The organism is Algoriphagus resistens (assembly GCF_001442615.1).
In the GTDB taxonomy this organism is placed as follows: domain Bacteria; phylum Bacteroidota; class Bacteroidia; order Cytophagales; family Cyclobacteriaceae; genus Algoriphagus; species Algoriphagus resistens.
In genome coordinates this window covers 57,672-115,342 of record NZ_LMXN01000016.1, presented here as the reverse complement: position 1 = coordinate 115,342, position 57,671 = coordinate 57,672, and the positions used below count along the sequence as shown (strand labels likewise).

Sequence of the window (57,671 nt, the reverse complement as noted above, 5' to 3'; positions counted from 1 at the left end):
CAAGCTTTATGATTTGTGTGAATGAATTGACAGCCTTGAAGTGCAATAAGCGGAAAATATTGGAGCCAATAGCCCTGCTGGTGTCTCCGTATGCACCGCATATTGCGGAGGAACTTTGGAGCCTTTTGGGCCATGAAACTTCTATTACCGAAGCTACTTTTCCTGTCTTTGACGAAGCCTACCTGAAAGAAAGTACTTTTGAGTATCCCGTGATGATAAACGGGAAGATGCGAGCTAAACTTAATCTTGATCTTTCACTTTCCAAAGATGAGATCCAAGAAGCTGCCTTGGCAGAGGAAACCGTACAAAAATGGCTGGAAGGCAAAGCTCCAAAGAAGATTATTATTGTGCCAGGTAAAATTGTGAATCTGGTGGTTTAAAAACTGTTCAAACAAATAGCTTATTCTCCCAAAGGCTAAATGGGTCAACCAAAAATACTCTACATCACACCATCCATGCAGTCATTTGTAAAAAGTGACATCAGGATACTGTCAGCGTATTTTCAAGTTCAAGTCATCAATCAGCCTTGGAGCAATAAAAAACTTGCACCGCTCAATTTCATTACTCAGTTCTTCGATATGCTTTTCAGTATTTCGGGGTCAAAGTTTATACTTGTCAATTTTGGAGGATACTGGGCTTTTTGGGCAACCATCTTTGGAAAGGTATTTTCCAAAAAAGTATATATCGTCACTCACGGCACAGATTGCGCATCCATTCCTGAGATTAACTACGGAAGCCTTCGAATCAGTTTGCTCAAACGAATTTGTAATTTCAGTTACAGAAGGGCCACTGCAATCTTTCCTGTGAGTGAATCTCTGATCGAAACCGAGTTGCTTTTCGATCCTGGGGTCACCTCCAAAAAACAAGGACTTTTTCATCATTTCCCTGGACTCAAAACCCCAATCGAAGTCATTTACAATGGACTTGATGAAAATCAATGGACCTTTCCAACTGACAAAAACCGAATAGAAAACAGTTTCTTAGCTGTCATGTCTGCGAGTCAGTTCACCTTAAAAGGCGGGGATCTAATTCTTGAAATTGCTAAGGAATATCCTAGTTGCAGTTTCTATTTTGCAGGCGTACAGAGTTCAGAAATCATCTTTGAAAGAGCACCTAACGTACATTTTCTAGGGTTTCTTTCTGCCGAACAATTAAAAAGCTGGTATCAAAAAAGCGAATTTTACTTCCAACTTTCCAGCTTCGAAGGTTTTGGCTGTGCACTCTGTGAATCAATGCTGTGCGGAGCAATCCCTATAGGATCTGGCACAAATCACATCCCCATGATTGTTGGGGATTCAGGATTTATTATCGCCAATAAATCACTCGAAGTCGCAATTCCTATCATTGATAAAGCGCTCAATGCTCCCAATAAAGATTTACTTTCCATAAATTCACGACTTCATATTCAAGCTAACTATTCGCTGCGGGGAAGAGAACAGAAATTAATTGAGTCTCTAGAGCGATTTACAGGCGAGTCATACACCAATTAATGGAACACTTCTTAAGCAAAATCTCAAGGAATTTATACGTGATTCCTGGTGGCTTTTTTGTCACCAAATTGTTTCGGAAATTCTTCTCTTCCTCAAGTAGTGGGGAAAATTGGAGGAATTTCGAATTTAGGGGTGTATCGATGAAGGTGGATATTTCCAAGCAGATGGGCAATGCCATCTACTGGCGAGGTGCGCACGACTGGGCCCCAATTTTCGTTTTGGAGAAGTTCTTAAAGGCCGGAGACACCTTTATCGATGTAGGTGCGAATCAGGGAGAATATTCCCTTTGGGCAGCAAGGAAAGTTGGTGATCACGGAAAAGTAGTCGCTTTTGAACCCATGCCCCAGCTTTTTGGCCAATTGAAAGAAAACATCCGACTCAATAAATCATTTCAAAAATCTGTTACTCCTGTTCAGCTCGGGCTTTCGGATAAAAAAGGAGAAGTGATACTTTACGCGAGTGAGGATTCTAACGAGGGCACCAACACTATTTATACTACCGATAAGTTCAGCATTGAATTGGGTAAAATAGAGCTTGATACGCTGGACAAACAATTAAATGAGCTAAGTATAGAAGAAGTAAACTTCCTTAAAGTAGATGTTGAAGGGGCAGAACTTCAGGTGCTCAAAGGATCTCTTAATACACTTAAAAAATACCGTCCAATTCTTCTTCTGGAAATCAACAAGGATGCTTGTATAGCTGGCGGCTATCTTCCCGAAGATATTTTAGAATTGCTAAAACCCTTTAACTACTCTTTTTCGAAAATAGGCATCAGAGGTTCCTTGAGTAAAATTGATCAACTTCCAGATTTCTGTAATATTCTGGCCACCCCTCAGTAGCTCTTATTTTATCAAGACAAAGCTTCCTGTTTGAGTTTTAGGCTTCGCTCCTTCTGATTCATACAGATAATTCACTTTGTAAATGTAGGTACCAATTGGCGCTTCTTTTCCTTTGAAATTACCATCCCACCCTTGAGACTCCTGGTTTTGGGAATAGAATATCATTTCCCCCCAACGGTTAAAAATAGAGAATTCAATGAATTGCAGTTGATTGAATACAGGGAAGTAATAATCGTTTCGACCATCTCCATTTGGAGTAAATGCGTCGGGCATTCGAACATACTGTGCCCCGGTAATTTTCAATGATTTACTAATTTCTTTCACACAGCCTAACAAATCGCTCACTTCTAGGCGAACTATGTAGTCCCCTGGGGCAGAGTATTGATGGATTGGATCAGAATCCGAACTTGTATTTCCATCTCCAAAATCCCAAAAATACATCAGGATTGAACTGCCTTGAGAGTGATTATCAAAGCTAACCGGATAGTTAAAATTCAACAATCCTTCATTTACAAGAGATTCACTATTGTATACATAATCGGCTTTTAAATAAACGAAGTCTTCTTCTCCAATGTACAAAGACTCCACTTGACTACAGCCTTCCAGATTTTCAATCTCCACAGTATAGGTACCCGGCAAAAGATCATTATACTCATAATTCCCTTCTGGCAACTCCAAATCTATCAATCTAAATTTCTCGCCTGACAACAATACCCCTTCGATAGTAACCATGTGTTCACTTGTTGATTCAGAGGTAATGACCAACCGGACTGTCAATCCGGGTTCCTCTGGGCAATCCCCTGGTAAAGAGCTTTTGGTAAGCTCGACCGAGAATAGTTTTGCCTTAGGTATCAGCACATCCTTTTTAGCAATACAACCGGTCTGATCTACTACAGATATGCGATGTAGCCCAGGCAATAAAGCTCTATCAGTTTCTGCAGTAGGCACACCTCCCTCTTCCCAAATAACAGAATATGGTGCAACACCATTACTTATTGACAAGCTCACTTTCCGCTCTGGAGTAGATGGCTGACAAGAGCCATCCTCAATAGCCACCTCTATTTCTACTTCACTAACTGCAAAGCCAAAGCCTATTGGACAAGTTCCATCAGGTATCACCGCATAATAAATGGCTTGGTAATCAGGTAGGAAATTTATCCCATTTCCGTATTCAATAGTCGTGCTGGTAAGAGGAAATTCATTGTAATATCTGGTTCCGGCAGGAAATACATCCGTTAAATAAATAGATGGCGAGATCTCCGTATCTCCTTGACTTGTGCAGATTATGACCTTTGGTTCACCGGATTCATATCCACATTTATTTTTCAGGAATTCACCCGCATCTACCTGTATTTCGATCGGTTCGAAAATCGGTGAATTAAAACATTTCGAATCCTCACTGAATCCCACCAGCAAGGGAGTAGTGGGAATTGGTTTTCCAGAATCCTTATTAATTCCCTGAATTTGTCCGTCGAGAACAAAATTAGCGCTGCACGTGTCAATCAATAATTCACACCTATCAGTCACTCGAAGGCTATAGGTAAGTGTTGCCATTAGATCATCCGCATTTTTTGGCAATGGAATTTGTCCTAATTCCCATCTTACTTGGTGTAAAACCTGCGCAGGTTGCTTTCCTGAGTTACCTGCAAAAAAATACTCCCCTCTAGAAGATACATATTCCAATCCTTCAGGAAGGTTTATTTCCAATAGCAAATCTTCAAGTTTAACTCCACCGGTATTTTTGATTTCAACAACTATTTCCAGCTCGTCACCTGGAACCATACTTTTTGATGCATCGAAAGCCTGGTTATTTATAGTTTTCACATAGTGATACCCTTGCACCTCAGGCTCATTAGCATCTACAGCCATAACGATATTATAGATAACATAGGCATCTCCATCGGTGCCGTATCGGAATCGTGTGCTCGTCTGCCCATTTGAAATGATGCTGTTTCCTGCATTCGGAACATCAAAAACCGAGATATCCATCCCTGTATTATTCTTTAAATTCGGGTTTCTTGGATTTCCCCCGGTGAGAATGCTTGAGTTGAAAAAATTGTCAGGAGAATTTCCAGCATGAGAAAGTCTGACGAAATCATTGGTATTAACACCGCGCTCTATTTCAAAATAATCTCCCAAAGCAGCAACGTCTCCCTCACCGGCAGCAATTCCCAATTTCATATTTACTGGCCCATTATCCACAGCTGAAAATCCTGAAATAGGAATGGTAAAATCAGCTACCACACTACCTCTCACGAAAGCATATCCATCAAAAACCGTTATGCTCCTGTTTTCCATCACTGGATTTTCATAGACAACCACCAGAGACCAACCCCCATAATGGTAGTTCGTTCCTTCAAGCGCCCCAAGGTCGGCTACTGTATATTCACCCTCGCCATGCTGCCTGATGTAATCTGTGACTTCCACAAAACCCACATACAAGCCCAAATCATTATCTAAATCAAGCCCATATGTATATCGGATGTCGTTATCTCCAGCGCTGAATTTACCTCCTACCGGATCATCTGGGCCAAACAGTTTCACCTCCCTTCTATCCATCTTTTTTGGAAATCCGTTCTGATCGTTCAAATAATATACATCTTCCGTAGGTCCGCGACCAGACCAATACAACCCTGCAAATAAAACATTGGAGCAGCTTGCATCAGCTCCATTTTCTTTCGGGAAATTAAGCACTGCAGAAGAAGAGTTGATCGTACTGTTATTTCCATCTACATCTTCGAATAGCAGCAAATTATCATTCATCAGATCATCTGAATAATTGGCAAGGCTCAAATTAGTATTGCCGATTAATACGAAATCACCTTTAACATGAAATGTTTTTCTGCTAGGATTGGAAGCTGATGCTCTCTCTGCAAATGGTACTCTAACCTGGCTAAAAACAGAATATTGAATGCATAAAAAAAATATAATGGTAAGAGAAATTAATGAGCTGATATGGGCTTTTATCATAGGGACTCCATAAGAAATCAAATAATGGGATAAATTACTTTAACCAGCCAAATCAACGTGTAAACTTTTGCAGCGTTTATCGCCTCAACTTACTTTGATCCCCCAATTGTAAAGAATTTTAATTTAATTTTAAAACATTAGTAGAGATTATATCATTAAGCAAAATACAGCCTTATCCAAAACTCTTACATTAAAACACTAACTATCGAGTCAGGCCGATGAATGCGGTTCTTGGCCTATGCTCTACCTGAATTATGCGATCTTGAAAGGAAAACCGGAGACTTAATTTCTCTGCCTCTACAAGGATACGGATCCTAACATATCTCGGTCGAAGTAGGTAGCTTTGAAAGAAGCCTAAACATTTAAGGTAATAGAATCGAATCTGCACCAAAATATCAGAATAAAAATGGACTTTCTGGACAATTCAAAGTACGGGAAGTTTTTACTCAGATACCAATACATCTCAGAGACGATTAGGATGTGCTCAATATCAAAATTCCTCCTGAAACAGAAGTTGTTGGAATCTTGCCATTCTATTGTATATGGGATCTGAGGTTTGATGAAAAGCCAGTCTATACAAATGCAGAATACCTCTCAAAAAATCAGCTCCGTATTTTAATTCTTCAAAAAAGGATATTCAGAATTTTTGAAAAGTCTTTTCCAATTACACCAAATTTCCATCCTAATAGATTCAACTTCGATTTATTAACTCTTTTTAACCAGTTTTCCGGATCTTTACAAAATTTTGATCTAAATCAAAGATTTTTATAACCACCTTTTTAAATATTAACAAAATGTTAAAAAACATAAGCATAAAAAAAGGGAGCTTTTTGGAAAAAGCCCCCGAGAGTGGGTCTATTGTCAATCATCTAAAACCAAATATACTTTTGTAATCCTTGCTGTGTATTTGTTTTTTTGATCTTTATATTTTGTTAAACATAATGAAAATGTTTTAAAGCGCCCAAAAACAAACAATTATTTTTTTTCAGAAACACCTAAGTTCCTTCTTCCTCTTTAGGCAATATTGCTTTAGCAATGTCAGAATATCCCAACCTATTTGTATCCAAGGTGTTTTTCTAAGCTCAAATCCTATTTTTCATTATCTTCAGAAGTGTAATCACTTGCTATGAAAAATTTAATTATTGTTCTGGGGGCAATCTTGCTGCTTTACTTTGCCGCTACTTTTATAGTCCCACCTTATATCGAATCTCAAAGAAATCCGGTAAAAACGCCTGCACCGTATTCCACTTCAGCAGTAGCCCAATCGATTTATGATGAATTGGATTTTATCGCAGATTTGCACTGTGATGCATTGCTTTGGGGTAGAGATTTGACCGAAAGGGGAAGTCGGGGACAAGTCGATTTTCCCAGGATGCGGGAAGCAAATGTTGCATTGGAGATGTTTACCATAGTCTCTAAGTCTCCTTCAGGTCAAAACATGCAAAGTAATAGCTCCGATACGTTTGATAACATCACTCCCCTCACCATCGCAAAAGGCGAATCTCCAGCCAATTGGTTTAGCCTTATCAACCGTACGCTTTCACAATCTGAAAATCTAGCAGACTATATTTCAGATGAAGGGAGTAAGGCTATTTTCATTAAAAGCAAATCAGATCTTGCCAGATTGATTGAAGCAAGAAAAGCCGACAAAACTATCATTGGCGGAATGCTGGGTATAGAAGGTGCCCATGCATTGGAAGGAAAATTGGGAAATCTGGATCGCGTCCATGAAGCAGGTGTGAGAATGATAGGACTCACCCATTTTTTTGACAACGAACTTGGAGGATCAGCGCATGGTCAGAGCCAGGCAGGATTAACGGATTTTGGCAAAGAAGTAGTTACAAAGATGAATGAATTGGGGATTTTGGTGGATTTGGCTCATTGTTCGCCAGCAATTGTAGATGATGTTTTGGAAATGACTAATAAACCCGTCATTATTTCCCACACCGGAGTAAGGGCTGTATTGGACTCTCAAAGAAATCTCAGCGATCTACAGATCAAGAAAATTGCAAAAAACAAAGGGATTATCGGTATTGCTTTTTTTGATGGAGCTGTCGGAGTTCCAGAATTGCCAAACATCATTGCATCTATCAAACATGTGCGTGATCTGGTGGGAGTAGAACATGTCGCGCTGGGGTCAGATTATGATGGTTCAGTAGCCGTTCCTTTCGATATTACAGGCTTTCCATTGCTGGTGGATGAAATGCTGAAAGCGGGATTTACAAAATCAGAAATAAAAGCAGTAATGGGTGAAAATATAAAGCACTTCTTTCTGCAAAACCTTCGCTAATGAAAGAATCTACTATACACAAGGACAATATCGGTTTTGGCAAGTTACAAGAATACCTGTCAGAGTTCGTTTATGGAGGAATTGATGGAGCAGTGACCACTTTTGCTGTCGTCGCCGGTGGATTTGGGGCTAATTTAGATTCGGGGATTATTTTGATTCTAGGCTTTGCCAACTTGCTTGCGGATGGATTTTCGATGTCCGTGGGCGCATACTTATCAGCCAAAAGTGAGCGTGAAAATTTCAAAAAACATGAGAATATTGAGTACTGGGAGATAGAAAACCTTCCTGATGAAGAGCGCAGAGAGATCAGTGAAATCTATCAGAAAAAGGGGTTCAAAGGAGAACTTCTAGAGCAAATAGTGACTCAGATCACTTCTGATAAAAAACTCTGGGTAAGCGAAATGATGAAAGACGAACTTAATATGATTAAAGAGACGAAGAACCCATTTAAAATTGGAGTCGCCACCTTTATCTCATTTAATTCAGTCGGATTTATTCCTTTATTGATCTATTTATGGGAGTTTTTTTACCCTTCTGACATCAATATCTTCCTGTGGACAAGCATATTAACTGGCATAGCATTTTGGGTTATTGGTTGGCTTAAAAGCATCGTCAACCAGACTCCTGTTTTTCGAAGTATTTTCGAAACGGTAGCTTTAGGGCTTTTGGCTGCTCTTGTCGCCTATTTTGTAGGAGATATTCTGGAAAACTTTTTCCTAAAACAATGAGGTAAAATGGAGCATGCCTGAAGCATGACATGCATGATCACACACTGGAATGATTACTAACCGTGCTAAATTTCCTGCCTAAAGAACGGTAGTCAGATCCCGAACGTGTTCGGGACAGGCTACGCTTCCTACGTCACGGGACAGGTTATGACCTTTGAAACAAAATTATAACACATGAAATCGAGCACGTCGAAAACGACACAAATCGGGATGATTATTCAGTGTGTGAGATTCCATCTGTTCTTTAAAAATCAAATCATAATCAGATGAAATCGAGCATGACGAAAATGTCACACACTGGGATGATTATAATGCATGCGAGATTCCATATGGCCCTTAAAAGACAAATTATAATCATATGAAAACGATAGATGAGGTACTGGTCCGAATGGATCAAATTGTAGCTGAGTGTAAAAGCAATCAGTCTCGCATAGGTTATTTTTCCATCCTTTATAGGCAAGTGACACGCAGAATTCGTGATGGCATCCTGGTCCGGGAATTTGAAGACAATCCAAGAATGGAAAAGTTGGATGTGCTTTTTGCAAGTAGATTTATTAACGCTTACGATTCTTGGAAAAATGGCCAGAAGCCTACTGAAAGCTGGTTTTTAGCATTTGAAGCAAGCAAGACCAGTAAATACCTGGTACTGCAGCACTTGTTCCTTGGTATCAACGCACACATCAATTTGGACCTTGGGATATCAGCTGCGGATACAATGGGAACGCAGCCTATCGCAGGCATTCAGAACGACTTCAATAAAATCAATGCGGTTCTTTCAGAATTGGTAGAAGGTGTCAAAACCAACATCGGCAACGTGTCTCCAATATTTGGCTGGTTAATTCCCTTGGCAAAAGGCCGCGATGAAATGCTCCTCAATTTCTCCATACAGCTTGCACGGGATGGTGCCTGGAAATACGCCGGTGAATATCACGGGTGCGAAGATCGAATCGCCTCTATTAGTGAGCGGGACATAAACATTGCCAGACTCGCCAACAAGTTGATCAATCCAGGGAAATTCTTATTATTTATGGTGAAAATAGTCGGTTTTGCAGAATGGAAATCTGTAAGCCGTACAATGGATCAACTGGATGTGGTAGTGAAAAAAACTCAGACGAACTAAAAAGTAGTCAAAAGATATATTCCTTCAAAAAATCCTCACATCCCAGCACAGGTATTTTGGAATAGTAAAACCCACCCAAATCTTCTGTTACGATGACTTCACAATCACTTCCCAAAGCAGAGTAATACTTCAAGCCATCTTCAAAATCCTGCACTTGCCGGTCAGATAACATATGATCACAAACCATTTGATCCACCACAGTCATTGAAATCTTTTTGGACAGCATTTCGATCTTCAGCTTCGCAATATCGGAATCAGATTTCTTTTCAGAAAAGTAAAATGCTATTGCGAGACAAATTGGAGAAGTGTAAAGACTGATCCCAGAGCGGTCAGCCAAACTAAATACCCGCGAAGAAATCGGAAATAAAGGGTATTCCTTGTTCAAGACAGAGACCAAGATATTCGCATCAAGGAAAATCCTCATTTCTTGGACGAGAAAAACCCATCTTTCAACTCTTTTCTAGTTTGAGATTTTCGGTATTCGACTCTGCCCTCAGCGACAAAATCAACCCAATCAGAAACGGGTAACTCCTCAAGAGACTTGTAGTTTTTAGAGGTAATCTTGGAATAGAGATATTCTGTCAACCTAGAAAGACTGATGCTGTTTTCTTCGGCAAAAGACTTCGCCCGATCTATTACATCTTTGTTAAATGATAGTGTGACTTTCGCATCCATAACCGTTGGCTTTATTACGTATATATTTTTTTTTATACGTAAAACTTATCTAATAAGCCACTTTTTTTGCAATACACTAAAAATCAGACACTAGTAATCATACCCTATATAAACCAACACACCCAAAAACTGCTAAACCTTAAATTCCGAATCAATCTTGGCTATTTCAGCATCAGCTTGAGCCTTATTTTTTCGATTGGTTTTCTCCTTCTGAAGATCCGTTGCATAAAAGTGGGTGTCTTGAAAATAACCTACTCTAGCTTCAGATTCTCCCTTGGCAAAAGTCCATTTTTCACCTTTGAAAAGCCTAACTTTATCTTCATGAAGTTCCAAATACTCATCATAAGGCCCACGTGGTGAGATCAATTTCACAAAGATGGGTGCAGTTTCGATAGCTACAAAAAGCAACATGATGAAAATATTGGCCATTGCCATTGCTGAGCTTTCTTCAGTTAAGGAATCCAAAGCATCCATCCTAGCCGCCAATCCGTCAAACCCCTCGATCCCTGGTTGCTGTTTTTCAAATTCCCGTTGACGCAAAGCTACAAATTCACGGATCTGAGCTTCCAGGGTATCAATTCTAATCTGATTCCTCTCTACTAAATCATCCAACGTCGCTTGAGCAGCATCGAGTTGTTGCTCTTTCTTTTTGGCGTTACTTCCCAGACCAACAATTCCACTTGTACTTGTGGTTTTCTCCCCAAATCGTTCTGCATCATATTCGTCTTGAAGCTGATCACGATAGGCTACAAAATCAGTCACTTCTGCCTTCAGCGTGTCTATTTTAGCTTCCAATTCCCGAATTTCTGGAAAACCCTTAGCCAGATTAACTTTGGACTCTGTAATAAATTCAGTCCTTTTTTCATCTATCTTCCGATCAATTTCCCTTTCGAACATTTTGATTTCCAATGGCTTGGAAATCACTAGAGCTAACAAAACCGCCAATACTAGTCTAGGTATAGCCAATTTCCATTCGGACCAGGAATTTTCCTTTTTCCGCATACTGGATACAATAAATCGGTCCAGATTAAAAATCATCAGTCCCCATAGCAAGCCAAAGAATATCGCCGGCCATACCGACTGGAAAACCGTAAACAAAGCATACCCCGCTGCCAAAGCAGCCAGAACTCCAGTGAAAAATACTGTAGCACCGATGCCTATATATTTATTGGATTCAGTTGGTGACCTCTTGAGCAGAGAGAAATTAGCTCCACTACAAAACCAGAAAAAACGAGTAATGTGCTCCATGTGGGGAAATTAGGTTGATCTGAGTAAATAGATAACGCTAAAACTCCTCCAAAAAAGATGAGGACCTCAACCCAGTCAGCGGTTTGTGACTAAATTTCAAAAAACCGGCCTCCACACTCCTAATTACGCGAAAAAATGTTACGAAAAGAGTTTATTCCCAATCCGCGGACAATCCTTCTGGAATGACCGAACTGTCCGTAACCGGACTTTAACTGATCATTTCTGTCCAGGATATCGAGGAAAAAGAATATGAGGAAAAAGAATTTCACATTTCATAGGTCACATTCTTATATTTAAGTTATGAAAACATACAAATCCATACTCCTTTCTTTCCTGTTTCTTTCAGCCATACAATTCAGCTTTTCTCAGGACGTTCCCTTCCAGGAGGAAGTAAATAAACGTGCGAAAGAGATAGATGATGCCGGCTGGGAAAAGGGAAGTGCAGTTTTCACCGGAAGTTCCAGTGTGAGAATGTGGAAAAATCTTCAGGAACAATTTCCAAATGTAGCTATTATCAACTCAGCTTTTGGTGGATCTCGCGCAGATCAACTTTTGATTCACATAGATAAAACTGTGCTTCGATTCGAACCATCCAAAGTCTTCATCTACGAAGGTGACAACGATATCAATGCAGGTCAGGAAGTATCCACAATCATGGCAAATTTTGATGATTTGGTCACTCAAATCCACCAAATGTATCCAAATACAATTGTGAATCTGATTGCGGCTAAACCAAGTCCTTCCCGCTGGGACAAAAAAGCGTCCTATGAGGCATTGAACGACCTGATTAGACAATATGCCACTACACATGATAATGTAAATATTGTGAATGTCTGGGATATCATGCTCGATGATTCAGGCAATCCTAGATCAGATATTTTTATAGAAGACAACCTCCATATGAATGAAAAAGGATACGCTCTTTGGAAAGAGATTTTCACGCCCTTTTTGAAGTAAAAGTTACAACTCTACAAGAAATTTAAACCAGCGGATTGAATTCATCTGAATACAATCCGCTGGCTTTTTTTGTGAACTTAGTATTTAGGATAAACAGAGTGATTGCAAAGACAATTTCTCCCCAAAAGCCAGGAATACGTGAAATGAAATAGCGTGCACCTTAAGCTTCATTTTATTCAAAACCTGTCTTGATAGAACCTAATGTAAATGCGTGAGAGTCTTGAAAATGAACTTTGAGGAATTATTTTAATTTAGATTAGCTTTTAATCTAAAACCCTAGGCTTATTGTTGAACCATCACTTGATAGGTACATCCAATGATAACTATTGAATAATGGCTCTCACTAGACCCGGTCATCAGTTTATTCTAATTTTCTCAAATAATACATGCTGGAGGTCAAACCAAGAACACCTAGTGCTCGTATTTTAGCTTACTCCCTAAAAGTAGAATTGCTAAATTGACCTATTAAGAGGCCAAAATTCTCAAAATTAAAAAAGGAACCAAAGTCATGCTTCAATCAAATAAACTTATTTTATCAGCAATAGGATTACTGCTTGGAATAACCTTCGCCTGCGGTAATACCCCAACAGGTAATAGCGAAATCAATTCGGCAGATGTGGACAAACTCGCTAATTATCAAGGGAAAACTGAATTAGCGACTTTTGCCGGCGGATGTTTCTGGTGTGTAGAGGCACCTTTTGAAGGAATCGACGGAATTATTACTGTGATTTCTGGATATGCCGGCGGTAAGGAAAAGAACCCTACCTATAGCGAAGTATCCAATGGCAGAACATCTCATAGAGAATCCGTCCAAATCACATTTGACCCTGAAGTAATTAGTTACTCTGAATTGGTGGATATATTCTGGCAAACGTATGATCCAACGGACGTGGGAGGCTCATTTTATGACCGGGGTTCTCAATACGAATCTGCAATTTTCTATCATGACGCTACTCAGAAAACAGTTGCTGAAGAATCTAAGAAATTGTTGGACAAGTCCGGAAAATTCGACAAGCCTATTGCTACTCCGCTGATCAAGTACACCAACTTCTACCCCGCTGAAGAGTATCATCAGGATTACTACAAGAAAAGTCCCACGGATTATTATGCGTATAGAAATGGATCCGGTAGAGACAAATTCATCAAAGCCCACTGGCCAGAACTATCTGACAAGAAATATCCTGCACCTTCCAAATCTGAGTTGAAAAAGAGGTTAACGGATTTACAGTACGAAGTAACACAGGAGGATGCCACAGAATTGTCCTTTCAGAATGAATACAATGGCAATCATGAAGAAGGAATCTATGTTGACATTGTCTCAGGAGCTCCTCTTTTCAGTTCCAAAGACAAATATGAATCAGGATCTGGGTGGCCGAGTTTCACTAAGCCAATTGATGCCAGAGCACTTGAAAAGCCGACTGACGACGATCTAGGTATGCTCAGAGTGGAAGTCCGAAGTAAGTTTGGCAAAAGCCACGTCGGGCATGTATTCTACGATGGTCCTGAACCAACAAACCTTCGTTATTGTATGAACTCAGCAGCAATGAAATTCATACCCAAAGAAGAAATGGAATCTGCAGGATATGGTGATTACCTATGGTTAGTCAATTAAGCAACAGGGAATATTTTTTATGAGTGTCCGTAAGCATGCATGTACTAGAATTATGCCTGGTTCTAGTCTGCCCACCCCCATTTAAGAAAAAGGGAATTGCCAAATTTGAATTCTAGCATCACCTCCACGTACAAATGTTCAGCTAAACGGATACAAATAATATTTTTTGATAACTTTTAAAATAAAAATCAAGCCGATTTCTATCTTTACCTAAACTCTCTCTCGTTATGAAAAAATTCGCGTGGATTGCCGGTATTATTTTAATCGGAGTTTTAGCTGGGATATTTTGGTACAAATTCTACTTTGTGTTTGGAGAAGGTGTGAAAGCAGGAAGCTTGAATTACTTCGTGAAAAAAGGAGTTGTATTCAAAACTTATGAAGGCAGGGTAGTTCAGGAAGGCTTTCAGAGTCCGACTGCAGGTGGATTGCAGAGCAATGAGTTTCGGTTCAGTGTAGTAGACAGCGAGATAGCAGAGCAACTGGAAAGAGCTTCTGGTAAATTTGTGGAACTTCGCTACAAAGAATATAACGGAATGCTACCGTGGAGAGGTACTAGTAACTTCGTGGTGACAGAAGTCCTTACTGTAAATAATTCGGGCAAAACTGATGGATCAGCTTTGCCCTTTGATCAATAGCTAAGGTCTTGTCCAATAATCTACCACAGTCACCTTATCCAAATGAGGCCCAAGGATCTCACCAAACGCGGCATGAGCAGGGTGGGGCAAATAGGCATCTCTCGCTTCTTCTGAATGGAAAGTGAGAACAAATGCATGAGTCAACCCCTGATTTAATCCTTCGGGACTGGAATTTGTACCCCATTCAAAATTTTCGATTCCTTCTATTTCATTCTGAAGGTTCCTGAAAGCATCCACTACTGATTGGATATCTTCTGGTGAGGACGTTTCTTTGAAGCTAAAAAAAACATTGTGTCGTAGTACTGAATCAGGTTTTGCAGTCATAGGTTCTTCTCGTATTTCTTCTGTGATTTCGTTTTCGGTATTTTTTTCTTCCTTTTGAGCACAAGAGAATGCCAAAAGTAAGGGAAGGAAGTAAATAAGTTTTTTCATAGTTGTTTGATTTTTTGCCAATCTAGGGAGATTCATCAAAAAATTCTAAATCTCTTGGCAATTGCTAATCACATCGCTAAATAATTTATAGAAAATAGGCTTTTTGTAATATTCAATCTATATTAAACGAAAATTTAGTAGATCTACGAAATATACGAAAATGAAAAACCCCGATTGTTCTACCCTTATAGTTTACATATTAATCCTATTATTTACTGCTGGCTGCACCACTAAAAATGATGGTGCTAATGACACCTCAGCTCTTGATAAAATAAGCTATGAAATCGTCAAAGTAGATTCCTTTCAAGTCAATAATTTTACCAGAATAAATATTCTTGACTATAGTCCGGAAGAAAAAATCTACTTAGGCTATTCCCTTACAGAAGATGATATCCTTGAGATTTCAGAAGACGGGGAAATTCTAGCACGTGAACATAAGAAAGGGGATGGACCTGGATTGTATGGAAACTGGAATCCAATAGGTTTAGGTTTTGGTCCCGACGGACAAAGAATCGTGGAATTGCCTTTTCAGGTAATCAGCTATGACAAAAACTACGGAATTTTACATCAGCATAGAATCATGTCCCCTCTTCCTATCCGCGCTAATACGCCACTGGGCAGACCACCATATTTTCAAAATAATGACACTACTAAGTTATTGGTGGGGCCAAGCAACTACCTCACGGCAACTTATCTTATCCATGACCAAGAAGGGAAAGATACGCTTCAGAATTTTTATCAGCTAAACCTACAAAGCGGTGCGGTGAAAAGTGTCGTTCCTTACGAATCCAGTTCTATTTATAATTCAACAGAAAACATCTACACCGAATTAATGGGGAAATCATTTTTTATCGACCATGAGCGCAATGAATTGGTGCTTGTCCATGATTTAGAAAGAAAAATACTAATCTATAATTTACCGGATTTCTCATTGAACAGATCTATTCCAATTTCTCATTCGGAATTCAAGACCTATTCCCCCGTTCCTGTAGGTACTTCTTTTTCGGATGAAAGTGCAAGCGCGTTAAACAGATTATCGGCAAGAAATCAGAAGCTTTTTAACTTGGGTAATACCATATACATCTTACAATATTTTACGGGAATAACCCAGGCAGAATTTGACAGCAGACATACTGAAGAGAAACCCTATGTGGGGAAATTTGATACGAAGGAACAAAGGATATTGGTTTTTCGAAATGGCAAACAGGTACCACAGGAGCTGGCAGGGATAGTGGGGAGTTTAGTTCTTTCACTCCCTGACAACAAAATTCTAGTTCAAGAGCGTGAAAATTCTGAAATTGAGGAAGAGTTTACTCGCTTTTCCATCTATCAACTTCGTTCAAAATCGCCATGAGAGTTGCCTTTTTCAGTACCAAATCCTACGACAGACAGAGCTTCGATCATCTGCTGCCTGATTACAAGCACAAAGTAACCTATTTCGAGGCCAAACTCGATAGAAACACGGTAGCTCTTGCAAAAGGCCATGATGCAATCTGCACATTTGTAAATGATTGCCTGGACGAAACCATACTGGATCAGCTCCATGAGATGGGCATCAAAGCCATTGTCCTAAGATGTGCTGGTTATAATCAGGTTGACCTGAAAATGGCTGCAAAATTGGATATCAAATTATGCCGTGTGCCTGCCTATAGTCCAGAAGCAGTTGCTGAGCACGCTCTAGCTCTTTTAATGACACTAAGCCGAAAAACCCACAAGGCTTATAATCGTGTGAGAGACAATAACTATTCCATAGAAGGACTCACAGGATTCAATATTAATGGAAAGACTACTGGAGTAATCGGTACAGGCGCGATAGGCAAGGCATTCTGCAAAATCATGTTGGGTATGGGATGCAAGGTCCTTGCCTACGACATCTATGAAAATGAAGAACTCAAAAGAATGGGTGTAAGGTACATGCCGCTTGAAGAGCTATTAGCTGAAAGTGATATTATATCTCTTCACTGCCCATTGAATGCTGACACCTTTCATCTGATCAACGAAAACACACTGTCACACATGAAAGATGGCGTAGTATTGATCAATACTAGCAGAGGTGCCTTGATAGATTCGAAAGCAGTTATTAACGCCTTGAAAAGCAGAAAAGTAGGAAATCTGGGAATTGATGTTTATGAGCAAGAAGAAGACCTCTTTTTTCAAAACCGATCGGAAGAGATCCTTCAGGATGAGCAAATAGCACGATTGATGACATTCCCAAATGTCCTAATTACGGGACACCAGGCATTCCTTACCAATGAGGCGCTGGTACATATTTCTGAAACTACACTACAGAACTTGGACGAATTAGCATCTGGGGGTAAGCTTTCCAATGAAGTGAAGTATCAACCTAAAGGCCACAAAAATTAGTACAAAAAATGCCTGCAAATCATAGATCTGCAGGCATCAGCATTGTATTCTATAGCCGGGATATCCCGATATGGATTACTTAACTACTTTTACGTTCACAGCGTTAACGCCTTTTTTACCTTGAACAACGTCAAAGGTAACCTGATCGTTTTCGCGGATTTCGTGTACTAGACCTGAGTGATGTACAAATACATCTTCACTGTTGTCTGCTGGTGTAATAAAACCAAAACCTTTGGTTGTGTTAAAGAATTTTACTGTTCCTTCATTCATGATTACTAACTTTTTAAATTGGTGTTTCTATTAAATTTTTGATGTTGTGTATTCTGTGCTCTAGCCGGATTCTGAGGCCTAGGAGCATTTTCCTTTTTCGGTGGCTCTGGTTCTGGAGGAGTGTCCGAGATGTTACCAAACTCATCCACATACGCAATCATATCGTCCAGATCTCCGCTCTTCGGCTGATCCTTACGAGCAGCCATCTTTTCTTGCTTTTCTCTCTTTTTTCTCTTTTTAAGTTCTGCTTTTTGCTTTTTAATGAATGTGTTTTGGTTTTTTGACATTGCGACGATTTTAATTGACAAATGTTATGGCCCTGCCGGTTTTTCCGGCTCTACCCGTCCGGCCTATTCTGTGGATATAACTATCCATAGACATGGGAAGCTGATAATTGATCACATGGGTCACATCAGCTACGTCTATACCTCTGGCAGCTACATCAGTCGCTACCAGGACTCGAGTCATTCCGGTCTTGAACTCATCTATAGTTCTATTCCGGAAATTTTGGGACTTATTTCCATGAATCAACCCAGACTTAATACCGGACTGATTTAATTTCTTACTCAACTTATCCGCAAGTCGTTTAGTTTCAGTGAAGATAATCACCTTCTCCAAATCACTTCCTTTGAATAAATCAGCAAGTATATCAAACTTATCCTTACCTTCTGGCACACGGATAATTTCCTGATCTACATTCTCGCTCGTAGTTCCACCAGTATTTACTTTGATCTCTACAGGATTATTTAGCAATCCATCAATCAATGCCTTTTGGCCAGGCTCCAATGTCGCAGAGAACAGCATAGTCTGGCTCCTTTTTGTCATTGAATTTACGAGTTTTTTTACATCATGGACAAAACCCATATCTAACATGCGATCAAATTCATCCAGCACAAGCGTATTTACTCGATTGAGATGTAGTAATTTACGGTTTGCCAGATCCAATAATCTACCTGGAGTACCAACGATCACATGCAATTTTCTGCTCAAAGCCTTAAAGTCAGCGTTGATATTCGTACCACCTATGAAGGTATTGGAATACAAATTCATACCCTTACTAAGGCTTTTGAATTCCTCCTCGATCTGCAAAGCCAACTCCCGAGTTGGGGTTACGATCAAAGCAGTGAAATTCTGTGGATCTAATTTGGCATGCTCAATAATTGGGATCAAGAATGCACCGGTTTTGCCCGAACCTGTATTTGATATTCCAAGCAAATCTCTTCGTTCCATCAAGGCTGGAATAGCCTGCTCCTGGATATTAGTCATGGTTTCATACCCCTTTGCTTCGATATTTCTCAGCAAGGAAGCATTCAACTTAACACTTGAGAAAGGTGTCCCTGAACGAAAGCCTTCCTGTCCACTGGGTTGAGCCATTTTTACCAATAAATTCGGGTCTAGCTTCGACTCCTTCTTTTTATTTTGACCAGGTCTTGCTGCAGGACGAGAATTTCGTCTTTGGTTGGCTCCCGTGGCTGGTCTTATACTACTATTTCTATTACTGTTCATGATATATATTTAGGCTTTTACCGGCTCCATTTCGGGAGAGTTTCCCAATACATAGAGCATTTTAAAATGGTCCAATACAGCCATCAAAAAATGAGGTTTTGAGTAATAAGGCACATTGAATTCCTCCGCAGTTGCCTTTACAATTGGTGCTATATCCCTATAATGCACATGGCAAATATCTGGGAATAAATGATGTTCTACTTGGAAATTCAATCCTCCAACAAACCAAAATAACACATTTGATTTGGGTGCAAAATTGCAGGTCGTAGCCAACTGGTGTAATATTCTCTCTCCTTCTACGACACCATGGGTATCAGCTTTAGGAAAGTTCACTACTTCGACTATATGCGCGATCTGAAACACCATTGTAATGATAAATCCTGTCACAAAATGCATCATCACAAAGGCAAGAATTATCATTCCCACAGAAAAAGGAGAGAAAATAGTAGGCAACCCCAGTACAACAGAGAAGTAAGTGAGCTTAAGGAAGATCAATTTAACAATTCCCTTGTTGTATGCTTTCGATCCTCCTTTGACCAGGCCTTTATTATAATACCTGGTAAATCTGATGAAGTCTTTTGCTGTCACCCATGAAAGGGTAGAAAGGGAATAGAAGAACCAAGCGTATAGATGCTGGAATTTATGTAATCCATTTTTCTCAGCATTCGGAGAGAATCTCAAAAAGAATGGCGCATTGATGTCGTCATCATGCTCATCGATATTCGTATAGCTATGATGAAGCACGTTGTGTTGCAGGTGCCATACCATAGAGCTTGCACCAACCATGTCGAGAGTATAGCCGATCCAGGTATTTACTTTTTTATTTTTGGAATAAGAACCGTGGATTGCATCATGCATAACCCCCATACCCACTCCAGCCATTCCGAAAGCAGAAAACAAATAGCAGGCGAATAATTGGAATGTAGTGGTTGCCACGCCTGTGACCACCAATAAAAGCGGGACGACGTACAGGGATATCAAAATGATCGATTTAACAATCATCTGCGTATTTCCATACTTCGATTTGTTTAAGGACGTAAAATGTCCGTAAACTCGCTTTCTTAATGTTTGGGAGAATTCAGATAATTCTGATTCTGAGAACCTTACTGTCTTAATGGCACTGTGATTAAATTATAAATACTAATGTTTCCCGTGGGATTTTCTCTGCAGGTTTTAATTCTATGACCGGACTTGCCCGGAACTCATGAATTAAAAAAGTAGAAAGATGAAGAATTAAAACCTTTTGCGAGGGGAAACTCTTGAATTTGCTACTTAAGCAGGTTGATAATCAACGCATACTTTATTTCAAGTAAAAAGGTTTATCACATGGACAGCGCCTTTATGTGTACAAAGGTGAGCAGAAGATTCCGCATATCCTAATCCAACATCAAAGCTGCTTTACTTCTGAACGTTAGATTGATAGAAAATTGAAGCCTAATCCCTGAAAATTCGCTGATTGACTCGTTTTGAAGCAGTTATCAATTCACCCATGAACTTGAATTAAATAAGAAAATCTTTAGAATTCTTTAATTCCACCTCCAATTTATAATTCCATTTACATGAATCAAACCAATTTTATTATATTCTTGTCCTGGCTTTAAGCTCTGATTCCCAAGTGCTTTCTTGTTCATCATCAACAATTGAAAATCCAGTTTAGGGATTGATTTCGGTGTGTACTTCATTCCCAGATTGACTTGGCGATAGGAAGGCATATTGTATTTGTTCTCAGCTGGAGCATTCAGTGGGGGCAGCCAATGAAAGCCCAGATGCACAAATGCCTTCAAATTAGTATTGGGTATAAAATATTCCGCAAAGGCCGTAAGCGCATCCAAAGAGCTAAATCCTTCATTTCTCTCTCGGGGAATAAACGTGTACCAGGCATCTTTCCCCCATTCCCTTGGACTAAGCCAAAGTCCATCCCCTCCTACTTTCGTATAATTCAAGTCAAAATGCCAAGCAGACTTTTTGAAGCCAAATCGAGTGGAAATAACCCAATTTTTATCCTCTGGATTTTTGTACTGGAAAATCGGGTTTTCGCTTCCACCCTCGCCTACGCCAGACTGAAAACCTGCCTGCACGCCCCATAACAAAGTAATTCCTGTCTTGTTGTACTTCCAGCTTTTCTCCACATTTGTCCAAAATGTATTGGAAATATTTTGAACAAATGTATTGGACAAAGCAATACCTAAGTCCTCCCAATCCTTATCAATTTCAAGAATCCCTATCCATTCACTTTCGGTATTCCCGGCATACTGTGATGGCTCGCCATTTACATCTCGCCCAGCTGGAAATATCCCAATACTTTCCCCTACAGAAAGCCATTCACTCATCCCCCGCACACTCATTTTCCCAATTCCCCAAACAGAGAAGTTCCAACGATCATTTGTTGAAAACCAAAAATTCGCCCCTTCGATTCCTGTAGGGGAAAGTCTGCCGTCTTGCGCATTGACCCAAGCTGTATTGATCCCTATCCGACCGACAGCGGCGCCCCAATTGGAAGCGGAGTAACTCAGCGATAGACTCTCCAATTTCCCAAAAAAACGGTCCTTTGGATTTAGCAAATCAAATAACCCTACTTCGTACCGATTCTCCCCACCGCTTACAGGATCAGGGGAGGCAAGGTCACTACTCCATAGATTTGCAAAGACTCTATAGCCGACATGAAATTCCCAGTGCTCAGTATAGCTAAGCTTCGTCCCCAAACTCAAGCTAGTCCCCAATGCATAGTCATCTTTGAAGTCACTTCGATAACTTGTGTTCATCCAGAACATTCTTAGGTGGACATCAGGAGACACTTCAAGTTTTTTCTCTGGTTGTTGAGAAAATGCAAGAAATGGGAAGCAGACTAAAATCCCCAAAATGTATCTCATCATTTGCTCGCTGAAGCTTTCATCGACTTAAATGGCCCAAACTTATGCTGTTCTTCAGAAAAATCATCCGAGTAGGGGCCGAAAGGGTGATCCATCGGTTTCTTGGAAATATCTGGCCAGTCATTGGGGAAATCCCGCTTCGGCCTGTCCAAACTATTGACATAAGCAGCCACATCCCAAGCCTGCTCATCAGTGAGAATGGGATTTTCATAGGTTGCCCCGAAAGGCATATTTGCACGCACATACCCTGCAAACCTGGACATACGGAACAATCCTGCTCCTTCATTATAGCTGTGCTCCCCCCATAGAGGCGGATAAATATACCCGCTCCCATCAGCCTTCATTACTCCCTGGCCATCGGTCATGTGGCAAGTCACACATTGCCTTTCATAAATAGTTTTCCCTTTGACTGGATCAGCTGCACGATCAAGCAAGGGAACTTCATACAGCCCGGCACCTTTTGGCTTTTCCCCATCCGGCACATCTTTTCCCAGCCAATTCATGTAGGCTACTATGGCTTTCATTTCCTTGCTATCGTTGGCCAAAACCTCCCCGTTCAAGCTCCTCTGGAAGCATCCATTGATCCTCAGTTGAATATCTTCCGAATTCCCGGACCTTCCCCGCACTTTAGGATAGGTACTTTTGGCAGCTGAATAATTATTTCCAAGAGGAGCTGTCCCCGCCTGCAAATGACAATTCTGGCAATTCAATCCATTCGAAATCTTCCGCACCTTCCCATTTGGGCCAAGGTATTCGGACGTATTTGTAATGAGTGCCCGTCCGTATTTAATTTCATCAGCATTTGCCTGTTGATCCACCAAAGACCAATCCGGGGCTTGCCACATTCCTGCCGGATCCATCAAAGCAGTTAATTTCTGCACTTGAGGAGCTTCTGGAATTATGGCCATCGCTTCATGTCTGGGCTCAATCCCTATAGAATCAAAATATACTATTCCCCCGATCAAACCCACTAATAAACCAACCGCAAGCAGAAGCCCGGCGATGAGGGGGATGAGTTTTACCAATTGCTGTGAACCCTGAAACATAAGCACCTGATCAAGCTACAAAAATGATGGATTGCTAGCATAGAAAATGTGACCAAAATCACCTTACTTCTATAAATTATAACCTTTTACAGGTGTATTTTCATTTTGCCTCCGCCAGAAAAACCGGCTTACCTTCTACCGTTCCCTGCACAACAAAATGTCCATCGTGGTCATATAAATGAATATCCAACTCATCTCCCATGACACATTCTGCGAGGTAATTGATCAAAAAGGGAAGTGTATGACAGTCATTCTCACGAAGGATATTCTCTACCCAGCGCACGTAGCTGGTATTGTTGACATGATTGTTTAGATCCAGATCGGAATACCTGACTTTAACTTTTTCACTTTTAAGCAAAATTCCATGCAATCTGACCTTCTCTGGCTTCCACTTTGGTTTTTCATTGGGATCAAAAAGCTCAGGAGGAAGCGCATTTTCCGGCCTAAAAATGCGCTTGGTGGCAACATTCATCAGAACCCATGAACTCATCGCCCTAGCCAGGACACCTCCTTCAGGATCAGTGATCAAAAATTCACGAAATGCAAACAATTTATCCACTCCTCTACCAGCGGTAAAGATCTTGATCGAATCACCCCAAGAAGGCAAATCCTCACAAGTGATCGTGATACGGGCAAGAATCCAAGATAAATGTTGCTCCTGCAAAGTCCTTCCGAAATCAGCAGAATCAGCATGTCTCCATGCAATTTCCTGAAACAAATTAGCTAATGCTGTTAAGCTCAACTTCCCATCTGGGTCGACCTGATAAGACCGGACTTCAAAATCTTTTTGAAACTGAAAGGAAGAACTATGGCTCATTTAGCTCGATTAGGTGAGGGTTTTACCGGAATAAGAAAAACTGCTTTCCTGAAACTTGAAAGCACAGTTATTCCCAACCCGGCCACGGCAATAAGTGCAAAAGAGACTTTCAAATTAAATAATTCCGCAATAAATCCAATCAATGGGGGACCGAGCAAGAATCCAAAGAAAGAAATGGTAGAAACCAAAGCCAAAGCTACACTCGGCGAATACAGTTTCGAACGGCCAGCAATACTATAAGAAAGTGGGATAATAGAAGCTACGCCTAGACCAACCAGCAAAAACCCGGCAGTTGCCATGATCACAGTTGGGAATACTACTGCTAAGCTTAGTCCTACAAAGATCAAAACCCCACTCACCTGGATCACTTCTACTTTGGTATATCTGGCAGCTACTTTATCGGTAATAAATCTCCCTGAGGCCATTGCCCCCATAAACGCCACATACCCCAAGGCAATTAAAGAAGGGACTGACTGTACCACCTTCTTGAAATAAACCCCAGACCAGTCAAACATACATCCTTCTGCCATCATTCCAAGAAAAGCAATCAGACTGATTCTCAGTAAAAGCGCATCAGGTTTTTTCATCACCAATCCACTTCCACCTTCGGTGGTTTTCCGATCTTTGATAACATATCCCTTCGCACTCAAAATAATTACTATAGAAAGAACCATCACAGCTATATAATGCAGTGCAGGGGAAGCATTGAGAAAGATCATCCCTGCTCCGATACCAGCTCCAGTAAACCCCGCCAAACTCCACAATCCATGGAAAGAGGCCAAAATACTTTTCCCCATTTCATCCTCCAACGCCAAGCCTTGGGTATTCAGTGAAATGTTCATTACGTTACCCAGCATTCCATAAAGAACTAGAACCGGAACCAGCATGTATAATGAGGGACTCAATCCGATCAATGGTAAAGTCATAGCATAAGCAAAACTGCCAATCATGATCACCTTGCGGCTACCATACTGATGTACTGCCCAGCCTGCAATCGGTAAACCGATCACGGAACCCAAAGGAAGAAAAAGCAATAATGTCCCTAGCTGCCCTTCGGACAGATCAAACTTGGCCTGGATATCAGGGATCCTCGCTGCCCATGAGGCAAAGCAAAGCCCTACAAAAAAGAAAAAAGCCCCTAGGGCAACTCGTCTTTTGGAAAGTATGTTCATGTGAATAACTAGGTTTAAGAGGCTCACAAAAGTACGGAACATTCATTCAAAATCACCCGGGATCCTGAACATTGCTTCTGAAAACTAGTTACCTTAGCCCAACTCATCTTACCCCAATAACATGGAACTGGTCATAGCAGGAGCCGTAATCGTTACCGCCATTTTTATTGTGCGCTTTATTATCAAAAAAGTTTTTGACTGAAAAAGCCACTTCCTTTCCAGAAAGCGGCTTTCACCAACCAGTTTTCAAATTCTTTCCTTCAATTTGGCAGCTTATCCGAGAATCTCCCATACACCCAGGTTCCGGCGATAGCTGAGAGCAAGGTTACAATAACCACAGTAAACCCAGATCCGATCTGAGCAAAAAGCGGCCCCGGACATGCTCCGGTAATCGCCCAGCCTAGTCCAAAAATAAACCCTCCGATAATCTGCCCCTTCCGAAATTCCTTTTTCGGTATTTTGATTTCCTCACCTGCAATGGATTTAATTTTGAATCGCTTGATCAGTTGGATGGAAATGATCCCAGTTGCGATCGCAGAACCGATAACCCCATACATGTGAAAAGAGTCCAACCGGAACATTTCCTGGATTCTAAACCAAGAGATAATCTCAGCTTTCACAAACACGATTCCGAACAAAACCCCTAGAATCAAATACTTCATCAAAGCCAAACCTCGCTCTCCAGTCTCCTGAGAATTGGGGGAATCACAAACCACCTCTTGTATATTTTTTTCTGCTTCTTTCATTTTGCGAAGGGTTAAACTCCTATCAACTTCATTATCGGGGCCAAAAGTACCTGCGTCATCAGAAACCCACCAACCATAAAGAAAATGGTAGCGACTAAAGATGGCCACTGCAGGGAACTGATACCCATAATCGCATGTCCGGAAGTGCAACCTCCTGCGTAACGAGTTCCAAACCCAACCAAGAATCCTCCCAAAACAAAGAATACTATTCCTTTGGCCGTAAACAGATTTTTCCAGGAGAATATATCTGAAGGCATCAAACCGGAGAAATCGGTAATTCCCAAAGCAGCTAAATCAGCTTGGGTCTGTGTGGCAATTATTATTTCTTCAGGATTTGACATAAATGCGGTAGCCACAAAACCTCCGATTAAAACGCCAACTACAAATACCAGATTCCAGGTCTCTTTTCTCCAGTTATATTGAAAAAAAGGGATTTTTGCAGGAATACACATGGCGCAGACATGCCGAAGAGAGGATGAGATTCCAAAACTTTTGTTTCCCAAAATCAGCAAAGCGGGAACGGTAAGGCCGATCAGCGGTCCTGCCACATACCATGGCCAAGGCTGGGAAATCCAGTCAATAAATTGATTCATAAGTATTGTATTTGGGTGATTTAAACAGAGGACAGAAACCTGGTTTTCCTTGCTTGATTAGCTCGAAGACAGGTGACCAAAGCACCTCAATTCACGAGTTGTGCTTACTCAGTGATGCTTTTGCACTTTTTAAAAGCGGAAATCCACTGCTTGATGCTCAAAGCAAGTGGCATGTGAGGGCACATACCACTGCTCTAAAATCCTAGCTCTATCCTCTGGTTTCCTAACTCTTAGGCCTTGCATCTAACATCTAAAGCCTACTCTATTTATTCCAGTTACTTGATACTCAAAGCAACGTAGTTGGACAAACAAATTCTGAAATCTCAAACTCGCCGGATTCCTTCAGATCTTTGAATCCTCCATTAATATCAATAAGGTTGTCATAGCCTCTCGCTCTTAGGATAGAATTGAAAATCATCGAGCGGTAACCTCCGGCACAATGAACATAGTAAGTCTTGCTTTTATCAACCTTCAGCATGCTTTCATTGATGTAATCAAGTGGTGCATTTTCTGCATTCAATACATGTTCAGACTGAAATTCGGAGAATTTCCTCACATCTAATATATTCACCTCTCCCTTTTCCTTATTTATTTCCGCAAGTTCTGAAGCAGAAATCGAAGTAATCTGGTCTACCTCTTCACCTGATTTTTTCCAAGCTTCAAATCCACCTTTCAGGTAACCAATAGCGTAATCATATCCTACTCGTGCCAACCTAGTGACTACTTCCTCTTCTCTTCCTTCATCCGTAATCAGGAGAATCTGCTGCTTCAGGTCCGGAATCATAGCCCCTACCCATACGGCAAAACTTCCGTCGATTCCTATGTTAATTGAATTCGGCACAAATCCTTTGGCAAAAACCTGAGGAGCTCTGGTATCCAAAATCAAGGCGCCTGTGTCATTGGCAGCAGCTTCAAATTCCGCAGGTGTCAATGGCTTGACCCCTCTTTCTAAAACAGAATCAATACTGTCATATCCTTCGATATTCATCATCACATTCTGAGGAAAATAAGCTGGAGGCGGAGTTAAACCGGTAACCAACTGCTTCGTAAACTCTTCCTTGGTCATCTCCTGAAGCGCATAATTTGTCTTCTTTTGGTTGCCTAACGTATCCGAAGTCTCCTTGCTCATGTTTTTCCCACAGGCAGATCCTGCGCCATGGGCCGGATAGACAATCAAATCATCTGGCAAAGGCATGATTTTGTTCCTTAATGAGTCATATAAATAGCCTGCCAATTTATCCTGGGTCAAATCGGCCACTACTTTTTGCGCCAAATCAGGTCTTCCTACATCGCCGATAAACAAAGTATCTCCTGTAAATATTGCTTCCGAAACCCCTTCTTCATTGAACAGCAAGTAGCAAGAACTCTCCATGGTATGCCCTGGAGTATGAATTAACTTGATTTTCGCTTTACCAACCTGAAATTCCTCGCCGTCTTTGGCAATGTGCGCAGCAAATCCCAGCTTCATCTCAGTTGGCCCATAAACTATTTCCGCACCGGTTTTCTCAGCCAAATCAATGTGTCCTGAGACAAAGTCAGCATGGAAGTGTGTTTCGAACACGTACTTGATTTTTGCATTTCTTCGCTCGGCCTTCTCTATGTAGGGTTGCACCTCTCTTAGCGGATCGATTACCGCGGCTTCTCCCTCTGATTCTATGTAATAGGCTCCCTGAGCTAGGCAGCCTGTATAAATTTGTTCGACTTTCATATGATTATATTTTATTTTTCAATTGTTCTAAGGAATCTCGCATGGTTGAAAATCATCCAGTGTGTGACATTTTTCTTCACGCTCAATTTCATAGCTGTATATGTTCAATTCCTTCTCAAAAGTATAGCTTTGGGCTTTAGCGTAGAATGACTTTTGTCACACAAGACTTAGGGATTTTCTGCAATACTCGCTTTCAGCGTATTGACCAACTGATGGGCCGGAACCACCCCGGATTCTCTCCATAGGATTTTGCCTTTTTGGAAAAGGATTAAAGTCGGAACACCCCGGACCTGAAATTTACTGGCTGCCAATTGGTTTTTATCCACGTCAACTTTCAGAATTTTCACCTTATCACCCAGTTGTTTAGCAGCATCTTCCAAGATTGGCTGCATCATTTTACATGGACCACACCAAGTAGCAAAGAAGTCCACCAAGACAGCTTGGTCCCCATTTATCAGCTCCTGGAATGTTTTAGCTTTTGCACTCATGATTTCTGGTTTTTTGTCACAACAAAAGTAGACGCAAATTCAGTTCAACGGTGTAATTTTTATCACACAGCCAGCGTCGGCAAATACAGGGATGTTTTAAAATACCTAAAATCGCCCTAATTGGCATTTATTTTTTTTATTTTCGCCAGTCAAATTCCTTTTATTAAATGCTCAATTACAAGCAAATCAATAATCTGACCGGTTGGGTCGTTTTTGCGGTAGCTACGCTGGTTTACGTCCTTACTGTCGAACAAACTGCTAGTTTCTGGGATCCAGGAGAATTTATCGCAGTAGCTTACAAACTACAAGTACCTCACCCTCCAGGAGCTCCATTCTTTCTTCTGGTCTATCGCATGTTTAGTTTCTTTGCCTTTGGTGACCCTTTGCAGGTAGCTTATTGGATGAATATAGGAAGTGCACTATTCTCAAGCTTCTCGATACTATTCCTTTTTTGGTCCATTACATTGTTTGGGAAAAGGCTTTTCAAAGTAGTAGAAGGTCAGGAAAGCAAAGGGGAAACGATCACTTTGATGGGCGCTGGAATTGTAGGGGCGTTGGTTTACACTTTCTCAGACAGTTTCTGGTTTTCGGCTGTGGAGTCGGAAGTATATGCTATGTCTTCGTTTTTCACGGCCATTGTGATTTGGGCATTTTTAAAGTGGGATGTAATTAAAGATCCTCGTGAAGAGAACAAATGGATGATTTTCATTGCTTATTTGGTTGGGCTATCTATCGGAGTCCACTTACTCAACTTGGTGACCTTGCCTGCTTTGGCCCTTATCTATTATTTCAAAAAGTACGAAAACCCAACTTTCAAAGGTGGTTTTTTTGCCATGTTCCTCGGGGGGGTGGCATTGATTATCATTAACAATTTTATCATTCCGGGACTCCCAAGCTTAGCTGGATCCATGGAGATTTTCTTTGTCAACAGCATAGGCCTGCCATTTGGATCAGGAATCGTCGTATTCATGATCTTGTTTTTCGTAGCAGTATTTTATGCTTACAGGTATTCCCGAAAAAAAGGAAATGCTATTCTAAATACGTGCCTGCTGTCATTCATTTTCATCCTTATAGGATATTCCAGCTATGCGCTGATTGTAGTACGCGCCAACCAAAATCCGGTTATCAATGAAAATGCCCCAAAAGATATCATCAGCTATGTCTCTTACCTGAAGCGTGAGCAATATGGCTATAGACCTCTGCTTCATGGACAATATTTCACTGCACAGCTAGTATCTCAGGAAGAGGGAGCCCCTGTCTACATGAAAGGCAAGGACAAGTATGAGATCGTAGATTATTCTTTAGTAAACACCTACGATCCTACTAAGACGACTATTCTTCCCAGAGTCTATTCTACACAGGAAAGCCACAAGAGACTTTACCGTCAAAAGCTTGGTCTGCGAGAAGGCCAAGATCCTTCTTTTGGAGACAACCTGTACTTTATGTTCTCCCATCAGTTGGGTCACATGTACTGGCGCTACTTTATGTGGAATTTCTCCGGCAGAGAGTCCGATTTTAGCGATGCCCCGTGGATAGGAATCACGGATGCATTCAAGGATTATCCAGATTACATCACAGAGAATAAAGGCCACAACAATTACCTGATGCTTCCGCTTTTGTTGGGAATCATCGGTTTATTCTTTCAGGCTAAAGTTGATCCGAAGTCCTTCTACGTAAACTTGATGCTGTTCCTGATGATGGGTGTAGTGCTGGTACTTTACCTGAATTCCCCTCCGGTGGAGCCAAGAGAGCGTGATTATATCTATGTAGGTAGCTTCTACGCATTTGCGATCTGGATAGGCATCGGTGTAATGGCTATCGCCCATATGATCGGGAGAGCTAGCAAGAATCTGGCTACTGCCGGAATCATTGCGACGCTTCTTACCCTTCCGGTAGCGGGTCTGATGGCAGGCCAAAACTGGAATGACCACAACAGAAAAGGAAGATATTTCTCAGTGGATTCTGCCAGAAACTTCTTGGCATCCTGTGCCCCAAATGCTATTCTATTCACAGGCGGTGATAACGACACTTTCCCGCTGTGGTATGTGCAGGAAGTGGAAAACTTCCGGACTGACGTCAGAGTGATCGTATTGAGTTATTTTGATACGGACTGGTATGTAGAGCAAATGACCAGACCAGTAAATGAATCCGAAGCATTACCGTTCAGTCTAGATGCCAACCGTTACCAAAAAGGCACAAACGATGTGTTATACGTGATGGAAAGAGAAGGCATGAATGCAATTTCTGCAAAAGAATATCTGAAACTTTTGAACTCGGGATCTGATCTTCTGAAAATGGAAACCGGTGGGAAATCTGTTGCCAACATGGTGCCTTCCAGAAACTTGATTTTGGAAGTTGACAGCTCAGCAATTGCCAATAAAGATATTATCCCTGAAGAGTTTGCTCCTTTGTTTTCTCCTCAAATGAATATGCAGATTACCGGCAACTATGTCACTAAGGGCACATTAATGTTAATTGACTTAATTACCTCCAATAATTGGGATAGACCAATCTACTTCAATAACACATCTCTTGCTACAATTGGGATCAACATCCAGGATCACGTGGTGATGGAAGGCTTGACTTACCGGTTGCTTCCAGTAAGGAAGCCTGATTATGTACGCGACGAGCTGGTTAATGCTGATTTGGCCTATGAAAACTACATGACCAAGTTCTCTTTCCGTGGCATGGACAATCCTGATGCATATTTGGATGAGGAATATAGAAGATTTGCTTCCAACCACCGAAGTGCGCTGAACAGCATCGTAATTGCACTGCTTGATGAAGGAGATATGGAAAAAGCTGCTACTTTGTTAAACTATGGCCTTGAAGTCATGCCAAACGAAGCTATTCCTTATGATCTGTCCAGCGGCCAATCTGCTCCACTGTTCTTTGAGGTAGGGGAAGATGAAAAAGCGCTTGACATCATCGACAAAGTATCGAAGAAATCATTGGATATGATCGAGTTCTATACCAGAGAAAAACGGGATTATGACCGTGAAATGATGATTTCGATTGAGATGATTAAGTATTTCATCCCACTTTTGGAAGAAAGAGGTTATCAGGAAAAAGCCCAAGAGCTTAAGCTTAGAATGGAGCAATTCCTCGGTCCGCAGCAAAGTGGCGGAGGGGTGCTGGATAGAAGGTAAAATCAGTTTATTCTTAGTAGAAGGGATCCGGATTAATCCGGATCCTTTTTTTGTTTTATAGAAAAAGCAGTTTATTACACATATTGTTTTATGTATAAAACAATATGGAAGCACTACTCCTTAAGTCAAATCTACTGGACTAATTAAGCACCTCCACGTCCTATGCGAAAAACTTAGCGCTCACTGCGCTAAAAAAATCAAATAAACCGCTTCACAATCCAAAAAATCAGCGCCAATAAAAAAACCACGATGGAAATCTTGTTGATTCCATGCATCATGCGCAGGTTATAATTGGACTTTTGGTTGGGATCTGGTTTTTGAAAAACCCGCACAAGGTAGTTTCCAAAATCACCCATATTGAAGAAGCTTTTTGCTTTATTAGTATCAGACATAGTTTGAGTTTTTTTGGTTAACAAAAAGGATTGGATATTTAATTATTGTAACCTCGGAGGAGACTCTCAGCGAAGCCGAAGGGTCTCCTCCAAGGTTTATATCTTAAATCAAAACCCTAGAGGTTATTAGAAACCCCGAAAGTTAGATAGTTTCTGGCTCGTTCCACATTCCGTCTTCCTTGATGATTTCTATCAATTTATCTACGGCTTTTTCCGAAGGAACAGATCGTTTCATCACTTCTTTGCCTTTATATAATGTAATTTTCCCTTTACCGGAACCTACATAGCCATAATCTGCATCGGCCATCTCTCCCGGGCCATTTACGATACATCCCATAATCCCGATCTTCACACCTTTCAAATGATCAGTTCGCTTACGGATCATCGCGGTAGTTTCTTGTAGATCAAAGAGTGTTCTGCCACATGAAGGGCAGGAAATATATTCTGTCTTGGACATCCTGGTCCGCGCAGCTTGAAGCACACCAAAACCCACAGAATTATGAAGTTTGATTTGTGCCAGCATTTCATCCCGGGAATGCTCTCTTTCTTTCTCCGAGGAAATAAATATCCCATCACCAAGGCCGTCAATCAATAATCCGCCTACATCCGTGGCCGCATAAAGCATTGTTTCATCCTGCGATTGATCAGGGTAACTGACTTTGACCACTACCGGAGTTTCAGACTTTGCGGCAAGCAGGCTCACAAATGCTCTCCTCAACGCGGGCATCGCATGTTTGTTCTCTGTTTTCAAAATTAAAACTGTATCCTTCCTCCCAGAAGTCAGTGCTATTCCCTCTGCTATTTGGCTATCAAAAATTTCCAGGAAGTTTAATTCCGGATGAAACTTTTTACCAATTGAAAAGGTCGCTACATCAAACAGCGGAAACTTATTTTTCAAGTCAAGTCCGTCCGACCAGATAGCCGCATCTTGGATTTCCTTCATACCATTTGGTAGCATAAATGGAATAGGATTGGCTCCGGAATAGACAAAATCACACCCCTGATCGTTCATTTTCCACTTGTCAAGTTCCGGAAGATAGAAATGACCAACAGCTTTCATTTCCTTCTCTGTGATTTTCTCAAGCTTTGATATATCAGTAATCACACGCGGAACATTATGCCCACCAAAATTGTAAATCTCTGTGCTATGCCGCTTGAAATGCTCATAAGGATTTACGGGGTATTCTTCAATCGGCTTAATCTCTGCATGCCCTACCCTATTGGCATATCGATCAATTAATGCTTTTGCAACAGGCGCCTCAAACTCAGGATCTTCGGTCAGCGACACACGAACCGTATCACCCAACCCATCTTCCAACAAGGTGCCGATCCCCACTGCCGACTTGATTCGACCATCTTCTGCTTCTCCTGCTTCAGTCACTCCGAGGTGAAGCGGGTAAGGCTTGAAACCACCTTGATCTAATTTCTCAACAAGCAACCGATAAGCTTGCACCATCACCTGCGTATTGGATGATTTCATCGAAATCACAATATCGAAGTAATTTTCGTCCTCACAGATCCTCAAAAATTCCAGCGCAGATTCTACCATCCCCAACGGAGTGTCACCATATCTACTCATTATCCGATCAGAAAGTGACCCGTGATTGGTCCCAATACGCATCGCGGTGCCGTTTTCCTTACAGATATTTACCAACGGCAAAAATCGTTCACGAATCCGGTCCAACTCTTCCTGATAGGTGGCATCGGTATATTCTATGACTTCAAATTTCTTCTTATCAGCATAGTTACCTGGATTCACCCGCACTTTTTCGACTATCCTGGCCGCTACTTCCGCGGCATTTGGAGTAAAGTGAATATCCGCAACTAACGGAGTATTGTAGCCTCTTTTGCGTAGCCCATCCTTTATGTGCTGAAGGTTTTCAGCCTCTTTGATACTTGGCGCAGTGATTCTTACCAGTTCACAACCCGCTTCGATCATTCGGATACTTTGCTCGATGGAGCCCTCGGTATCCATTGTATCGATAGTGGTCATAGATTGAACCACAATTGGATTATCACCTCCTACGATGACATCACCGATTTTCACAGGAATAGTTTTTCTCCTTGAATAATTCGTCAAGCTATCGCAATATAGCTGCTCTAATGATTTGATAATTGGATCCATGGGGTTTATATATCTCCTAATTGGGGTCGGATAACTAGTTCTTCAACAACTGATTGGGGGGAAAGGTTATTAGCTGCCCACACTGATTCTGCGACATCCTCCGCTTTCATAAATCTCTCTATCGGCAAATCCACTCCTTCCCAACTTGACGTATAAGTCGCACCTGCCAGTATGGAAGTTACTTTTATACCATACGGTTTTAATTCTTCCCTAAGGCACTTGGTCATACCCAGCATTGCCCATTTGGAAACGGCATAGCTTCCGCCGTTGGGATAGGCAGTAAGTCCTGCAACGGAACCCATGGAGAAAATATGTCCTGACTTTCTTTCGATCATTTCATTCACAAATCCTCGTGTCAAATAATATGCAGAAAATAAATTGGTCTTCATCATCAGATCAAAATTCTCATCAGGCTCATTATGTATAGCTCCCGGTAAAAATACCCCTGTATTATTCACCAGTACCTCAGGAATCGTCACCGCCTTGACCTCGTTCACAAATCTTGTGATATCCGTCTTTTTAGAAAGATCAGCCTGAATCGAATGCACTGCTATAGAAGGGTATTTCCCTTTCAGAGACATCTTTAAACTAGCCAACTCAGCCGCATTTCTAGCACAGGTGAAGACATCAAATCCCTCTGCCGCAAAACGCTCAATTATCGCCCTTCCTATTCCTTTGGTACCTCCGGTTACGAGGATGCTTTTACTCATTTGATTCGTAGTTTAATAGTTAGTATGACAACTATCTAGCTTACGCAAAGTTACATTAATTTATCAAAACAGCGCCGAAACTTGCATTCTCCCTACATGCACAATCTGTTCTAATCCTTGCGAATTTCTTCCTTCATATATCAAATTGAGCTGTAATCCCTCTCCTATTTTTTGAAGCCAGTTGACATTCCAGGTCACATTGGTACCTGGAGTCAACGCCTGTAACATTTCATATCCCACGGGGGAATTTGTTACTCCATTGTAATCGATTTGAATCAGTTTTAGATTTCCTGTCAGTGTCGTTTTTACAGCTCGTGCAAAGCGAATATCGAGCCCCACTTGATTCAATTGAGCTTTTTCCCTGAATTCCATATTGGCCGTATTGCTTTTTCCTGTAAAATTATACATCACCGTAGTTCTGAAATAAGGCGTTGGCTGCCAAGAAAACTCTGGACCAATCTGATGTTGGGAAATCGTGTAATTTCTGTTGTCCAAAAAATCAGAAGAAGAAAGTCTTTCCCCTGTCCCCGCCAGAATTCTAAGTGTCGTCTGGCCACTGAAATTATAACGTGTATTCAATTTCCAATCCTTTTGAATCAAGTCTTCAAATCCTCCGGAAAGCAATTGCTTAAACTGAGAATCGAAATAGGTCAAGTCAAATCCATAGGTAGCGGAAGCTCTATTAAAAAAGACACTTGACCGAATCACTTGCCGAAGTGACAGAATATCCTCACGATCCACGCCTCCCGGCAAGGGATTTATTCGATCTCCAAAATCATCTGACGTGACTTTTTTCTCTACACTGAGACTTGTAGTGTTGGAGAATTTATGTAAGAATGCCCGTAATCCTCCGGTATCCTTCCAAGACTCAGGGAATTTTGCCTGTATGCGATAATTTAAAATACTCGTATATGCCTGAACATAGGTATCAGTAGGAACAAAAATCTTGATGTATTGCTTTTCTTCAGGATTGATTGCAAGGTAAAACTCATTCAATTGCTGGATCCCATCGTCGTTATCATCTCTCCAAGTATGCGTTCCCTCGCCGTTTGGAGCTGGTAAAAACACGAATTCACGCTGCAATTCACGCCCATTTCCAATGGCATATGAAATTTCATTCCGAATGAGGTTTTTACCCAAACTTCCCTGATAATCTAATTTTCCCATTGTAGTAAGTTCAGAAATCAGATCTTGCTGCAAATATTCTAGTTCCCGATAGGTGAAAGTACTACTTAGACTATGTTGTGTCCATTGCTTTCGAAAGGTAAAATTAGAAGTAAACGCACGGGAATCGTTCAACAGTTGTCCTGCAAACGGGGCCTTATCTTCCCGCCATGCCGCATCTACCAAGAATGAATAACTCAACGAATCATTGCTTCGCAGGTAAACCAAATGCTGTTTGAAATTCATTGCAGTACTCACCACCGAATCCGACTCAGCACTTTTCAGCGCATTTTGGTCCAGAGAAAATTGATAGCCAGGAACCACGATTTTTGACTGAAAACTCAAATCGCCGAGGTACCGTGTCCAATCTGATCGGAGCGAATCCTGATCTGAATTTAGCCTAAAGAACTCCTGCCTCACCCGGATTCTTTTTCCAACTTCCAAATTCCAATTGGCGGAATGCTGCGTTCCATATAAGTTGTTCTCCCGGTTCCTCATGTAAAAAAGGTAATCAAAACGATTGAGTGCATCTTTTTCAAAACCAATGCCCGCACGGAAAAACTGCTCTGCAGCAGCATTTTGCAAAGCTTCCTGCCCTAATCCCCAGTCCCTGTCAAATTCGATATACCTGAACCGGTCTATGAAATTGAAATTGGTGGAATTGTACTCGTACTCCGTCTGACCTTTCATGATGTAGCCTTTGAATAGTGAGGATTCCCGACCTTCACTTTGCACTCCAACCTTCACTCCAATCCCCTGATTATCCTCATCTTCAAGGTCTGAAAAGAGATTTTGATCTGCGGAAGAAAGTGCAAATTCCGTGTAGATCTTCTCGTGCTCATTTAATTTGATCCGTGTACCTGCCGTCACCATCCGCTTACTGTCCGGAAGCGGAAGCTGGGATAAAATGGAATAATCACCCTGTGACTGCCCGTTTGAACGTGGAACATATTCATAGACAGTCCCATTGGACAATTGGCTGGATCGGCGATAGTCGCCCAGCCCCTGTCCCACTTGGGAAAAACCCAATTCATAGTGCGCTTTCTCTGGATCTGAAGAATATGCATAATAGGTCAGTTGATTCCCTAAATCATCGAATTGGGTGATTTTTTCATACAAGATTCTATTTTGGTCAAAGGCCACACTATCTATCCGTGGAATTCTCGCCAACTCCGCGCTATCGCCCACCGAAGCTAAAAGTCCAAGTTCTTCCTGCGAAAAGTCAGTAAACAACGGCCTGTTCCTATTATCCTTCTCCTGATAATAATTTAAGTACACATCCACTCTCCCATTGCTTTGACTATGGTTGGCACCGATAATTGACCTGGAATAGTTACGCTCGGCAAATTCAAAATCAACCCTAACTCGGGAATATTGAGTGATCAAAACTTTCGGAGTAAAAGTGATTTCCGCCTGATTGTAATCAATCACGTAATCTTCATTGAAACCACGTTTGAGTTGCTTTCCATCCAAAAACACGCGTTCGGAATTTGCCATGATAATTACAAAACGCTCATTATTTGGCCCACTGACCCGATAGGGACCTAGAACTCCTTCCAAAATCGGTAGTTGAATCGAAGCGAATTTTCCTTTTGCGATGGAAGCAAATGCCTGTGAACTCGCTGTCCAGTTTTCATTCATCTTGTAATTGGAAGTAAACTGCAATCCTTGTACATTTTTGTAATAGCGCAGAAATTCAGACTGCCGCTGCTGAAGCACAACATCTCCAGCTGCAAGGGCGAAATCATCGTTGTAAAGCTCTATCAAGACATTGTCAAAGTCCTGAATTTGCTGAGTATTTCCCTCAGGCTGAAATGGAACATTTTGGTCAGTGATGCTGGCCCGGATTTTAAGGTTTTCAGCAATATCACCCTCCATTTGTAAATTCAGCGCGGAATTTACAAATACATTCTGCGTATTTCCGAAGGAAATCCCTCTGGTAAGACTACCTGATTTGTAAAGGTTTGAAGTAGGAAAAAGCTCTTCACGAAAATCAAACCCAGGTAATTCCTCAATCTGACTATCCTTAAATTGGGCAGTGGAATCGTAATCCACCAACAACATTCTACGGGCAATAGGCTGATCAAAGCGAACTGAAAAAGTGCTATAACAGAGCAGAAGTGAATCTGGCTTTATATCATTTTCAAAAACCACTTCAAGTTTGTTTCTGCTTAGCTCATAATTAAAAGGGTAGGACTTTCCGTTTTTATCCGTTATTCTTATAGTCTCCTCAAGCAAGGAAAGTGAATCCGGAATCACTGGACTGGAGAACACTTCGGTTTCTACCCATCGGCATTTTTCCTGAGCCTTTACCGAGGTAATAAAGCCCAGGACTAAAATCCAGAAAAATAGCCAAACACGCTTGCTCACTCCAAAATGCCTTTTGAATTGAAGGTACTAAAAAGATGAATTAACCTATCAATGGAAAAGTGAGATAGAAAGTTGTACCCTTCCCAAGTTCAGTTTCAAACCAGATTTTTCCTCCTGCAGTCTCCACACCGCTTTTCGCGATAGCTAATCCTAAGCCAGATCCCGTGGACTTGGTAGAGAAATTCGGAATAAAAATCTTGTCTTTCAACTCCTCTGAAATCCCTTTTCCATTATCTGTGATTTCCAGAAAAACGGCTAGGTCTGTCATCCATAGCCAAATTTTGATTACCGGTTTTACTCCGGATTCTACCGACTGGATCCCGTTGATTACTAAATTTGAAATTACACGCCCAAACAATTTATCATCGCCCATGATTGGGATATTCTCCGTAAACGAATCATCCTGGAATATCAATTCTATCTGCTGATCTCCGCTAAAGAGCTCCAGTACTTTATTTAGCACCATCTTGAAATTCATCAACTCGTTTTTCGGAAGAGGCATTTTTGCAAATGTGGAAAAGGAAGATGCGATTCCACTTAGGGCATCCACTTGATGGATCAAGGTTTCCAAAGATCTTTTCAACTTTTCCGCATCGTCCAGTCTGCCCGCATCCTGCAGCCGGATCAAATGCTGAAGAGTAAGTTTCATGGGAGTCAGCGGGTTTTTTATTTCATGCGCCACTTGTTTGGCCATTTCCCTCCATGCGGATTCTTTCTCTGTGGATGCAAGTACTTTTTTACTGTTTTCCAGCTTGAAAAGCATGTTGTTGTATTCATTCACCAGCAAGCCAATTTCATCCTTCGATCCCCAATACATCGGTTCGTTATTTTCCAGATTGGTAGCTTTTAGCTTTTGGGTCAGCAGTTTAAATGGAAAGGTAAGATTGGTGGACACAAAATAAGATACAAAAAGGAACAGGATGAAAATCACTACAAAAGCATTAAAAATATTGCTAAGCACATCGGCTATTAACGAGTTCAATTCTGCCTCCGACTCAAAGAATGGGACGGACAAAATCCCAAGGTTTTCCTGGTTTGCTGTGGCAGGAATGGATAAATAAACAGCTTTGTACCGCAGCTTTCCTATTTGCTCATCAGCCAGGTATTGGCTTTGACCCATCTCTTGAATCTCGGCTATAGCTTTGGGGTTGATCAGCGGAGCTAGGATTTTTTTATCAAAAATATTCGGACGGTTAGTGGATTCAAGCTTGCCCTCGGCACTATACACGTGGATATCACTTGCTGTTGTATTAGCCAGCTCATTTACCTCTTCATTCAGCTGATCACTATCTACATTCTCCGGCTTTTGATTATTAAGGAAGCTTCCAAGGTTACCTCTGATCAGTGCCGCTTTTTGGATGTACTGTCTATCCAGATCATTGCGGTAGCTATTTGCCAGTAAACCAATCGTGATGATACTGATGATGATAATGGGAAAGAAGAATGCAAAGTTCAGGTAAAGCTGAAGTTTGGTGGAATAGTTGAACTCAAAATTCTTGACCCCGGTGATCAGGGTATTGATCAAAATGGTCAAGAATGTCATGATCACAAAAAGCACAAAGAATAGGGATATATTTCCAAAAAAATGTGCCAACGACACATTTCTGGATGATACAATTATCAGCTCATCCCCATTCTTTATCCCGAAATGATGATATCCGTTTTGATGCACGCCCTCTGTCTGCAGAGCTTTGCGGGATAATATCCGCTCAAAATCTTTACTCAGGTAATTAAATGTTCCAGAGTTTCTGATAAATTCTGTCCCCTTGAAAATAGCATAATCGTAAAGTACCGGATCTAGCTTGTCGTTATATTGCTTATCCAATAACAACTTAGGATAGACACTCGTTGGCTGGACGCGCAATTGTCGAAGTTCGAGAAAAACTGTCCCAAGAAAGGAGCCTTCCTTACTCATTGGCACAAAAGCTATAAATCGATTACCATTTGTTGAATCATTTCCACGTATGAAATACAAATCCTTCACGCTGGTAGCGTAATCACTTTTGATATATTCCAATTGGATATCTTTGAGATTCTCTGCACCCGGAGACCCCAATATCTGCTGCCCTGAGGACGAGAAAATCCGAACCTGGACTTCAAATTGGTCAAAATAATTGTCCAGATAAATCCTCCTGATTTTAGTTTCAATAGGATCTTTAGAGAAAAGCGGATCTGCTATTCTGTTTTGGATGAACAAATCGTTTTTGATACGGGTGAAAATTTCTCCCAAAAAAAACTCAGTCATCACATCATTTTCGATAAGGTTTTGATTTGCAAAGCGGGTTTTGGATTGAATCAATTCACTTTTTTCTGTTTGAAAAGTGCTGATTCCTCCAATTATAGCTGTGATTAAGCAGGCAAAGAAAAAGGTCAAAAAGGTATCCAAGCCTAGTTTAAAGGCATTTTTAAAAAGTTCGAGGCGGATAATAGTAATAAGGAATGCCAGATGAATAAACCAAACCACTCCGCTCCAAACTGAAAAAAAGAGTAGCAAGGTTCCAATTGGCAATCCGAGAATAGCGATCCATTTAAAGTAAACTTTCTTGTTTGGATTAACTTCCAAAAGCAAGCTAAACATCGTAAGCGATATAAGTACATATATAGCACCCCACAGAAATAACATGAAAAAACTTATTCCTTTGAACCAATCAAATGATGGAACCGAACTAATATCCAAGGCCCACTGTGAGTTGGTCATCAATCCTCTCGGAAGGGACCACACCATGTACATACCAATGGAACTGATGAAAAGCGAGAAAAACAAGAAAACCAAAAACTCATTTCGGGATTTCAAAACTTTTATTTTCTCATGCGTTGCCCTCGAGGCGAGCTGGTAAATTATCATTGCTAAGATAAGGACACAGCAGAGGGTATTTAAGAGTAGGTCACCGAGGCTGGGATTGAACCATGACGAAGCGTAATTTACAGAATCGAATAGTGCCAGATTGAGATAATTGCCAGGAAAATCCAGCAAAAGCATCATGATTCTGAATGCTCCAAGGACAAAAATTGCATAACCAATTGATTGCCATCTTCTCCCGGATTTCCACTTACTAAGTATAAAGTCCGAACTCAATAGGAAGTATAGCAAAAAGACTGAAGTAAAAAAAATAAGGAAAGCGGGGTTAACCACCCTGCCGGCCGGACTGTAGCCAAAAAGAAAATTTATCCCAAAAAGGGGAATCCCTGCAGGATTTTTAACTATGGATACCGCTTCATCGGTATTTGCAAAAAGTTCGAATCTCCCATTTCCAAAAATACTTGGGTTTGCTCCTGTGATGAGGTAATTGTTTTCGATACTTCCTGGCCAAACAAGGCGAAGGACATGAAGCATCACATAATCTACCCCATTCCTTTTTACCTTTCGTGTCTTAAGCAGGAGTGTGCCATAAGGATCTTCTAAGAGTTGGTATTCTTTCTCAAGATTTACCTGCGAAAAATCAAGTGTAAGTGTGAAATCTGACCAATACAAAAGTTCTTTTTCTGGACTTAATATAAAAAATGGATGACTATGGGCCGGTGTACTCATGAGACCAAAACTTAATGAATCAGTAGGTCTCACATTCATAAGAACCTGAATAAAATCCTCATCAAATTCCTTGTCCACTTGCTGCACCCTATTCTCCAATGCCTGCAAATAAGTATCCTGATCACTTTTCTGAAAGAAAAAGAAATTCAAGATTAACACGGCAAGAAGAGAGAAAATACTGACCAAGATGATCAGGCGACGGGAATCATGCTTCATTTGGATGTAAAATAAAAAAAGCAAAGTCCTTGATCAAACTTTGCTCTTCTATTCGTTTCGCACTAAGCAATTTTAGCCTTCCTTTTTTTAGCATTTCTATACCAGAAATAACCCAGTACCATCGCTATGAGATAAGGCATGACAAAAAGATACATGATCCCAAGATTCAAACCAGCTGCAACACTGGTGTCACCATTACTCACATTGTTTTCTACAGAAGCCCGGCACATAGCACACTGGGAATAACTTGCTGTATTAATCAATAATGCAACGATTGAAAGAAATCCTATTTTAAGAGCATTTTTCATCTTTTTATAGTTGATTTTTATTGTCACATGGAACCTCGTATGGTGAATAATCATCCCAGTGTGTGTCGTTTTCGACATGCTCGATTTCATACCCTCTCCTACGGGATATATATCAGGCAGGTTTTAATGAACATAATAAGGACTGATCATCAGGTAAACTATCACTCCAGTGATAGTCACATAAAGCCAGATTGGATAAGCAAATTTAACAACTTTTCTGTGCTTCCCCCGCTGATCTGTATATCCATAATAATACGCAAATAGAATTGGGAAAAGTGCGACAGCAGCCAGCACTATGTGAGTCAGCAGTAGAAAGTAATAAATACCACGAATTACACCTTCCCCACCGAATGACGTGCTTTGGGCAGCGGCATGATATACAACATAGGAGATCAAGAATATAGCCCCTAAGCCAAAAGCCACGGTCATAGAGGCTCGGTGCAAAGGGATGTTCCCTTTCCTAATAAAGACTAAACCAGCAATCAAAGCAAAAGTGGCCGCGGTGTTCATCACCGCATTCAGATGGGGAAGAAAATAAACCCATTCTACACCCAAATCAATCTTAGAAGGCATAAATATCAGTACAGCTACTGCTACAGGGATTATTACAGAAATAGTTATAATCCATCCTTTGACTTTACCCTCATTTTCCAACAAACTAGTTCTTTTCGCTTGCATGTAATAACACTTTAGCTTCCAACATCAATAAATCCACATCTTCACGCGAGGTCCCACTGTAATAACCTCTTATCCTTCCAAGTTCATCGATCAGCATAAACTTATCGCTGTGAACAAAATCATCTGGAATTCCCAATCCATCTTCTGTGGGGATGATAAATCCACATTTGGCCAGGCTATAAGTCTCCTGCACACCGCCTGTCAAGAAGTCCCATTTACCCGCCTCCGCATTGTGTTTATCAGCATATTCTTTAAGAATTTCCGGTGTGTCATAAGATGGATCGATACTAATAGACATAATCCGGATCTGCTCTTCATCTCTAAACATATCATTCACCCGCTCCATTTCCGCAGACATTTTGGGGCAGATACTTGGGCAGGAAGTAAAGAAGAAATCCACTATCGTAATCTTTCCTTCCATTTCAGACCTGCCTACTTTGTCACCTTCTTGATTCGTAAATGTAAACTCAGGGATATAATGCTGGGTAGTGTCGCCAATCGGGCATTCCATGAAGGGATTATCCACCCCTTTTTCATAAAAGATTGGAATATCGTACGTATTGCTACCAAATCCCTTAAGAAACAGGAAAATTAAAATCGGCACTAGCAGAATGCAGACCAATACCATCCCCTGCAATAATCTCAAACTTCTCATAATAGCGGTTCACAAAAAAGAAGGTCGAAGTGTTTCACTTCAACCTTTCCTTAATTTAAATATTTAGGCATTTTGATCAAAACCAACGAAGCGAAAATATATCGGATCCTTCTTTAATAAGGACGATTATCAGCCAGAACAAGAAAGCTATAGGTACCAGGATGGAATAGATCAACGGCTTAACCTCATCCCCCAGGTGCATGAATTCCATCATGATATATTTAGCTTTCCATATAGTCAATGCCATGAACAAAACATAAAGAATTATTCCTCTGGGCATTGTGAAAGCCATTACAAATTCAGCAGCTGTGATTGCAAGCAAGATCAGAGCTGTCTTCCAGATTTTCTTGATCTTGTCATTGTTCCTAGGAACAACATTAAGAGTTGATTTATTTTCTTGAATATCCATAATTCTAATAGTTATAGCTTAGATCAGGTAGAACAAAGTAAACACAAAGACCCAAACCAGGTCAACAAAGTGCCAGTACAAGCCGATTTTTTCAACCATCTCGTAATGACCTCTTCTGTCGTAGACTCCTACTGCAGCTTGGTAAAATACCATAAATAGAAGTATCACACCTATGGTAACGTGAAATCCGTGGAATCCGGTGATAAAGAAGAAAAGGTTTGCAAATGAGGCTGGACCGTATTCATTTACCAGAAGATTGGCTCCAAAAACGGTCTCTGTTACATTTTGACTAAGTTCATTGATATAGGTCAGCACTGCACCACCTTCAGATCCATGAATAAAGTGATTCCATTCCCAAGCCTGACAACTCAAGAAAGTAATACCTCCAAGTAGAGTCCAAAGCATCCATTTCACCACATCATCTCGATCATTTCTATGACCGGCTTCAACAGCCAGTACCATAGTTACAGAACTTGCGATCAAAATAAAGGTCATCAGACCTACAAATACAAGCGGTGCATGAACTCCATGCACAAATGGAATGGCATCAAAAACCAATTCAGGAATTGGCCAGTATTCATTGGAACCTACAAACTCAGTAGCAGGACCGGCATACGCAGGATAGCTGACACGAATCGAAAGGTAAGTGATCAAAAAAGCAGCAAAAGTAAAGATATCCGAAAGAAGGAAGAACCACATCATGAGTTTTCCGTAGCTGGCTTTGAGAGGTTCGTTACCACCTCCCCAGACGCCTCTTTTCGAGCTTACTCCTATAGCAGTAGAATGCGCAGACATAAGATATTGATTTGTACTTGGTTTATTTTAATGATTCAAAAGCAAAAACATAAATAGATATAACCACAAAGCGGCCAGAAAATGCCAGAATGTAGTAGCCATTTCAAGTGTATCCAAAGACTTGGAATGTACTTTATATCTATAGGTCGAAATTAATACAATAATCAGAAATATCACACCGCTGATTAAGTGAACGGCATGTAATCCCGTGAAGACATAGAGAAATGAACCGGAAGGATTACCTACGAAAAACACATTTTCATCAACTAAGGCAACCCAGCTGTACCATTGCCCCACTAGAAAAGCAATACCAAACAAGACGGCTAAACTAAGACCGGTTCTGACACCTATCAAATTGTCCTTTTTGGCAGACGAATAAGCATATTGCAGGCAAACGCTGCTGAGGACCACAATTCCAGAAGTGTACCAGAAAATAGTTGGCAACTCATATTCCAGCCAGTTACCTTCTGATTGTCTCACAATATAAGCACTGGTAAGTGCAGCGAAAATCATCACAATTGTCACTAAGAAAAGCCACAAGGCAAACTTCTTAGGATGCATTGAGATCGGCTGATCTACTATATCGACATATTTAAGTTCCTTTTCCATTCTTATGGCAGTTTATCCAATAAGTAAGCAATCTGTACAATCGGCAAGTATAAAAAGGATCCAAACATAATCCGAAGGGCTGATTTTCTGGAGCAATCCTTCATCAGAGAGAAGGTCTGGGCCAAAAAAAGCACGCCACACACTGTCGCTACAATCCCTGATGTCATTCCTGTAAGTCCAAAATAGCTTGGCAATAATCCAAGTGGTAACAGAAACAACGTATAGATCATAATCTGAATAGCGGTGTTCAGGTCTTTACCCCCACCGCTTGGTAGTAATTTGAAACCTGCTGCTTTGTAATCTTCATCGCCCACCCAAGCAATAGCCCAAAAGTGAGGAAATTGCCAAATGAACTGAATACCGAAAATAATCAAAGCCTCGTGGGTGATGGAACCCGTCGCTGCCGTCCAGCCAAGAAGCGGAGGAAGTGCACCAGGAATAGCCCCTACAAATACGGCGATTGGCCCTACTCTCTTCAATGGAGTATACACAAATACGTACAACACCATACTCAAAATCCCAAGCCAAGTGGTCAAAGGATTAGTAAAGTACCAGAGTAAGATAACCCCAAGAATAGCTACAATAGAAGTAACCCAAAGGGCTTCTTGAAGAGAAATAAGTTTTTGTGGAAGCGGTCGATTTTGGGTACGCTTCATCAGCTTATCCAAATCACGCTCCAAAATTTCGTTTGCAGCGCATGAGGCACCACTGATCAAGAAGCCTCCAAGTGCAAGTCCTATAAAACCAGACCAACCAAAGCTCACTCCCCGGTCACCAAGTATGTAGCCAAATACTGCAGAGAAGGTAACTAAAGCAGAAAGCCTCAATTTTATCAACTCAGCGTAAGCTTTGATCTTACTTGCTGCTAAACTACTACTATGGTCAGTTACTTCAACTGTCCTCATGATCAATTTGTATTTAATCGAAACTGAATGTTTTCTCTGATTTCCAGCAGCAAAATAACTTGCACACCGATTATCAAAGAACCTAATAAGAGATGGATAGGCTGAAGAAATGCAGGAATACCAAAGTATGCCATTCCCATTCCTGTAGCTATTTCCAGTATAATCAGAACCATCAAGACCTGAGACCAAAGATTTACTTGAGATCTTCTAAGGGTATATTTAAATGCCCAAAAGAAGTAGAGTATGTGGATTCCCAACAGAATTAAGGAAAAAGAACGGTGAATCAAGAAATCAAATCCTATCCGGCCTACCCACTCGTCCCTTAACATACCTCCCAAAGAGGAAGAGATGATGTCAATTTGCTCACGAACTTGCGTACCTAATACAATTTGAACTAACATCAGGATAGTCCCGATCAATAAAACCCATACTATTCTTTTCGGCAATTCAATTTTCACTCCCTTGCCTTGAACTAACTTACCCGATCTATGATATACGTAGATCAGCAAAGAGACCAACAGCAAAGCCAGCAACATGTGGAAGGTGATCATCCAGTGTAGCAGATTTGTGGATACTACAATAGAGCCTATCCAACCAATGAAGATTACCAAAAGCAGATTGAATACAGATAAGACTGGGATCCATCGATCGTTCTTACCAAGAGGAAAAGACTTCCAAACGGTAAGAATGATTAATAGACCAATCACTACGCCCGCCAACCGATTAAGATATTCAATCCATGTTTTTACAGCATTGAATTCCTCTTCAATCAATATGGACTTGTCGTTAGCAATTTCCTTGGCCTTTTCAGGGAATCCAAACTTTTCAAGTGTTGCCACGAACCGTTCATTCTTGGCTAATCTTTTATTGAGATAAATCTCCTGATAGTTTGCCGGCAATTGTTCCACAGATGTAGGTGGAATCACATTGCCAAAACACTTCGGCCAATCAGGACATCCCATTCCAGAACCGGAACTTCTGACTATCCCACCGATTAATATCAGTAAGTAAACAGCCATCACCGTGATTACACTCACACGGCGAAAGCTATTTATTGATTTATTAGTGGCCTGTTTCATTTGAAACCAAAACATCCTCCTCTTCCTTCATGATCTCCAGCTCTACTTTCACCAACTCCTGTTCATGAGGAAGATTGGATTCTGGCGTAGCAGAGAGAGGGACTGTTTGTGGAATGAAATCCTCTTCAGCACCAGGCTTAGAGTAATCATATGGCCATCTGTACACAGAAGGAATTTCGCCTGGCCAGTTTCCATGACCTGGTTCGATTGGAGTAGTCCATTCCAATGTATTAGATCTCCATGGGTTCAGAGTGGCCTTTCTGCCTTTATACATAGAATAGAAGAAATTGAACAAGAAGATGAATTGTGCCGCAAAAGTGACTATTGCAGCTGCAGAGACAAACATGTTCAAATCAGTATACATATTGGCAAACTCAAAGTTTGTCCAGCTATAATATCTTCTAGGGAAACCTGCAATACCGATGTAGTGCATAGGGAAGAACACCATATAGACACCAACGAATGTAATCCAGAAGTGAATGTAGCCCAATTTAGCATCCATCATTCTTCCAAACATCTTAGGGAACCAATGGTAAACCCCTGCAATCATTCCGAAGAAAGAAGCAGATCCCATCACCAGATGGAAGTGTGCTACTACAAAATAGGTATCGTGAAGTTGGATATCAATGGCAGAGTTGCCCAGGAAAATACCTGTCAACCCACCTGAGATAAAGAAGGAAACCAGACCAATCGAGAACAACATCGCCGGTGTGAAAATCAAGTTTCCTCTCCAAAGCGTAGTCAGGTAATTAAATACTTTTACTGCAGATGGTACAGCGATGATCAACGTCAGGAACATAAAGATAGAACCAAGGAATGGGTTCATACCTGATACGAACATATGGTGGGCCCAAACCACAAAAGAAAGAACGGTAATTCCCAATAGGGAAATAATCATCGCTTTGTACCCGAAGATCGGCTTTCTCGAGTTAGTGGCGATTACTTCAGAAGTGATACCCAAAGCAGGAAGCAGTACAATGTAGACTTCCGGGTGGCCCAGGAACCAGAATAAATGCTGGTATAGTACAGGGCTACCACCCGTGTTAGGAAGAGCTTCCCCACCAATATAGATATCAGAAAGATAGAATGAAGTACCAAAACTTCTATCGAATACAAGTAGCAATGCCGCAGCAAACAATACCGGAAATGACAATAGACCAATCACTGCAGTCAGGAAGAAAGCCCAGATAGTCAAAGGAAGCTTTGAGAAAGACATCCCTTTAGTTCTCAGGTTAATTACTGTGGTAATGTAGTTGATACCACCCATTAGAGAGGATGCGATAAAGAAAGTCATCGCAACCAACCATAAAGTCATACCCAGCCCAGATCCTGGAATAGCTTGTTCTAAGGCTGAAAGAGGGGGATAAACCACCCAACCACCTGAAGCAGGTCCTGTTTTTAGAAACAATGAGATAAACATGATCACACCGGAAAGGAAAAACAACCAGTAAGAAACCATGTTCATAAAGCCCGAAGCCATATCTCTCGCCCCGATCTGCAAAGGAATAAGGAAGTTGGAGAATGTACCGCTCAAACCTGCTGTCAATACAAAGAACACCATGATGGTACCATGCATCGTTACCAAAGCAAGGTAGAAGGTAGGATCCAAATGTCCAGTCTCATCTATCCATCCACCAAGAATCGGGCGAAGGAAAGACATGTTCATTTCCGGAAACCCTAGTTGCAATCTAAATAGGATAGAAAGGAAGCCCCCAAGAAGGGCCCAAAACATACCTGTAACCAGGTATTGCTTTGCGATCATTTTATGATCTTGGGAGAAAATATATTTCGTTACAAAATTATCATGGTGCTCATGCTCGTGATGATCGTGTGCTGCGTCATGATTTGCGACAGATGCTGTAGACATAATCTATAATTTTGTTTATTACTTTTCGCTTAATTGTATTTCTGCAAGCTCTTTCGTCTCCGCAGAAAGCCCATCTGCCAGAGCTGGGTTCAGCTGGATGAAAGACTTTTGCTCAGCATACCATTTCTGGTATTCCTCAGGCTCTACTACCTCAATAACTTTCCGCATGGAAAAATGTCCATTTCCACAGATTTCTGTACAGGCAATCTCGTAGTTAAATTCAGGATTTCCTGTTTCTTCTCTCATCTCAGCAGTAGTCTTGGTAGGGACAAACCAAAAACGAGTCGGCATTCCCGGAACTGCATCCATTTTCAATCTCATATGAGGAGCGAAAACGGAATGAAGTACATCTCTGGCCCTGATTTTAAATAGAACAGGTTCACCTTTTGGTATTACTACTACAGGAGAGGAAAAATCATCAATGGCATTCTTGTCATTGAAATCAATGCCGTGCGAATTAGTCGCTGTAATCAGACGATAATCATAATCCCCTAGCACATTGTCTTTGCCTGGATACCTCACTTCCCATGCAAACTGATACCCCATGATTTCCACCGTGTGGGCATTCTCAGGAGCAGGAGCTGTAATATCTGACCATGCTACCCATCCTGAAATAACCAAACCTGCAAGTACAAAAGCTGGAACAATAGTCCAGATAATCTCAAGTTTATTATTGTCAGGATAGAAGGAAGCCTTTCGTTTCTCACTGTACCGATACTTATAAGGGAAGATAAAAAGCAACACATGGGTAATCAAAAATACGATTCCTGTGATAGCCATTGTCCACCAGAACAGCGAATCTGTCACCACGCCGTGCTCAGATGCAACCGGTAATTGATAATTATCAAATTCTTTGATAGAGTACCAGAACATCAAAATGCCTGTGCCTACCAAAAAAACTATGAATAAAATTGCGTTAACCTTATTACTCCCTGAAGCGATCTTCTTATCAGATCCTTTTACCACAGAGACCAATGTTTGGATTCTATATACCATCCATACTATGGAAAATATCAAAAGAACCCCTACTCCAATCAGAAATCCGTACATACCTTAATTATTTCGGCTGTTATTAAATGTGATGATGATAGCTTTCTTCAAGCATTGGATGGTTTTTAGGAACCAAATTCCCTTTTGCCAGTCCTGAAAGAACTACGAATGTGAATGCAGCTCCATATACCAGGAACATTCCTACCTCCATAAATCCAACGCCACCGTTATGTCCCAATGTACCAGGCTGTACCATTAAGAAGAAATCAACCCAATGACCTGCAATGATCAAAGCACAAACTAGCTTCAAGAAAACTCCGTGTCTTTTTGAATCTCTGGTCATCAGTAATAGAAAAGGAAGGACAAAGTTCATGGCTAGATTCACAAAAATGAACGGACCATAAATATCGCTTGACAATCTTTCAATAAAGTATACTGTCTCCTCAGGAATGTTGGCATAATAAATCAACAAGAACTGGGAGAACCATAGGTAAGTCCAGAAGATGGTAAAACCAAAGATGAATTTACCCAAGTCATGGACATGATTTTCATTCACCATCTCAAGAAGACCTTGGCTCTTTAGGAAGATAGTGATCAAGGTAATGGTTGAAAGACCAGCGACAAACCAAGATGCAAATACATACCAGCCAAACAACGTAGAGAACCAGTGTGTATCAATAGACATTACCCAGTCCCATGCAGAGATGGATGAAGACACTGCAAAGAAAATCAAGAAAAATGCTGACCAGCTTCTGATTTTGTACCAAGTGGCTGTACCCCCGATTACATCTTCATTATAGGTAAATTGTTGGAATTTCTTGAAAAAGAACACCCAGAATCCAAAGAATAAAACCATTCTAAGAATATAGAACACCGGGAATGTCCCTTTTGCCATAGGCCAGTAAAAGAAAGCTCCTTTTCCATCAATGATCTTATCGTATTCAGGAGCATTCTTATCAAACAAATAAGCATGTGTCCAGTGGAATAAATCATGATTTGCTACAAAAAACGTAACAATCATTAATACGCCAGCGATTGGAAGCCAGTTTCCAAGGGAAAGCATCACACGAATGATCGCTGTGGACCATCCTGCCTGAGCTGCATACTGTATAGCAAAGAAGAATACTCCGATGATTGCAATACCTGTAAAATAGACGTTATTGATCCAAAGGTTAGCATAAAGACGCTCATACCAATGAAAAGCGTGCCCTTCAGCTTCAGCTGCCTGGTGATGACCTCCGCCAAACATTGCCATTATAATACCTAATACCAATAATGCTGCACCAATCCCCAAAACCGTAAATACGAGCTTTTTGGTCGCTGCCGAGAAATCAAATTTTTGATCCAGATTATAGTGTTGTACGTCGTGAGCCATAATTAATTAGCTGGAGTTTCTACTTGTGTAACATCTTGGTCAGCGTCTGCCACTGCTACTGCATTATCGGCATTCTGACCGCCTTGGAGTTCTTGCTTCACATAGTGAACAATTTTCCATCTGTTCTCCGGTGTGATCTGAGAACCGTGCGCTCCCATTCGTCCTTTACCTTTAGTGATCACATGGTATATATGCCCTTCAGAAAGACCAACATATGCTCCCCCTTTGAGGTTGGCAACACCACCGATGATTTCACCTACTTTACCGTCGCCTTCACCACTTGTTCCATGGCATGGTGTACAATAAAGCCCGAAAAGTCTTTTACCTTCAGCCAAAACCTCATCATTCAACTTAATTGGGTTTTTCATTGCAGCACCAGCTTCTTCTACTTCAAAAGCTTTATATCTGTATGGCAAATAGCCTTGCTTATTTCTTGGAACAGTATTGGCAACAGGCTCTCTCATATTCATGTGATGAGGATTATTGATGTTACTGTTGAAATATTCTCCTTTCCCATCTTCTCGAGTGGAAATAAGGTTACCTTTTGTCTCTGAATCTACGATCTGAGTCAAAGGCTCATATGCTACTGAGTGATACATCTGAGGGGCATATTCCAAGCCTTGATTTTCTCCTCCGGCTCTACAGCCAGCCAGGGCAATCCCAGCTACCGCAATCCCTAAAATACTTAGTGTTTTAGCAATCTTCATTTTTCCAGATTTACTATTCAAAACTTTTTTTATTAACCTCTGAGGCTCCAGAAGATTTCAATATCTCTTCAATCTTAGCCAACTCCATCGACGAATTATTTGCTATATCAATTGCCAGGACGTGTTTATCATCAGTGATTCTCAGGTCGAAGATCCTAGGCTGTGCCCAGGGTTTCAGATTTGTGCTCACCATAAATACCCCTACCATACCGAACGATGCCAATAAGACAGTCAATTCAAAAGTTACGGGAATGAAATCAGGGAAAGCGCCATAATCCTTACCTCCAATGATCATTGGCCAATCAAACTTCATCATGTAAAACTGCATGGTCAAAGCCAAAGTAGTTCCCAGCAATCCGAATAAGAAAGCAGCTATTGGCAACCTGCTCCTTTTATAGCCAAGGTAATCATCTATCCCGTGAACAGGATAGGGTGAATAAACCTCATGAATTTTAATACCTGAAGACCTTACCTGGGTGATCGCTTTAAGCAATACATCCTCGTCTTCATAAACTCCAGTAACAAAATGTGTATCTCTTTCCATGATTATTTATTCACTTTATCAGATGAAGACTTCAATACAGATTTCACTTCAGCCATGTTGATTACCGGGAAGAATTTGGCAAACAAAAAGAATAGCGTGAAGAACAAACCAAAGGTAAACAGGTAAACCCCTACATCCGCCCAAGTAGGATAGAACATCGCCCAAGAAGAAGGGAGGTAATCTCTGTGCAGAGAGGTTACGATAATTACAAATCTCTCAAACCACATCCCGATGTTTACCACTATGGATAATACAAAAGTAGCCACGATGGAAGTACGGATTTTCTTGATCCAGAAAAGCTGAGGAGAAATTACATTACAGGTCATCATAGACCAGTATGCCCACCAGTAAGGTCCGGTAGCCCGGTTAATGAAGGCATATTGCTCTGCTTCCACTCCTGAGTACCATGCGATAAAGAATTCGGTGATGTATGCGATACCTACAATAGACCCTGTGATGATAATTACAATATTCATTAACTCAATGTGTCCCATTGTAATGTAATCTTCGAGTTTGTAAACCTTACGGGTAACAATCATCAATGTCAACACCATGGCAAAACCCGAGAAAATCGCACCTGCCACAAAATAAGGCGGGAAAATCGTGGTATGCCATCCCGGTATTACTGAAGTTGCAAAGTCAAAGGATACAATCGTGTGTACAGAAAGTACCAGAGGAGTAGCCAAACCTGCTAGGATCAAGGAAACTGATTCGTATCTGCTCCAGGATTTTGCAGCGCCATCCCAACCAAATGAGAGGGCTCCATAAATAATCTTTCTTAATCCTGTGGCCCTATCTCTAATAGTAGCGAAATCCGGTATCAGACCTATGTACCAGAATACAAGTGATACAGAAAAGTAAGTTGAAATCGCAAACACATCCCAAAGGAGTGGGGAGTTAAAGTTTACCCAAAGTGATCCAAAGACGTTTGGAAGTGGAAGTGCCCAATAAGCACCTAGCCAGGGACGTCCCATGTGAAGTACTGGAAACATCGCTGCACAAATAACTGCGAAAATTGTCATGGCTTCAGCAGCTCGGTTAATGGACGTTCTCCACTTCTGCCTGAATAGTAATAATACTGCTGAAATAAGTGTACCAGCGTGACCAATACCTACCCACCAAACGAAATTAGTGATATCCCAAGCCCAGCCTACGGTTTTGTTAAGTCCCCACATGCCGATGCCTTCCCAGACAGTAGCAATAACAGCGATAGATCCTAAAGCCAAAACACCGGCAGAAGTAAGGAAAGCAAGAAACCATCTGATATTTGGTTTTGCTTCTACATGACGCGACACATCATGTGTCACGTCATGGTAGGATTTACCCCCGGTAACTAACGGCTCGCGTACGGATGAAGTAACCTGCATAGTTTAATAAATTTTGATTACGCTTCGTTTTTGTCTTTATTTCTGATTTTTGTGAAGTACCAAATATTTGGACTCACATTGATCTCCTCCAGTACGTGGTACGCTCTTTCCTCATTCACTTCTTTAGTAGCTGAAGTAGTGTTTTCCTTAATCTTCAACATCTTGGAAACTCTGCTGTTCGCATCGTTCAGATCTCCAAAAACCAATGCATCAGTAGAACATGCAACTGCACAAGCCACGTTGATATCCCCATCCTTCACTTTACGCTTTTCGCGCTTAGCTTCCAGCTTACCAGCTTGGATTCTCTGTACACACATAGAGCATTTTTCCATTACTCCACGTGCACGCACGGTTACATCTGGATTCAGTACCATCTTACCCAAATCATCATTCTGAGCGACATTGACCCCAGCAAAGTCTTTATTGTCGTGGTATTTAAACCAATTGAATCGACGTACTTTATATGGACAGTTATTGGCACAATATCTTGTACCTATACATCTGTTATATGTCATTTGATTTAGCCCCTCAGTAGAGTGGGTGGTCGCAGCGACTGGACAAACAGTCTCACAAGGAGCATTGTTACACTGCTGGCACATCATAGGCTGGAAGGTCACCTCAGGATTCTGGGCAGCTACCTCCATTCCGCTTAGGTCATCTGCTGGCGCATCAGAAGAATAATAGCGATCAATTCTGATCCAAGCCATTTCCCTTCTGTTCAATACTTCCTGCTTACCGACAACGGCAACATTATTCTCAACTTGACAAGCAACTGTACAAGCACCACAACCGATACAGGAATTCATATCAATGGCAAGCCCCCAGTGATGATTGGAATACTGGTGCCCCGACCAAAGAGATATCTTGGACGGCTTCACAAATTCTCCGTCTTTATATATCTCTGGATGGTAACGACCAGCAGACGCATCTGCTTGGTATTCTGCAAGAGTTGCTTCCTGGATTACGTTTTCACGTCCCATGAAAGTCTGATGGGTTTGGGTACGGGCAATTCTATATGAATCTCCTGTAGCAGCAACCTCTACTCCGGTAATATCAGTATTTACAAATCCTTTGGTGATGTCTAGAAAGCTGTAGGCATTTACTCCTATTCCATTTCCGACACGACCTGCTTTGGTTCTACCATATCCCACTGCCAAACCGAAGGTTCCTTCAGCCTGACCTGGTTGGATTAGTATAGGTACAAGCAAAGACTTTCCGTTTACAGTAATTGATGCCTTGGAAGTTTCTCCCTCATTCATCGTTACCCCATTTTCAGAAGCCCATTTTTGGGAAACTGTCAGGTAATTATCCCATGTAGCCTTGGAGATAGGGTCAGACATTTCCTGAAGCCAAGGGTTATTGGCATATGTACCATCTCCCAATCCAATCTTTTGGTAAATAACCAGTTCAGCACCTTCTCCTGCTGCAGAGGCCGTTTTGGTCACAGCAGCAGCGGCTGAACTAATGTCCCCACTACCCGTGACTGTTGTCCCTTCCGTGGTAGCCGAGGTGGAATAGAAACCATTGTAAAGTGCTTTGTCCCAGAATTCTTGGAAGTTTCCTGATTCAGATTGTCCGGCAAAAAGTGGTTGCCAGTTAGTCTGAAGGAAATCATAATAGTTTGATGTAGAACCAGACCATTTCAAGAAAGAATCCTGAGCCTGTCTTGTCTCAAAAAGTGGGGAAATAGCAGGTTGAGATAAGCTATACTCTCCTACTTGAGGATTGAAATCATTCCATGACTCAAGGTAGTGGTGATCCGGGGCTACATATTGTACCAATGAAGCCGTTTCGTCCAATGTCAAATTGGTCGAAACAGATACTTTCGCTTTGGCAATATTCTGTCCCAAAGCTTCACCTTGAGCGTGATCATATACAGGGTTACAGTTGTAGAATATTACCCCTCCTACTTTGCCACCTGCAAGATCAGCGATGAACTGGTTCATCGCACGGTCATCACCTTTTTTATAGTTGCTGGCTTTTACCAGATCAATTGTAGAACCGTTGCTGCCAAGCAGTTCATTGATGGCATTGATGATGATCTGTACATTAGGATCATTTGATCCTGATACTACAAGTGATTTACCTCTTTTAGCCCAAAGATCCTCTGCAGCTTTCGCAAGATTTGCTACCTCTACTGCAGGTGCGGATACCGCAGTGGCACCGGCTTTCTTGGCCAATAAATTATATAATCCCAAAACAGCCAATCCGCTTTGAGAAGGTTTAATTGGAGTGCGGTAATCTGCATTGGCTCCTGTCAATGACAAATTGGATTCGAACTGATAATGACGGGACATTTCAGCCTTTTCCTTAGAGACCCTTCTTCCAGATGCATATTGCTTGGAGAATTCAATAGGTGCGATCCAGGTACCCAAGAAATCAGCACCAAAGCTGACAATCGTCTGCGCCACATCGAACTTATAGGTTGGTAAAACTGCGCTACCGTAATAAACCTCGTTCGCTCTGGTAATACCGTAAGCGGAAGAAGTATCGTAAGTCACTACCTCTATTCCTCCCAATGAGTCAGAAAGTGCCTGGATAGCCTTTTCTGTAGAAGGAGAAAGGATAGTGTTGGTCACAAGTTTGATAGCCCCAGCTGATTTCAACTTTGAAGCAACTTCGGCATCCAAAGTAGCCCAGTCAGATTTTTGGCCAGCCACATAAGGGCCTGTCAATCTTGCCTTATCATATAAGGAAAGGACTGAAGCCTCAACAATGGCGCTGGTACCACCTTTTGTAACCGGGGAGAGCGTATTTCCATCCACCTTGATAGGACGGCCCTCGCGGGTCTTCACCACTACTGAAGCATATTCTCCTCCAGAAAAATAACTTGATGCGTAATAATTAGGAATAGACGGGTTGATATCAACCGGTTTATTCACATAAGGGATCATCTTTCTTACAGGAGCTTCGCATGCTGCCAATGAGGCCGCTGCTAAACTGAATCCCATTACTTTCAGAAAATCTCTTCTGGAAGCACTACCCTCTTCGTTGAGTGTAGAAGGAAGCTCAGGGAATTCCCTGTCAGCGTTCTTTACAAACTCTGGATCGTTATTGAGCTGCTCAAGCCCTTTCCAGTACGTTTTTTTATTTTCCTTCATTTTATTATATAAGAATGAATTTGCGAAAAGAATAATGAATTAATAGTGGCA

At 41.2% G+C, this 57,671-nt stretch carries 50 protein-coding genes (2 of these 50 cut by a window edge); 12 read left to right on the top strand and 38 right to left on the bottom strand.

The features are described from left to right. From leuS to AS141_RS22400, 3 genes are all read left to right on the top strand, one after another. A protein-coding gene (gene leuS, locus AS141_RS22410; protein WP_057939947.1) for a leucine--tRNA ligase crosses the window boundary here: on the top strand, positions 1–380 show its 3' end. Its footprint begins 2,395 nt before the window's first position; 380 of the gene's 2,775 nt are visible here — the last part of the coding sequence; its start codon lies beyond the left edge, outside the window; its stop codon occupies positions 378–380. Positions 381–455: 75 nt separating this feature from the next. Then, positions 456–1,490: a glycosyltransferase family 4 protein gene (locus AS141_RS22405; protein ID WP_232424990.1), complete on the top strand. Its 1,035-nt coding sequence runs from the start codon at positions 456–458 to the stop codon at positions 1,488–1,490. Beyond that, entirely contained in the window at positions 1,490–2,329 is an 840-nt protein-coding gene (locus AS141_RS22400; RefSeq protein WP_057939945.1) for an FkbM family methyltransferase, read from the top strand. The genes AS141_RS22405 and AS141_RS22400 overlap by 1 nt, the downstream gene beginning before the upstream one ends. Positions 2,330–2,332: 3 nt before the next feature. On the opposite strand, the gene AS141_RS22395 is transcribed toward AS141_RS22400, so the two are convergent. After that, positions 2,333–5,092, bottom strand: a complete 2,760-nt coding sequence (locus AS141_RS22395; RefSeq protein WP_198293593.1) for a T9SS type B sorting domain-containing protein — start codon at positions 5,090–5,092, stop codon at positions 2,333–2,335. Positions 5,093–6,425: 1,333 nt separating this feature from the next. On the opposite strand from AS141_RS22395, the gene AS141_RS22385 reads away from it, so the two are divergent. The 3 genes from AS141_RS22385 to AS141_RS22375 all read left to right on the top strand — a co-directional run bounded on the left by AS141_RS22385 (position 6,426) and on the right by AS141_RS22375 (position 9,437). Beyond that, positions 6,426–7,589 (top strand): dipeptidase, encoded by a 1,164-nt coding sequence (locus tag AS141_RS22385; RefSeq protein ID WP_057939942.1) that lies wholly within the window; start codon positions 6,426–6,428, stop codon positions 7,587–7,589. Next, positions 7,589–8,317 (top strand): VIT1/CCC1 transporter family protein, encoded by a 729-nt coding sequence (locus AS141_RS22380; RefSeq protein ID WP_057939941.1) that lies wholly within the window; start codon positions 7,589–7,591, stop codon positions 8,315–8,317. The genes AS141_RS22385 and AS141_RS22380 overlap by 1 nt, the downstream gene beginning before the upstream one ends. 358 nt (positions 8,318–8,675) lie before the next feature. Continuing rightward, positions 8,676–9,437: a DUF5995 family protein gene (locus AS141_RS22375; protein ID WP_057939940.1), complete on the top strand. Its 762-nt coding sequence runs from the start codon at positions 8,676–8,678 to the stop codon at positions 9,435–9,437. 7 nt (positions 9,438–9,444) lie between these two features. On the opposite strand, the gene AS141_RS22370 is transcribed toward AS141_RS22375, so the two are convergent. The 3 genes from AS141_RS22370 to AS141_RS22360 form a co-directional block, all read right to left on the bottom strand. Beyond that, the gene (locus AS141_RS22370; protein ID WP_057939939.1) at positions 9,445–9,861 is read right to left on the bottom strand and encodes a type II toxin-antitoxin system VapC family toxin; all 417 of its coding nucleotides are present in this window, start codon (positions 9,859–9,861) and stop codon (positions 9,445–9,447) included. Further along, entirely contained in the window at positions 9,858–10,112 is a 255-nt protein-coding gene (locus tag AS141_RS22365) for a DUF6364 family protein (RefSeq protein WP_057939938.1), read from the bottom strand. Before AS141_RS22365 ends, AS141_RS22370 begins: the two co-directional genes overlap by 4 nt. Before the next feature lie 132 nt (positions 10,113–10,244). After that, complete coding sequence (locus tag AS141_RS22360; RefSeq protein WP_057939937.1) at positions 10,245–11,360, bottom strand: DUF4407 domain-containing protein; 1,116 nt, start codon at positions 11,358–11,360, stop codon at positions 10,245–10,247. A 300-nt stretch (positions 11,361–11,660) separates the two neighbouring features. Here AS141_RS22360 and AS141_RS22355 point away from each other — a divergent pair, with 300 nt between their 5' ends. From AS141_RS22355 to AS141_RS22345, 3 genes are all read left to right on the top strand, one after another. Next, complete coding sequence (locus AS141_RS22355; RefSeq protein WP_057939936.1) at positions 11,661–12,317, top strand: GDSL-type esterase/lipase family protein; 657 nt, start codon at positions 11,661–11,663, stop codon at positions 12,315–12,317. 508 nt (positions 12,318–12,825) lie between these two features. Continuing rightward, positions 12,826–13,929 (top strand): peptide-methionine (R)-S-oxide reductase MsrB, encoded by a 1,104-nt coding sequence (gene msrB / locus AS141_RS22350; RefSeq protein WP_057939935.1) that lies wholly within the window; start codon positions 12,826–12,828, stop codon positions 13,927–13,929. A 227-nt stretch (positions 13,930–14,156) separates the two neighbouring features. Beyond that, positions 14,157–14,564 carry a hypothetical protein gene (locus AS141_RS22345; RefSeq protein ID WP_057939934.1) on the top strand — a complete coding sequence of 136 codons (408 nt, stop codon included), beginning with the start codon at positions 14,157–14,159 and terminating at the stop codon, positions 14,562–14,564. Here the strand turns inward: AS141_RS22345 and AS141_RS22340 are convergent, their stop codons facing one another. Next, entirely contained in the window at positions 14,565–14,996 is a 432-nt protein-coding gene (locus tag AS141_RS22340; protein WP_057939974.1) for a Dabb family protein, read from the bottom strand. A gap of 160 nt (positions 14,997–15,156) precedes the next feature. Between AS141_RS22340 and AS141_RS22335 the strand changes: the two genes are divergently transcribed. Then, entirely contained in the window at positions 15,157–16,350 is a 1,194-nt protein-coding gene (locus AS141_RS22335; protein ID WP_057939933.1) for a hypothetical protein, read from the top strand. Then, positions 16,347–17,360 (top strand): 2-hydroxyacid dehydrogenase, encoded by a 1,014-nt coding sequence (locus tag AS141_RS22330; RefSeq protein ID WP_057939932.1) that lies wholly within the window; start codon positions 16,347–16,349, stop codon positions 17,358–17,360. Before AS141_RS22335 ends, AS141_RS22330 begins: the two co-directional genes overlap by 4 nt. Before the next feature lie 75 nt (positions 17,361–17,435). On the opposite strand, the gene AS141_RS22325 is transcribed toward AS141_RS22330, so the two are convergent. The 12 genes from AS141_RS22325 to trxA all read right to left on the bottom strand — a co-directional run bounded on the left by AS141_RS22325 (position 17,436) and on the right by trxA (position 28,576). Further along, positions 17,436–17,630 (bottom strand): cold-shock protein, encoded by a 195-nt coding sequence (locus AS141_RS22325; RefSeq protein ID WP_057939931.1) that lies wholly within the window; start codon positions 17,628–17,630, stop codon positions 17,436–17,438. 5 nt (positions 17,631–17,635) lie between these two features. Next, positions 17,636–17,917, bottom strand: coding sequence for a cold-shock protein (locus AS141_RS22320; protein ID WP_232424989.1), 282 nt, complete (start codon positions 17,915–17,917; stop codon positions 17,636–17,638). A 10-nt stretch (positions 17,918–17,927) separates the two neighbouring features. Next, entirely contained in the window at positions 17,928–19,136 is a 1,209-nt protein-coding gene (locus tag AS141_RS22315; RefSeq protein ID WP_057939930.1) for a DEAD/DEAH box helicase, read from the bottom strand. 9 nt (positions 19,137–19,145) lie between these two features. After that, a complete protein-coding gene (locus AS141_RS22310; protein ID WP_232424988.1) occupies positions 19,146–20,117 on the bottom strand; it encodes a fatty acid desaturase family protein in 972 nt (323 codons plus the stop codon). Between the two features lie 545 nt (positions 20,118–20,662). After that, complete coding sequence (locus AS141_RS22305; protein ID WP_157243553.1) at positions 20,663–22,009, bottom strand: hypothetical protein; 1,347 nt, start codon at positions 22,007–22,009, stop codon at positions 20,663–20,665. After that, complete coding sequence (locus tag AS141_RS22300; RefSeq protein WP_057939927.1) at positions 22,006–23,052, bottom strand: c-type cytochrome; 1,047 nt, start codon at positions 23,050–23,052, stop codon at positions 22,006–22,008. The genes AS141_RS22305 and AS141_RS22300 overlap by 4 nt, the downstream gene beginning before the upstream one ends. Before the next feature lie 100 nt (positions 23,053–23,152). After that, on the bottom strand, positions 23,153–23,869 hold the full coding sequence (locus AS141_RS22295; protein WP_057939926.1) for an acyl-[acyl-carrier-protein] thioesterase: 717 nt from the start codon (positions 23,867–23,869) through the stop codon (positions 23,153–23,155). Further along, the gene (locus AS141_RS22290) at positions 23,866–25,041 is read right to left on the bottom strand and encodes an MFS transporter (RefSeq protein WP_057939925.1); all 1,176 of its coding nucleotides are present in this window, start codon (positions 25,039–25,041) and stop codon (positions 23,866–23,868) included. The genes AS141_RS22295 and AS141_RS22290 overlap by 4 nt, the downstream gene beginning before the upstream one ends. 260 nt (positions 25,042–25,301) lie before the next feature. After that, positions 25,302–25,787, bottom strand: a complete 486-nt coding sequence (locus tag AS141_RS22285; RefSeq protein WP_057939924.1) for a DUF6691 family protein — start codon at positions 25,785–25,787, stop codon at positions 25,302–25,304. Positions 25,788–25,798: 11 nt separating this feature from the next. Then, positions 25,799–26,380, bottom strand: a complete 582-nt coding sequence (locus AS141_RS22280) for a YeeE/YedE family protein (protein WP_057939923.1) — start codon at positions 26,378–26,380, stop codon at positions 25,799–25,801. 286 nt (positions 26,381–26,666) lie between these two features. Further along, the gene (locus AS141_RS22275) at positions 26,667–28,088 is read right to left on the bottom strand and encodes an MBL fold metallo-hydrolase (protein WP_057939922.1); all 1,422 of its coding nucleotides are present in this window, start codon (positions 28,086–28,088) and stop codon (positions 26,667–26,669) included. 167 nt (positions 28,089–28,255) lie between these two features. Further along, complete coding sequence (gene trxA / locus AS141_RS22270) at positions 28,256–28,576, bottom strand: thioredoxin (protein ID WP_057939921.1); 321 nt, start codon at positions 28,574–28,576, stop codon at positions 28,256–28,258. A 167-nt stretch (positions 28,577–28,743) separates the two neighbouring features. Between trxA and AS141_RS22265 the strand changes: the two genes are divergently transcribed. Continuing rightward, the gene (locus AS141_RS22265; RefSeq protein ID WP_057939920.1) at positions 28,744–31,725 is read left to right on the top strand and encodes a glycosyltransferase family 117 protein; all 2,982 of its coding nucleotides are present in this window, start codon (positions 28,744–28,746) and stop codon (positions 31,723–31,725) included. Positions 31,726–31,922: 197 nt separating this feature from the next. On the opposite strand, the gene AS141_RS22260 is transcribed toward AS141_RS22265, so the two are convergent. The 21 genes from AS141_RS22260 to AS141_RS22160 form a co-directional block, all read right to left on the bottom strand. Then, positions 31,923–32,117: a DUF6728 family protein gene (locus tag AS141_RS22260; RefSeq protein ID WP_057939919.1), complete on the bottom strand. Its 195-nt coding sequence runs from the start codon at positions 32,115–32,117 to the stop codon at positions 31,923–31,925. A 142-nt stretch (positions 32,118–32,259) separates the two neighbouring features. Then, positions 32,260–34,242: a (E)-4-hydroxy-3-methylbut-2-enyl-diphosphate synthase gene (ispG, locus tag AS141_RS22255; protein WP_057939918.1), complete on the bottom strand. Its 1,983-nt coding sequence runs from the start codon at positions 34,240–34,242 to the stop codon at positions 32,260–32,262. Positions 34,243–34,247: 5 nt separating this feature from the next. Next, positions 34,248–34,952 (bottom strand): SDR family oxidoreductase, encoded by a 705-nt coding sequence (locus tag AS141_RS22250; protein ID WP_057939917.1) that lies wholly within the window; start codon positions 34,950–34,952, stop codon positions 34,248–34,250. A gap of 63 nt (positions 34,953–35,015) precedes the next feature. After that, entirely contained in the window at positions 35,016–38,486 is a 3,471-nt protein-coding gene (locus tag AS141_RS22245; protein WP_057939916.1) for a hypothetical protein, read from the bottom strand. 40 nt (positions 38,487–38,526) lie between these two features. After that, entirely contained in the window at positions 38,527–42,231 is a 3,705-nt protein-coding gene (locus tag AS141_RS22240; RefSeq protein WP_057939915.1) for a sensor histidine kinase, read from the bottom strand. A 62-nt stretch (positions 42,232–42,293) separates the two neighbouring features. Then, entirely contained in the window at positions 42,294–42,539 is a 246-nt protein-coding gene (locus AS141_RS22235; protein ID WP_057939973.1) for a hypothetical protein, read from the bottom strand. Positions 42,540–42,662: 123 nt separating this feature from the next. Then, on the bottom strand, positions 42,663–43,217 hold the full coding sequence (locus AS141_RS22230; RefSeq protein ID WP_057939914.1) for a DUF420 domain-containing protein: 555 nt from the start codon (positions 43,215–43,217) through the stop codon (positions 42,663–42,665). Further along, entirely contained in the window at positions 43,198–43,872 is a 675-nt protein-coding gene (locus AS141_RS22225; protein WP_057939913.1) for an SCO family protein, read from the bottom strand. The genes AS141_RS22230 and AS141_RS22225 overlap by 20 nt, the downstream gene beginning before the upstream one ends. Positions 43,873–43,948: 76 nt before the next feature. Beyond that, a complete protein-coding gene (locus tag AS141_RS22220) occupies positions 43,949–44,281 on the bottom strand; it encodes a cytochrome C oxidase subunit IV family protein (protein ID WP_057939912.1) in 333 nt (110 codons plus the stop codon). An 18-nt stretch (positions 44,282–44,299) separates the two neighbouring features. Then, on the bottom strand, positions 44,300–45,076 hold the full coding sequence (locus AS141_RS22215; protein WP_057939911.1) for a cytochrome c oxidase subunit 3: 777 nt from the start codon (positions 45,074–45,076) through the stop codon (positions 44,300–44,302). Between the two features lie 27 nt (positions 45,077–45,103). Continuing rightward, positions 45,104–45,685 carry a cytochrome c oxidase subunit 3 gene (locus AS141_RS22210; RefSeq protein WP_057939910.1) on the bottom strand — a complete coding sequence of 194 codons (582 nt, stop codon included), beginning with the start codon at positions 45,683–45,685 and terminating at the stop codon, positions 45,104–45,106. 2 nt (positions 45,686–45,687) lie between these two features. Beyond that, positions 45,688–46,590, bottom strand: coding sequence for a heme o synthase (cyoE, locus tag AS141_RS22205; RefSeq protein WP_057939909.1), 903 nt, complete (start codon positions 46,588–46,590; stop codon positions 45,688–45,690). Between the two features lie 2 nt (positions 46,591–46,592). Beyond that, positions 46,593–47,669 carry a COX15/CtaA family protein gene (locus AS141_RS22200; protein WP_057939908.1) on the bottom strand — a complete coding sequence of 359 codons (1,077 nt, stop codon included), beginning with the start codon at positions 47,667–47,669 and terminating at the stop codon, positions 46,593–46,595. Continuing rightward, positions 47,653–49,536, bottom strand: a complete 1,884-nt coding sequence (locus tag AS141_RS22195; protein ID WP_057939907.1) for a cytochrome c oxidase subunit I — start codon at positions 49,534–49,536, stop codon at positions 47,653–47,655. The genes AS141_RS22200 and AS141_RS22195 overlap by 17 nt, the downstream gene beginning before the upstream one ends. A gap of 18 nt (positions 49,537–49,554) precedes the next feature. Then, the gene (locus AS141_RS22190; RefSeq protein WP_057939906.1) at positions 49,555–50,586 is read right to left on the bottom strand and encodes a cytochrome c oxidase subunit II; all 1,032 of its coding nucleotides are present in this window, start codon (positions 50,584–50,586) and stop codon (positions 49,555–49,557) included. Between the two features lie 22 nt (positions 50,587–50,608). Then, positions 50,609–51,901, bottom strand: a complete 1,293-nt coding sequence (locus AS141_RS22185) for a hypothetical protein (protein ID WP_057939905.1) — start codon at positions 51,899–51,901, stop codon at positions 50,609–50,611. Between the two features lie 2 nt (positions 51,902–51,903). Further along, on the bottom strand, positions 51,904–52,608 hold the full coding sequence (locus AS141_RS22180) for a c-type cytochrome (RefSeq protein ID WP_082632388.1): 705 nt from the start codon (positions 52,606–52,608) through the stop codon (positions 51,904–51,906). A 13-nt stretch (positions 52,609–52,621) separates the two neighbouring features. After that, a complete protein-coding gene (locus AS141_RS22175) occupies positions 52,622–53,152 on the bottom strand; it encodes a DUF3341 domain-containing protein (protein WP_057939904.1) in 531 nt (176 codons plus the stop codon). Between the two features lie 2 nt (positions 53,153–53,154). Then, on the bottom strand, positions 53,155–54,519 hold the full coding sequence (gene nrfD / locus AS141_RS22170; protein WP_057939903.1) for an NrfD/PsrC family molybdoenzyme membrane anchor subunit: 1,365 nt from the start codon (positions 54,517–54,519) through the stop codon (positions 53,155–53,157). 17 nt (positions 54,520–54,536) lie between these two features. Next, on the bottom strand, positions 54,537–57,620 hold the full coding sequence (locus AS141_RS22165) for a TAT-variant-translocated molybdopterin oxidoreductase (protein WP_057939902.1): 3,084 nt from the start codon (positions 57,618–57,620) through the stop codon (positions 54,537–54,539). 39 nt (positions 57,621–57,659) lie between these two features. Further along, positions 57,660–57,671, bottom strand: partial view of a c-type cytochrome gene (locus AS141_RS22160; RefSeq protein WP_057939901.1) — the 3' end only. The gene runs 1,251 nt beyond the window's last position; the window shows 12 of its 1,263 coding nt (coding positions 1,252–1,263); its start codon lies off the right edge, out of view; its stop codon occupies positions 57,660–57,662.

Bases quoted from the DNA above. Each gene is read 5' to 3' on its own strand.
- nrfD (WP_057939903.1), bottom strand. From the start codon at position 54,519: ATGCAGGTTACTTCATCCGTACGCGAGCCGTTAGTTACCGGGGGTAAA.
- trxA (WP_057939921.1), bottom strand. From the start codon at position 28,576: ATGAGTGCAAAAGCTAAAACATTCCAGGAGCTGATAAATGGGGACCAA.
- AS141_RS22375 (WP_057939940.1), top strand. From the start codon at position 8,676: ATGAAAACGATAGATGAGGTACTGGTCCGAATGGATCAAATTGTAGCT.
- cyoE (WP_057939909.1), bottom strand. From the start codon at position 46,590: ATGAGGACAGTTGAAGTAACTGACCATAGTAGTAGTTTAGCAGCAAGT.
- AS141_RS22320 (WP_232424989.1), bottom strand. From the start codon at position 17,917: ATGTCAAAAAACCAAAACACATTCATTAAAAAGCAAAAAGCAGAACTT.
- AS141_RS22240 (WP_057939915.1), bottom strand. From the start codon at position 42,231: ATGAAGCATGATTCCCGTCGCCTGATCATCTTGGTCAGTATTTTCTCT.
- AS141_RS22210 (WP_057939910.1), bottom strand. From the start codon at position 45,685: ATGGAAAAGGAACTTAAATATGTCGATATAGTAGATCAGCCGATCTCA.
- AS141_RS22290 (WP_057939925.1), bottom strand. From the start codon at position 25,041: ATGAACATACTTTCCAAAAGACGAGTTGCCCTAGGGGCTTTTTTCTTT.
- AS141_RS22335 (WP_057939933.1), top strand. From the start codon at position 15,157: ATGAAAAACCCCGATTGTTCTACCCTTATAGTTTACATATTAATCCTA.
- AS141_RS22285 (WP_057939924.1), bottom strand. From the start codon at position 25,787: ATGAAAGAAGCAGAAAAAAATATACAAGAGGTGGTTTGTGATTCCCCC.
- AS141_RS22190 (WP_057939906.1), bottom strand. From the start codon at position 50,586: ATGTACGGATTTCTGATTGGAGTAGGGGTTCTTTTGATATTTTCCATA.
- AS141_RS22185 (WP_057939905.1), bottom strand. From the start codon at position 51,901: ATGGCTCACGACGTACAACACTATAATCTGGATCAAAAATTTGATTTC.
- AS141_RS22385 (WP_057939942.1), top strand. From the start codon at position 6,426: ATGAAAAATTTAATTATTGTTCTGGGGGCAATCTTGCTGCTTTACTTT.
- AS141_RS22365 (WP_057939938.1), bottom strand. From the start codon at position 10,112: ATGGATGCGAAAGTCACACTATCATTTAACAAAGATGTAATAGATCGG.
- AS141_RS22370 (WP_057939939.1), bottom strand. From the start codon at position 9,861: ATGAGGATTTTCCTTGATGCGAATATCTTGGTCTCTGTCTTGAACAAG.
- AS141_RS22400 (WP_057939945.1), top strand. From the start codon at position 1,490: ATGGAACACTTCTTAAGCAAAATCTCAAGGAATTTATACGTGATTCCT.
- AS141_RS22250 (WP_057939917.1), bottom strand. From the start codon at position 34,952: ATGAGTAAAAGCATCCTCGTAACCGGAGGTACCAAAGGAATAGGAAGG.
- AS141_RS22195 (WP_057939907.1), bottom strand. From the start codon at position 49,536: ATGTCTACAGCATCTGTCGCAAATCATGACGCAGCACACGATCATCAC.
- AS141_RS22300 (WP_057939927.1), bottom strand. From the start codon at position 23,052: ATGTTTCAGGGTTCACAGCAATTGGTAAAACTCATCCCCCTCATCGCC.
- AS141_RS22345 (WP_057939934.1), top strand. From the start codon at position 14,157: ATGAAAAAATTCGCGTGGATTGCCGGTATTATTTTAATCGGAGTTTTA.
- AS141_RS22360 (WP_057939937.1), bottom strand. From the start codon at position 11,360: ATGGAGCACATTACTCGTTTTTTCTGGTTTTGTAGTGGAGCTAATTTC.
- AS141_RS22235 (WP_057939973.1), bottom strand. From the start codon at position 42,539: ATGAAAAATGCTCTTAAAATAGGATTTCTTTCAATCGTTGCATTATTG.
- AS141_RS22275 (WP_057939922.1), bottom strand. From the start codon at position 28,088: ATGAAAGTCGAACAAATTTATACAGGCTGCCTAGCTCAGGGAGCCTAT.
- AS141_RS22340 (WP_057939974.1), bottom strand. From the start codon at position 14,996: ATGAAAAAACTTATTTACTTCCTTCCCTTACTTTTGGCATTCTCTTGT.
- msrB (WP_057939935.1), top strand. From the start codon at position 12,826: ATGCTTCAATCAAATAAACTTATTTTATCAGCAATAGGATTACTGCTT.
- AS141_RS22395 (WP_198293593.1), bottom strand. From the start codon at position 5,092: ATGAATGATAATTTGCTGCTATTCGAAGATGTAGATGGAAATAACAGT.
- AS141_RS22165 (WP_057939902.1), bottom strand. From the start codon at position 57,620: ATGAAGGAAAATAAAAAAACGTACTGGAAAGGGCTTGAGCAGCTCAAT.
- ispG (WP_057939918.1), bottom strand. From the start codon at position 34,242: ATGGATCCAATTATCAAATCATTAGAGCAGCTATATTGCGATAGCTTG.
- AS141_RS22225 (WP_057939913.1), bottom strand. From the start codon at position 43,872: ATGAGAAGTTTGAGATTATTGCAGGGGATGGTATTGGTCTGCATTCTG.
- AS141_RS22215 (WP_057939911.1), bottom strand. From the start codon at position 45,076: ATGTCTGCGCATTCTACTGCTATAGGAGTAAGCTCGAAAAGAGGCGTC.
- AS141_RS22260 (WP_057939919.1), bottom strand. From the start codon at position 32,117: ATGTCTGATACTAATAAAGCAAAAAGCTTCTTCAATATGGGTGATTTT.
- AS141_RS22200 (WP_057939908.1), bottom strand. From the start codon at position 47,669: ATGAAACAGGCCACTAATAAATCAATAAATAGCTTTCGCCGTGTGAGT.
- AS141_RS22180 (WP_082632388.1), bottom strand. From the start codon at position 52,608: ATGAAGATTGCTAAAACACTAAGTATTTTAGGGATTGCGGTAGCTGGG.
- AS141_RS22325 (WP_057939931.1), bottom strand. From the start codon at position 17,630: ATGAATGAAGGAACAGTAAAATTCTTTAACACAACCAAAGGTTTTGGT.
- AS141_RS22330 (WP_057939932.1), top strand. From the start codon at position 16,347: ATGAGAGTTGCCTTTTTCAGTACCAAATCCTACGACAGACAGAGCTTC.
- AS141_RS22230 (WP_057939914.1), bottom strand. From the start codon at position 43,217: ATGCAAGCGAAAAGAACTAGTTTGTTGGAAAATGAGGGTAAAGTCAAA.
- AS141_RS22355 (WP_057939936.1), top strand. From the start codon at position 11,661: ATGAAAACATACAAATCCATACTCCTTTCTTTCCTGTTTCTTTCAGCC.
- AS141_RS22220 (WP_057939912.1), bottom strand. From the start codon at position 44,281: ATGGATATTCAAGAAAATAAATCAACTCTTAATGTTGTTCCTAGGAAC.
- AS141_RS22305 (WP_157243553.1), bottom strand. From the start codon at position 22,009: ATGATGAGATACATTTTGGGGATTTTAGTCTGCTTCCCATTTCTTGCA.
- AS141_RS22265 (WP_057939920.1), top strand. From the start codon at position 28,744: ATGCTCAATTACAAGCAAATCAATAATCTGACCGGTTGGGTCGTTTTT.
- AS141_RS22315 (WP_057939930.1), bottom strand. From the start codon at position 19,136: ATGAACAGTAATAGAAATAGTAGTATAAGACCAGCCACGGGAGCCAAC.
- AS141_RS22380 (WP_057939941.1), top strand. From the start codon at position 7,589: ATGAAAGAATCTACTATACACAAGGACAATATCGGTTTTGGCAAGTTA.
- AS141_RS22295 (WP_057939926.1), bottom strand. From the start codon at position 23,869: ATGAGCCATAGTTCTTCCTTTCAGTTTCAAAAAGATTTTGAAGTCCGG.
- AS141_RS22175 (WP_057939904.1), bottom strand. From the start codon at position 53,152: ATGGAAAGAGATACACATTTTGTTACTGGAGTTTATGAAGACGAGGAT.
- AS141_RS22405 (WP_232424990.1), top strand. From the start codon at position 456: ATGCAGTCATTTGTAAAAAGTGACATCAGGATACTGTCAGCGTATTTT.
- AS141_RS22280 (WP_057939923.1), bottom strand. From the start codon at position 26,380: ATGAATCAATTTATTGACTGGATTTCCCAGCCTTGGCCATGGTATGTG.